Genomic DNA, 57,671 nt, shown 5'->3' with positions numbered 1-57,671 from the left:
GGCACCACCAGCAGCACCGCGATGGGAATCGACCAGCTTTCGTACAGCGCCGCCAGGCACAGGAACACCAGCAGCAGCGAGAGCGCGTAGAGCAGCGGCGCCTGGCCGGTCGACAGGCGCTCCTGGAACGACAGGCCGGCCCAGGCCACGCTCACGCCGGGGATGGCGCGCGCCAGTTCTTCCATGCGCGCCATCGCCGTGCCGCTGCTCACGCCGGGCGCCGGCGTGCCCTGCAGCTCGGTGGCGGGCACGCCGTTGAAGCGCAGCAGCGCGGTCGGCGCCTGCGCCCAGGAGGTGGCGGCGAAGGCGGAGAAGGGCGTCATCTGGCCGTTCGCGCCGCGCACGTGCCATTGGTAGATGCTGTCGGGCGAGGCGCGGAAGGGCGCATCGCCCTGGACGTAGACGCGCTTCACGCGGCCGCGGTCGACGAAGTCGTTGACGTAGGAGCCGCCCCAGGCGGTGGAGAGCGTGGCGTTGACGTCGTCCTGCGACAGGCCCAGCGTGGAGAGGACCTGCGGATCGCTGTTGACGCGCAGCGTCGGCGTGTCCGGCAGCAGCGTCGGCCGCACCGAGCCGAGCAACGGATCGCGCTGCGCGGCGGCGAGCAGGCGATCGCGCGCGGCGTCGAACTCGGCGCGCGGCATGCCGCTGGTGTTCTGCAGCTCCATGGTGAAGCCGGAGGTCTGGCCGAAGCCGCGGATCGGCGGCGGCGCCAGCACGAACACGCTGGCATCGCGCAGGCCCGACAGCGCCTTGGACAGGCGCGCGATGAGCGCGTCGGCGCTGCCGTCATCGCCCTCGCGCTGCGACCAGTCGATCAGGCTGACGAAGCCTTGCCCGGAGTTCTGCGAAGCCGTGGGACCGCCGCCGCCGGCGACGATGAAGGCGGAGCTGATCAGCGAGGACTCGTACTGGTTGAGGTACTGGTTGACCTGGTCGCGGACCTGGCTGGTGCGCCCGAGCGTCGCGCCGCCGGGCAGGCGGAACTGGACGTTCACCCGGCCCTGGTCCTCGGACGGCAGGAAGCCGGTGGGCAGGCGCAGGAACAGCAGCACCAGCGCGGCCGTGATCGCCGCGTAGACGGCGAGCGCGATGAACTTGTGCCGGAAGATCGCCTGCACCGACTGCAGGTAGCGCTCGGTGCTTCGCTCCAGGAGGCGATTGAACCAGCCGCCCGCGCGGCGCGGCAGCGCCGCCAGCCCCGGCGCGCGGCGCGCGATCCAGCCCGGGCCGGCCGCGGCCTCGGCGTGCGGCGATTTCAGAAGCGTGGCCGTCAGCGCCGGACTCAGCACCAGCGCCACCAGCACCGAGAGCGCCATCGAGGAGACGATGGTGAGCGAGAACTGGCGATAGATCACGCCGGTGGAGCCGCCGAACATCACCATCGGCAGGAACACCGCCGAGAGCACCAGCGCGATCGCGATCAGCGCAATGTTGATTTCGCGCATCGAGGCGATGGTCGCCTCGCGCGGCGTCATCCTCGGGTTCTCGTGCATCAGCCGCTCGACGTTCTCCACCACGACGATGGCGTCGTCCACCAGCAGGCCGATCGCCAGCACCAGCCCGAACAGCGTCAGCGTGTTGATGGAGAAGTCGGCGGCGTAGACGATCGCCAGCGTGCCCAGCAGCACCACCGGCACCGCGATCGCCGGCACCAGCGTCGCCCGCCAGCTCTGCAGGAAGACGAACATGACGATCACCACCAGCACGATCGCCTCGAACAGCGTCTTGGCCACCTCGTCGATCGACAGCCTGATGAAGTCGGTGGCGTCGTTGAGGTAGGCCACCTTCCAGCCGCTGGGCAGGTTGGCGGACAGCCGCGAGACCTCATCGCGCACCAGCTCGGCCGATTCCAGCGCGTTGGCGCCCGGCGCCAGCTGCAGCGCCATGCCGGCGGCGGGATGGCCGTTGAGCAGGGCGCTGGAGTTGTAGTTTTCCGATCCGAGCTCGACCCGCGCCACGTCCTGCAGCCGCACCGAGGCGCCGTTGGTCTGGGTCTTGAGCACGATCTGGCGGAACTGCTCGGGCGTCTGCAGCCGCGTCTGCGCCGTCACCAGCGCGTTGAGCATCTGCGTGGCCGGCTGCGGCTGGTCGCCGACCTGGCCGGCCGCCACTTCCGCGTTCTGGCTGCGGATCGCCGACAGCACGTCGCCGGGCATGAGCTGGAAGGAGGCGAGCTTGTCCGGGTCCAGCCAGATCCGCATCGCGTAGGGGCTGCCGTAGACGTTGGCGTCGCCGATGCCGGCGATGCGTGAGATCGGGTCCTGGAAGTTGGTGGTGAGGTAGTCGGCGATGTCGCGGTTGGTGACGGTGTTGTTCTCGTCGTAGATCGCCACCAGCATCAGGTCGTCGGGATTGGCCTTGCGCACCACGATGCCCTGCTGCTGCACCTGCTGCGGCAGCCGCGGGATCGCCTGCTGCACCTGGTTCTGCACCTGCACCTGGGCGATGTCGGGGTTGACGCTGGTGTCGAAGGTGGCGCTGATGGTGACCTGGCCGCGCGAGGTCGAGGTCGAGCTGAAATACAGCATGCCGTCGATGCCGGTGAGCGTCTGCTCGATCACCTGGGTCACGCTGTTCTCGATCGTCTCCGCCGAGGCGCCGGGATAGTTGGCGCGGATGCTGACGTTGGGCGGCGCCACGTTCGGGTATTGCGAGATCGGCAGCGACTTCATGGCGAAGGCGCCGGCCAGCATCACCACGATCGCCAGCACCCAGGCGAAGATCGGTCGCTCGATGAAGACGCGGGAAATCATGGTCGGGGATCAGCCCTTGTTCGCCGGCGCGGCGCTTGCCGGCCTGGAGCTTGCCGGTTTGGAGCCCGTCGAGCTGGGCGGCAGCAGGCGCTGCGGCGTGGAGGCGGCGACCGGGCGCAGCGGCGTGTCCGGGCGCAGCGAGGCGATGCCCTGGGTGATCACCCGGTCGCCCGGCTGCAGCCCGGCGGTGACGATCCAGTCGGCGCCGTCCGCGCGGTCGGCGGTGATCGGGCGCTGCACGGCGCGGTCGCCGGGCCCGACGACCCAGGTGAAGGCGTCGCCGGTCGGCCCGCGCACCAGCGCCGCCTGCGGCAGGCGGTAGGCGGCGGCCTGGGTGGCCTGCGCGATGCGCGCGCGCACGAACATGCCCGGCAGCAGCAGGCCGTCGGGATTGGGGACGCGGATGCGCAGCGTGACCGTGCCGGTGGATTCGTCGACCAGCACTTCCGAGAACTGCAGCGTGCCCGGCTGCGGATAGGCGCTGCCGTCGGGCAGCAGGATGCGGGCGGTGGCGTCGGCCGGCTGTACGTCGCCGGCGGCCAGGCGCTGGCGCAGCGCGAGCAACTGCTGGGCCGATTGCTGCACGTCGACGTAGATCGGGTCCAGGCGCTGGATCGTGGCCAGCGGCGCGGCCTGGTCGGGCGTCACCAGCGCGCCGACCGTCACCAGCGAGCGTCCGATGCGCCCGTCGATCGGCGCCGGCACGGTGGTGAAGCGCAGGTTGATGCGCGCCGTGGCCAGCGAGGCCTCACGCTGCGCGACGTTGGCGCGCGCCTGGTCGGCGGCGGCGGCGGCGTTGTCGTAGTCCTGGCGGCTGATCAGCTGCGAGCCGACCAGCGCCTGGTTGCGGCGCGCCAGCGCGTCGGCGGCGCCGAGCGCGGCGCGGGCGTTCTTCAGGTCGGCCTCGGCCTGGTCGACCGCCGCCTGGTACAGGCTGGAATCGATCTGGTAAAGCGGCGCGCCGGCGCGCACCAGGCTGCCTTCCTGGAAGAACTGGCGCCGCACCAGGCCGCCGACCTGCGGGCGGACCTCCGAGCTTTCGAAGGCCACGGCGCGGCCGTTGAACTCGCTGGTCAAGGCGACCGAGGTGGGCTGCATGACCACGTAGCCGACTTCCACGGTCTTGTTCTTCGCGTCTGCGTTCTTCTCGGCCGGGGCGCCGCCGCCGCAGGCGGCGAGCGCGAGGCAGAGCAGGGCGGCGGCCAGGGGCTTGCGGCGACGGCGATCGACTGGGGGGGCCAACAAGCGGTTCTCCATGGGGCCGGGGCGCCGTGCGCTGAATTCGGCGACGAGGTTAACAATTCCCCACGGTCGTCAGGCTGACATGGACATGACAAGTGCGCCGGAACGGCGCCCATGCGGGGGCGGGCGCGAATCTACTAGGGCGCGGTTCATTTTTTGCCTCCTGGAAGTCATGCCCGCCGGCCCTGTCCGCGCGCGGCCGGCAATGGCGCGTCCTTCCCGTATCCTGTGGGCACGAACCATCGGCGGCGAACATGCAACGGCATCCCATCGACATCGCGGACAACATCCGGCTGCGGCCGTGGCGCATCGAGGACCTCGACGCCCTGGTCCGGCACGCCGACGACGCGCAGGTCTCGCGCGGCGTCAGCGACCGCTTCCCCTCTCCCTACACCCGCGCCGACGGCGAGTCCTTCCTTGCCGGCCGCGTGATCGACCTGGAGCACCCGGTATTCGCCATCGAGATCGACGGCGAGGCCTCGGGCGGCATCGGCGTGCATCCCGGGCGCGGCGAGCGGCGCGCCAGCGCCGAGTTCGGCTACTGGCTGGGGCGCGCCTGGTGGGGGCGCGGCCTGATGACGCGGATCGTCGGCGTATTCGCGCCCTGGGCGATGCGCGAGCTGCGGCTGCATCGCCTGCAGGCGGGCGTGCTGGATTTCAACATCGGCTCGGCCCGGGTGCTGCTCAAGAACGGTTTCGTCGAGGAGGGCACGCAGCGCTGCGCCGTGCTCAAGCGCGAGCGCCTGCACGATCTGCGCATCTTCGCGAAGACGCGCACGCGCCTGGACGGGGAGGAGGTTGCCGATGCGTCGTGACCCGCCGCGCCCGGGCGTGTCGCCTTGGGGAGCGCCGCGCGAGCCGTCGAGGGAGACGCCAGGAGATGCCTCGCCGGCGCCTCGCGCCCGGCGCGATGCCGAACTGCGCATCTACGGGTTGAATGCCGTGCGTGCCGTGTTCGCGAAGCGGCCGCAGGCGATCCGCAAGCTGTACTTGCTGCAGGCCCGCATCGCGCAGTTGCAGCCGCTGCTGCAGTGGTGCGTGGCGCAGCGTGTGGGCTATCGCGTGGTGGAAGAGGACGACCTGCGCAAGCTGGCGGCCAGCGCGCACCACGAAGGCGTGGTCGCCGAGGTGCTGCGCGAGGCGCCGCGGCCGCTTGAGGCATGGCTGCGCGAACTGCCGGGGGGCCCGCAATGCGCGCTATGGCTGGACGGCGTCGGCAATCCGCACAACCTCGGCGCGATCCTGCGCTCGGCCGCGCACTTCGGCGTTGGCGCGCTGCTGCTGCCGCAAACGTCGACGCTGGCGCTCTCGGGCGCCGCGGTGCGGGTGGCCGAGGGTGGCGCCGAGGCGGTTCCGATGGTGCGCCTGGGCGGGGCCGAAGCGGCGATCGCGCAGTTGCGGGCAGCCGGGTTCTCGCTTGCCGCCACCGTGGTGCGCGGCGGCGACGACCTGTTCGCCGCCAGGTTGCCGACGCGCCTGGTCTACGTGCTCGGCGCGGAGGGCGAGGGCATGGACGCGGCGCTGGCGCAGGCCTGCGACCTGCGCCTGTCGATTCCGGGCAGCGGCGCGGTGGAGAGCCTCAACGTCGCCGCCGCCACGGCCGTCCTGCTCGCGACCTGGGTGAGCACTCGCGCTTAGCCGATGCCTCAAGCATCGGCTGCGAGTGCGAACGCCCGGCCAGGGATGGTGGGGCCGGACGATCCGAATCCAGCGATGCCGCGCCAAGGATGGCAAATCCCATCCAATGCCTGCGCGCGGCCGATGTACGCCTTCACTCCTCCGGCGGCGTCACCTGCTTCGCCTCGCTGCCGAAATCCCCTTCCGCCGAGGCCGCCAGATAGGCGAACACGGCATAGGCGGCGACGTTCTGCGCCAGCGCCTTCGGATCGATCTTGTCGAGCGTGTCGTCCGGCGTGTGGTGATAGTCGAAATAGTCGGTGCCGTCCTGCGCCAGTCGCGCCCAGGCCAGGCCCTGCGCCGCGAACGGGCTGATGTCCGGTCCCGGGCCGCCCTTGCCCGGCGTGTGCTCGATGCCCAGCGGCGCCAGCGCCTCGGCGATCTGGCGGTCGGCGGCCTGCGCATGGGCCGGCGCCGAGCTCGAATAGGCATAGATGCGCCCGGCGCCGAAGTCGCTCTCGGCGGCGAGCTGGTGCAGCTTCACGTCCTTGGCGTGCGCCTGTGCGTAGGCCTTGCCGCCGTACAGGCCCTGCTCCTCGTTGGCGAAGGCGACCATGCGGATGGTGCGCGCCGGGCGACGGGCGCTCTCGCCGATCAGCTTGGCCGCCGCCATGGTCAGGCCGACGCCGGCGCCGTCGTCGATCGCGCCGGTGCCGAGGTCCCAGGAGTCCAGGTGTCCGCCGATCAGCACCACCTCACCGGGCTTGCTGGCGCCACGCATTTCGCCGATCACGTTGTACGAGGTCGCCGTGCCGTGCCAGCCGCAGTCCAGCGCCACGCGCACGCGCGTCGGGCCGCGCCGCAGCAGGCGGCTGAGCTGGTCGGCGTCGGGCGCGGCCAGGGCGGCCGACGGCACCGGCGTCAGGCCGTCGTCGAAGCGGGTGATGCCGGTGTGCGGGTTGCGGTGCGAATCGGTGCCCGCCGAACGCATCAGGAAGCCGGCCGCGCCGGCGCGGATCGCCGCCGACGGACCGCGGCCGCGCACGCGGCCGCCGGGACCGTAGCCGGCGCCGTCCTTCGCGCGCGGCATGGCGTAGTCGACGAAGGCGATCTTGCCGGCGAGCGAGCCGGCCGGCGCCGCCTCCAGCGCGGCGAGGTCGGCGAAGCGCACCACCTCGCCTTCGACCGTGCCGCCGGGGCTGCCGCCGAGCGCAGTCAGCGACAGCGGCTGGCGGCTGGCGCCCAGCACCTCGGCGTGTTCGCTGCGGCGCTCCCATTTCGGGAAGGTCACCGGTTCCTTCCACACCTTGTCGAATCCGAGTTCGCGGAACTTGGCCTCGGCCCATTGCACGGCGCGGGCGTCGGCTTCGCCGCCGGCCAGGCGCGGGCCGACCTCGGTGGTCAGCGATTCGGTGATGCGGAAGCCCAGGTCGCTGGCCAGCGCGCGCTCGCGCAGCTCGGCGGCGGCCTGCAGGGCGTCGTCGGGAATGCGCGTTTCGCGCGCGGCGGCGCCGGCGGCGACGGGCAGGAGCGAAGCGACGAACAGCAGGGCCGTCGGCGCAATCCGGTGCGGTGCACGCATTGCGGTGTCCTCGAACGAAAGGAAGCCGCGAGCTTAACAACCCGCGGCTTCCGCGTTACCTGTCGCAAGTCATGCCGGACTTGAATCTTTCTCGCGCCAGCCAGGCGCCGCGCGCGAAACGCTTGCGCGTCACTTCTTCAGCGAATCGCGGATCTCGCGCAGCAGCAGCACGTCTTCCGGGGTCGCGGCCGGGGCTTCTTCCGGCTTGCGGTGCACGCGGTTGATGGCCTTGACCACGAGGAAGATGGCGAAGGCGACGACCACGAACTGGATGATGGTGTTGATGAAGTCGCCGAAGCCCAGCACCAGCGCCGGCGTGGTCTCCTTGCCGGCGGCGTCGACGACGGCCTCGCGCAGCGTCACCGACCAGCGCGAGAAGTCGAGCCCGCCGGTGACCAGCCCGATCAGGGGCATGATGATCTTTTCCACCAGCGCGGTGACGATCTTGCCGAACGCGGCGCCGATCACCACGCCGACGGCGAGATCGATGACGTTGCCGCGCATCGCAAATTCTTTGAACTCACTCATCATGCCCATCGTCTTCGCCCTCGTTAGGTTGCGGGTGGGGGAGGCCCAAGCTTACCGCAGCGGGCGGTCAGCGCATGTCGGCGGGCATGATGCGGCAGTGCAGCTCGAGGACGTCGTCGAGCTGCCCGAGGCAGACGTCGCCGGGCTGCAGCGCCGCCACGCCGGCGGGCGTGCCCATGAACACCAGGTCGCCGGCGCGCAAGGCGTAGAGCCTGGAGAGCTCGTGCAGGATGTCGGGAACGTCCCAGATCATCTGGTCCAGGCGCGAGCGCTGGCGCAGCGCGCCGTTGACGTGCAGGGACAGCGTGCGCGGGGCCAGCTCGCCGAGCGCGGCGGCCGGCACCAGTTCGCTCAGCGGCGCGGACTGGTCGAAGCCCTTGGCCGTATCCCAGGGCAGGCCCTTGGCCTTGGCCGCGGCCTGCAGGTCGCGGCGCGTGAGGTCGAGGCCGATGCCGTAGCCGAACACCAGCGCCTGCGCGTCCTCGACGGCGAGCACGCCGGCGGGCGCGTCGCGGCCGAGCGCGACCACCAGTTCGATCTCGTGGTGAAGGTCCTGCGTGCCCGGCGGGTAGACGGCGGTGCCCTCGAGCGCGAGGGCGTCGGCGGGCTTGGAGAAGAACACCGGCGTGCCGCGCTCGGCCTTCGCGGCCGGGGCCTCGGCGCCCATCTCGCGGGCGTGGTCGGCGAAGTTGCGCCCGACGCAATAGATGCGGCGTACCGGGAACATTCCTGCAGGAGACGTGCCGCCGCCGCGCACGGGCACGCGCGGCGGCGCGGGCGCGGGGATGACGTCCTCGGCGGGGCGCGGCACGCGGGGAAGCGCGATCAGGTGGACAGGCGGGCGATCGGCGGGCGCGCGTTGGCGGCGGCGCCGTTCTTGCCGACCACGCGGTACTCGCCGTCGACCACGCGCTTGCGCGCGACGGGCTTGCCGCGCTGGCCGAGCAGGCGCAGCAGCAGGCCGCCGATCAGCATCGCCGCGCCGACGAACACGCCGATCACCAGCAGCACCAGCAGCAGCGCGACGCCGAGCACGCCGAAGGCCACGCGCAGCAGGGCATGGCGCGGCTTGCGCGGCGCGAACAGCGCCGACAGTCCGGAGGTGGCGAGGCGGGTCTTGAGGCGGCGAAACAGACTGGATATCGGGCTTGCGGACATCGTCGTGACACAATGGGATTGAAGAATCCGGCGTTGGCTAGAATGCCGGATTGCCAAGTATCGGGCCCGGCATGAGCGAAGATGTAAGGAGTTCGTTAAAGGCGGGGGCGGCGCCGTTGCTGGCGCTCGCCGAGATCGCCGACGGCGGCTTCGCCGAGGCCGAGGCGGTGCTGGGCGGCGATGCGGAGTCCCTGATCCTCTACCGCGAGGGCGACGCGGTGCGCGCCTGGCTCAACGTCTGCCCGCATGCCGGGCGCCGGCTGGACTGGGCGCCGGGGCAGTTCCTGAAGTCGAAGGACGGGTTGCTGGTGTGCGCGGCGCATGGGGCGAGCTTCGAGCTGCTGCGCGGGGATTGCGTGGCGGGGCCCTGTCGAGGGGAGAGTCTGCGCGCGGTTTCGGTGCGGGTGAGCGATGGGCAGGTGTTCCTGGAACAAGGGTAGTCCTTGTTTGCTTGTCGATTCGGTTATATCGACCAGGGCAAGATCAAAAGCGTTTCGTCCGCTGTCGCGGCCGAGTTCATTTCTTTTGCTGGCCCAAAAGAAACGAACCAAAGAAAACGGCCGTCCCCGACGAAGCACTCCCATTACTTGACTGCTATCGGGATTTTTCGACTCGCCCTCCTGGCTCGGTCGAAAAACGGCGCACATCCCTGTGCCCTCGGGCCGATGGCCCTCGACACCTTCGGGTCTCCCATTGCCAATGTCGTATCGACATCTTTAGAGACGAAGGCAAAAGCGAAAAATGGGTCCCAGCTTGCGCTGGGATGACGAATCTGAAGGAATAGGAAGAAGGCTTTGCTTCTACAAATCTTTGTGAGCCATTGCTCTGCCCAGACCCAGAGGGTGGCGGGCAGGGATGCCCGCCATTTTCCGACCGAGCCAGGAGGGCGAGTCGGAAAATCCCCTCAGCCTTTCCGGCGTGGGGCTGATGTGTCGGGGAAGGCGTTTTTCTTTGGTTCGTTTCTTTTGACGCTTATCAAAAGAAATGAACTCGGCCGAGACAGCGGACGAAACGCCTTTGATCTTGCCCTTCACTAAGGCCAGGTAACGGTGCCTGCGAGACCAGCAGGGTCAGAAGAGCAAATTCACCATCACCACCACGATCAGCGTATAGACCAGCGACAACGGCCCGCCGATCCGCCACATCTCCTTGGCGCTGTAATCCGCCGGCCCCGTGATCATCGAGATCACCGGATTCGACGCGGTCATGAAATTGTTCGATGCCGACAGCGCCACGATCAGCGCGAACCCGGTCGGATTGCCGCCGGCCGCCAGCGCCAGGTTGATCGCCAGCGGCACCATCACGATGGTCGCGCCGACGTGGCTGATCACCAGCGAGAACGCGGTGGTGAGCAGCGCCACGGCGATTTCCAGCAGCCAGACGGGAATGCCCGCGGGCAGCCGCTCGATGGTGTGCCCGGCGATCCACGCCGCCGTGCCGCTGGAGTCCATCGCCCAGCCGAGCGGGATCAGGCAGGCCATCAGGAACACCGTCTTCCAGTTGATCGAGGCGTAGGCCTCGTCCATCTTCAGCACGCCGGTGATCAGCATGCCGGCCACGCCGGCCATCAGCGCGATCGAGGTCGGAATGCGCGAGGACAGCGCGATCAGCATGGTGATCGCGAAGATCGTCATCGCGATCTTGAACTTGTGCGGGCGCTGCTCGCCCTTGGGATAGTCGGTGACCACGACGAAGTCGCGGCTGGCGGCGGTCTGCGCCAGGTCCTGCCAGATGCTGTGCAGCACCAGCATGTCGCCGGCGCGCAGCGGCACCGTGCGCACGTTGTCGCGCAGCACGTCCTTGTCGCGGTTGATGGCCAGCAGGCTGATGCCGTGCTTCTTGCGCAGCTCCAGCTGCGCCGAGGTCTTGCCGATGAAGCTCGAGGTCGGCGGCACCACCGCCTCGGAGATGCCGGCGCGGCTGGGGTTGAACAGGTCGCCGAACTCGCGCAGGCGCGCCGACAGGCGCAGGAAGTTGTTCTGGGCGAAGTCGGCGACCTTCTGCCGCGGCCCCATCGCACCGAGCACGCTGCCCACCCAGATGCGGGCGTCGCCCGGCGGCGCCAGGCGCGATTCGTTGCCGGTCTTGAGCGCCAGCAGCAGCGGCGCGCCGTGCAGCGCCTCCGCCTCGCCCAGCGACATGCCCACCAGCGGGCTGTCGGCGCCGACGGTGAGCTCGAACACGTCGCCCTCGATGCCGTAGGCCTGGGTGAAGTAGCTCTGCGTGCGCGCCGGGGTGACGCCCTTGTCGATGTCGCCGCGCAGTTCCTTGTCGCCGAAGAAATGGAAGTACGCCAGCCCGGCCAGCAGCAGCGCTAGGCCAATGGGCATCGGCGCGAACATCTGCAGCGGCTCCAGCGTGGCCACGCCGGAGGGCAGGTTGGCGTTGGCGGCCACCAGCAGGTCGTTGAGCAGGATCAGCGGCGAGTTGCCGACCATGGTCAGCGCGCCGCCCATCACGATGGCGGCGGCGATCGGCAGCAGCAGGCGCGAGAGCGCCACGCCGGTGCGCGAGGAGATGCGCGAGGCGACCGGCAGGTACAGCGCCATCACCGACGGGTTCTGCATGATCGAGGAGTTCAGTCCGGCGATGGCCGAGGTGAGCAGCAGCAGGCGCTGCTCGACCCCGCGCGCGCGGCGCAGCAGCCAGGCGGCGAGGCGGTTGAGGGCGCCGGTGCGGTCCAGGCCGGTGCCCAGGATCATGGTGGCGATCACGCTGATGACCGCGTTACTGGAGAAGCCGTTGAACAGGTCCTCCGGCGCCACCAGGCCGGTGAGGCCGAGCATCACCAGCACCACCAGCGCCACCAGGTCGGCGCGCACGCGCTCGAACAGGAACAGCACCATCGTCAGCCCGATCAGGGCGAGCACGATCTCCATGTCGGTGGTGAGGGCGAGGGTGCTGTCCATGTCTCGTCCGTCAGCCGCTCAGCCGCGATCCGCGCCGTCGTGGGGCATGCGGTCGTACAGCAGATCCCAGACCTCGTGGCCGAGGCGCTGGCCGCGCGTCTCGAAGTGCGTCTGCGGGCGCCAGTCCGGGCGCGGCACGGCGCCGCGCGCGCCGGCGCGATTGCGCAGTCCAGGGGTGGCGTCGAGCACGTCCCACATCTGCTCCGCATAGTCCCGCCAATCGGTGGCCAGGTGCAAGCGGCCGTCCGCGGCCAGCTTGCGCACCAGCAATCGCGCGAATTCCGGCTGCACCAGGCGCCGCTTGTGGTGGCGCTTCTTGTGCCAGGGGTCGGGGAAGTAGATGCGGATCTCGTCCAGGCCGCCGTCGGCGATCTCGCGGGTCAGCACCTCGACGGCGTCGTGGTGGTAGAGCCGGACGTGGTCGCTGCCGTCCTCGGCCAGGGCGTTGAGCAGGCGGCCGACGCCGGGCGCGTGCACCTCGATGCCGATGTAGTCGCGATCGCGGTCGTGCGCGGCGGCGTAGCGCAGCGCCTCGCCGTTGCCGAAGCCGATCTCGAGCACGCGCGGCGCGCGGCGCCCGAACGCGCCGTCGAAATCGCGCGCCTCGCCCAGGTAGTCGAGCCCGAAGCGCGGCCACAGCTGGTCGAAGGCGCGCTGCTGCGCCGGGGTGAAGCGGCCCTGGCGCAGCACGAAGCTGCGCACGCGGCGCTCGCCCGGGGTGGCGGTGAAGGGTTTGGGCGGAGCCTTGGCACCGTCGCTGGAGAAGGGATCGGTCACGCCGCGCGTGCCCGGACGCAGGCGAGCGGACGCGCGGCGCGGACGCGGGCGGGGCTCTCTTGCTGCGGCGGCGGGAATGCGGACGGCATCACGGTTGCCCGATCAGGCCGTCCACCGGACTGGAAGCGCTGGCGTAGCGCTTGCGCGGGATGCGGCCGGCCAGGAAGGCGTCGCGGCCGGCCTGCACCGCCAGCTTCATGGCGCGGGCCATGCGGATCGGGTCGCGGGCGCCGGCGATGGCGGTGTTCATCAGCACGCCGTGGCAGCCCAGCTCCATCGCGATCGCCGCGTCCGAGGCGGTGCCGACGCCGGCGTCGACCAGGATCGGCACCTTGGCGTTCTCGACGATCTCCAGCAGGTTGTAGCGGTTCTGGATGCCCAGGCCCGAGCCGATCGGCGCGGCCAACGGCATCACCGCCACGCAGCCGATCTCCTCCAGGCGCTTGGCCAGGATCGGGTCGTCGCTGGTGTAGACCATCACCTCGAAGCCGTCGGCCACCAGCTGCTCGGCGGCCTTGAGGGTCTGCACCACGTCCGGGAACAGGGTCTTCTGGTCGCCCAACACCTCCAGCTTGACCAGGGCGCGGCCGTCCAGCAGTTCGCGCGCCAGGCGGCAGGTGCGCACCGCGTCGTCGGCGGTGTAGCAGCCGGCGGTGTTGGGCAGGATGGTGTAGCGCTCGGGCGGCAGCACGTCGAGCAGGTTGGGCTCGCCGGGGGTCTGGCCGATGTTGGTGCGGCGCACGGCGACGGTGACGATCTCGGCCCCGGCGGCCTCGGTGGCGGCGCGGGTTTCCTCGAGGTCCTTGAACTTGCCGGTGCCGGTCAGCAGGCGCGACGCGTAGGGCTTGCCCGCGATCAGCAGCGGGTCCGGATGGGGGGCGGGAGTCATGTCCGAATTATGTCGCATCGACGCGGGCTTGTGCTCGCGTGCAGGCGGCGTGCAGCGCGCGTGACCGTCTCGTGTCACGAAGGTTTAAGCATTCTCGATCACGATGCCGCGGTGTTCGCACAGCCCCCGTTCATTTCCAAGGCATCCCCCATGCTCCGCAAGCCACGCCCCCTGCGCGGCGCGATCCGTCTCGCGCTCGCGCTGAGCGCCGCCGCCGCCCCCTTCGCCCACGCCGCCGAGCCGGACGTCGCCGCGGACGGGTCGGCGCCCGACGCCGCCGCCGCGCCGCAGGACCGCACCGTCCAGCTGGACAAGATCGTCGTCACCGGCCGCTCCGGCACCCGCGAGCGCAGCAAGGCCGAGACCAGCTATTCGATCACCCGCATCGAGGAGGACCGGCTGCGCCTGCAGGCGCCGACTTCGGTGACCGAGGCCATGAAATCGGTGCCCGGCTTCTGGGTGGAGGCCTCCGGCGGCGAGGCCAGCGGCAACATCCGCGCCCGCGGCATCCCGGTCGACGGCTACGGCTCGGTGACCCTCCTCGAGGACGGCGTGCCGGTGCAGCACGATCCGGCGCTGGGCTACCTCAACGGCGACCAGGCCTTCCGCCTGGACGAGACCATCGAGCGCATCGAGGTGGTGCGCGGCGGCCCCTCGTCGGTGTTCTATTCCAACGCCCCGGCCGGCGCGATCAACTTCGTCCCGCGCGTGGTCGGCGACCAGGCCGAGGGCACGTTCAAGATGACGGTCGGCGACTACGGCCTGGCCCGCTACGACGCCTTCTTCGGCACGCCGCTGGGCGGCGGCTGGAAGCTTGGCGTCGGCGGCTTCATGCGCAGCGACGACGGCATCCGCGACCCGGGCTTCCAGGCCAACCACGGCGGCCAGTACCGCATCAACCTGAGCCGCGACTTCGAACGCGGCCGTTTCGGCTTCGACTACAAGCGCATGGACGACCGGGTGGCGCTGTTCCTGCCGATCCCGATGCGCACCTATGCCGGCGGAAGGATCCGCGCGGTGCCCGGCTTCGACGGCCACTACGGCACCATGGCCGGACCCGAGACGCAGCGCGTGCGCATGCTGCAGGGCGACGGAAGCTGGTACGACTTCGACAACAGCCTCGGTACCGAGGTCGAGCGCGACCAGTACACGCTCAAGTTCGACTACGAGCTGGGTGCCGGCTGGAAGCTGGCGCAGGCGCTGCGCTACAGCGACACGCGGACCCAGCGCAACGGCGCGTTTCCGCTCTCGCTTTCCAGCGCGCCCAAGTTCTTCGAGCAGACGGCGGTGAAGAATCTGCTGGCGACGATTCCCGGCGCGACCGGCTGGCGGCTGCGCTACGCCAACGATCCGGCGCAGGCGTTCGATCCGGCCAACCAGAACGGCAACGGTCTGATGGCGGTCGGCGGTCTGCGCGGGGTGACCATGCCGGTGAAGGAGTGGATCAACGACACGCGGGTGATGCGCAACTTCGACTTCGGCGGGCAGAGCCACGACGTCACCCTGGGCTACTACTACGCGCGCTTCGACCAGGACTTCGACCGCTACTCCTCCAACGTGCTGCTGGACGTGCGCGACAACGCGCGCCTGCTCGACCTGGTCGCGGTCGACGCCGCCGGCAATCCGCTCGCCACCGTGACCGACCACGGCATCTACCGCTACGGCTACGAATGGGAGAACGCCAGCGGGCGCTCCACCACCCAGGCGTTCTACCTGTCGGACGAATGGCAGGTCAGCGACAGGCTGCGCATCGATGCCGGCGTGCGCTGGGAGAAGGTGGCGACCGAGGGCTGGGTCGAGTTGCGCAGGGAGGCCAGGCTGGGCACGCCGGCGACGGCCGCCGTGCTCACCGGCAGCGGCGACTTCCTGCGCTACGACCTGGATTCGAACAAGACCGGCTGGACGATCGGCGCCAACTGGCAGTTCTCGCCGCATTCGGGCCTGTTCGCGCGCTGGACCTCGGCCTTCCGCCTGCCGAACCTGTCCAGCTACATCACCCGCAATTCCGATTGCTACCAGAAGAAAATCACGGATTCTTCGGGCGTTACGAGATTTCTGACTCAGCCAGAATGCCAGGCGGCCAACGACAAGCCTGCCGACACGCAGACGATGGATCTGGGCGAGATCGGCTACAAGTACAGCGACGAGAGCTTCGACCTGTTCGCGACGCTGTTCTACACCAAGTACGACAACGTCGGCTTCAGCAACACGAAATTCGATCTCGACAACAAGCAGGTCACCGAGTCGGGCTACGCCAGCACGCGCACCTTCGGCCTGGAGCTGGAAGGCAGCTGGTACCCGGCCCCCTGGTTCGACCTGCAGCTCACCGCCACCGTGCAGGACCCGCAGTACCGCGATCTGCGCTACCAGGAACTGTCGGGCGGGAATCTGGTGCTGCGCGACTACGTCGGCAACCAGCTGATCCGCGTGCCCAAGAACAGCTTCCGCGTGGTGCCGGGCGTGAACCTGTTCGACGACCGGCTGCGGCTGCAGGTCGCCTACGAATACGAGGGCGAGCGTTTCGTGGACACCGCCAACTCGGTGCGGCTGCCGTCCTACGACGTGGTCAACGCCAGCGCGCGCTGGCAGGCGACGCCGGAGCTGTCGCTGTTCCTCTACGCCGACAACCTCAACAACTCGCTCGGCCTCACCGAGGGCAATCCGCGCGCCGGCGAGCTGCAGAGCGCCGACGCCGGCGCCAACACGTTCCTGGCGCGTCCCCTGCTGGGCCGGTCGTATCGCCTGGCGCTGATGTACAAGTTCTGATCGGCATGGACCTCGCCGCCAGGATCTTCTCCTGCCTGCTCGCGCTGACCGTCGCGTTGGCGGCCGGTGGCGCATCGGCCCAGGCGCGCGCGGCGCCCGAAGACCGTGCGCCGGACCTGGTGCTGCGCGGCGCCATGTCCGGCGCCGACCACCAGCGCTACCGGCTGCTGCCGTTCCAGGTGCCGGCGGGCACCGCGCGCATCACCGTGCAGTTCGAATACGGCGGGCGCGAGGAGAAGACCACCATCGACCTCGGTCTGCTGGGGCCGGACGGGTTCCGCGGCCAGGACGGTTTCCGCGGCTGGAGCGGCGGCAACAAGGCGGAGTTCACCGTGTCGGCGACCGATGCCACGCCGTCCTACGCGCCCGGCCCGATCCGTGCGGGGACCTGGTCGCTGCTGCTGGGCATCCCCAACATCCGCAAGGATGCCGGCGCGGACTACACGGCGCGCATCTGGTTCGGCGGCGAACGCGACCCCTACTGGCAGCCGTCGGTCGCCAATCCGCCGCTGCGCGAGGAGGCGGCCTGGTACCGGGGCGACCTGCACATGCACGACGCGCACAGCGACGGCAGTTGCCGGAGCCAGGGCGGACGCAAGGTGCCGTGCCCGCTATTCCTCACCGCGCAGGCTGCCGCGGCGCGCGGCCTGGATTTCGTGGCCGTCACCGACCACAACACCACGTCGCAGGCCAACGCGATCCGCGAGCTGCAGCCGTACTTCGACCGCCTGCTGTTGGTGCCGGGGCGCGAGATCACCACGTTCAGCGGCCACGCCAACCTGATCGGACCGGTGGCGCCGCTGGATTTTCGCGTGGTCGAGGGCGGGCGCGACTGGAACGCGCTGCTGCGCGAGGCGGCGGCGCTGCGCGGCGTGGTGTCGATCAACCATCCGGTGCGGCCGTCGGGCGAGATCTGCATGGGGTGCGGCTGGACCGCGCGGCCGCAGGCCGATCCGGCGCTGCTGCAGGCGGTCGAGGTCGTCAACGGCATGGACGCCGACACGCCGTATTCGGGCATTCCCTTCTGGGAGTCGCTGCTCAACGCCGGACACCGGCTGACGGCCATCGGCGGCAGCGACAATCACGATGCCGGCCAGCGCCAGGCGGGAGCCGGCGGCGGCCCGGTCGGGATGCCGACGACGGTGGTGCGGGCAAGCGCGCTCTCGATTCCGGCGCTGCTGGAAGGGCTGCGCGCCGGCCACGCCTTCGTCGACGTGCAGGGCAGTCGCGACCGGCGCCTGGAAGTCGATGCGCGCAGCGGCACGGCGCGGGCGGGGATGGGCGATGCGCTGGCGGTGGCGCCGGGGGCCACGGCGGACTTTGTGGTCCGCGTCGGCAATGCCGCCGGCGGGCGGGTGGAGGTGGTGCGGGATGGGGTGGTGATCGCGCCGATCGACGCGCCAGGGATCGAGGGCGCCGAGCAGGAATTGCGCTTCTCGTGGCGCGGGGACGGCAAGCCGCATTGGCTGCGGGTGGATGTGCGGGGCGGGGACGGGAAGCTGTGGTTGTTGGGGAATCCGGTGTATCTGGAGGTGGGGCGGTAGGGGTGTCGCGTCATCCTGGTGGATGCCAGGGGAAAGCTGATCTATGGGGATATGCCATCTTCGACGAGCACGCTGCTGCCATCCATGGCGCGACAGAAAGGCTTCGGAACGTCCGGCCCGGCCATCCTGGCCGGGCGTTCGCAACCGCAGCCGATGCCGATAGGGCATCGGCTGGGCGCGGTTGCTCACCCCCCTCCCAACGCGTGCACGATTTCGACGCGGTCGCCCGGACTGAGCGCGTAATCGGCGTGGCGGCCGCGGGGCACGATCTCGCCGTTGACCTCGACCGCGACGCGGCGTTCGGCAAGGTCCTGGGCGTGCAGCAGCGCGGCGATGGTGGGCGTGGCGTCGGGCAGGGCGACCTCGTCGCCGTTGAGCAGAATGTTCATGCGGCCATTGTCGCCGCTCGGGCCGCGCGCCGCACCCGTCATGTCGCAGCGCAGCGTGAGCCCATGCTGCAGTGCATGATAATGGCCGCCATACGTCCGGCCGCGCCGGGCGCCGTCCGTTCAAGGAGACTTACATGCCGTTGCTGTCCCGTCCCACCCGTTGCGTCCTCGCGGCCGCGCTCGCCCTGGCCGCGGCACCCGCCCTGGCCCAGGACCATCCGTATTCCCAGACCGTGTTCATCGGCGACAGCCTGACCGACTCGGGCCACTTCCGCCCGGCGCTGATCCAGGCGGTGGGCCCCAACGGCGCCCTGCTCGGACGCTTCACCACCAACCCCGGCCTGGTCTGGGCGGAATGGCTGGCCGACTTCTACGGCACCAACGCCGTCAGCGACAACCAGGGCGGCAGCAACTACGCCGTCGGCGGCGCGCGCACCGGCACCGAAGGCAGCGGCGCGCTCGGCCCGATCCCGTCGCTGATGACGCAGACCAACAACTATCTCGCCGCCCATGGCGGGCGCGCCGACCCGAACGCGCTGTACACCGTCTGGGGCGGCCCGAACGACCTGTTCGCCATCGCCCGCGGCGAGGCGCCGCCCTCCAGCATCGCCACCGCGGTCGGCGCGCAGATCGGCGTGATCGCCGCGCTGAAGAACGCCGGGGCGCAGTACATCCTCGTGCCCAACATCCCCGATCTCGGCAGCACGCCGCAGTTCCGCGCCGGCGGTCCGGCGCAGCAGGCTGCGGGCAGCCAACTGGCCGCGACCTACAACGCCGCGCTCTACAACGGCCTGGCCTCGGCCGGCCTGCGCGTGATCCCGCTGGATACCTTCAACCTGATCCGCGAGGTGGTCGCCAATCCGGCGCCGTTCGGGATCCACAACGTCACCGGCACCGGCTGCAACCCGCAGATCACCGCGCAGTCGCTCACCTGCAGCCCGCTCAGCTACGCCGCGCCCGACGCGCCCGACGCCTACGCCTTCGCCGACGGCGTGCACCCGTCGAGCAAGTCGCACCGCATCCTCGCCGACTACGCCTTGTCGGTGCTGGAAGGACCGCGCCAGATCGCCGTGCTGCCGCGCTCGGCCGAGAGCATCGGCCGCGGCCGCGCCGACGCCGTGGCCTGGCACCTGGGCGCCAAGCCGGAAGGCGAGGGCGCCCGCTGGTGGACCAACCTGCGCGCCGATTCGCAGCGCGTGGGCGACGGCGACCGCTACGACGGCATGGTGCCCGCGTTGCTGGGCGGCGTGGACTGGACGCGCGGCGATTTCGTGTTCGGCGGCTTCGCCGGCTACGGCCGCGGCCGCGTCGACTTCGGCCTGAATCGCGGCAAGTTCACCCAGTCCGACGCCACCCTGGGCGGCTTCGCCGCCTGGTACGGCGAGCAGGGCCTGTGGGTGAACGGGCAGCTGAGCTATACCAAGCTCGCCTTCGACGTCCAGCGCGACGTGCACCTCGGCCCGGCGATGCGCCGCCACAAGGGATCGCCGGACGGCGACAACGTCACCTTCGCCGTCAACGCCGGCTGGAACCTCGGCGAGGAAAGCGCGCCCTTCCAGCATGGCCCGGTGCTCAGCCTCACCGCGCAGCGCATCGACGTGGACGGCTATCGCGAGAACAACGGCGAGCTCTCCACCGCCTTGTCCTACCGCGACCAGAGCTACGACTCGCTGATCGGCAGCCTCGGCTGGCAGGCCAGCTACCGCGCCGATTCCGGGTTCACGCCCTACGCCAGGCTGACCTACGACCACCAGTTCGAGGAAGCCGACGAGCAGGTGTTCGCGCACGTGCAGACCCTGCCGGGCACGCTCGACTACGCGGTGCCGGGCCTGGAGCAGGACCGCAACTACGGCAGCCTCACCATCGGCGCCCAGGTGCCGATGTTCGGCCTGGAAGCCAACATCGGCGGCAGCGCCACGCTGGAGCGCGGCGACGACCACGCCGCCAGCCTGTTCGTCACGCTCGGCAGGAGCTTCTAAGCAAGTCGGTCGACTGCGTCGCCATGCCGGGACATCTGTCCCGGCATGCGCCCGGCACCGATTGCCAGGGCAGGGCGCCGGGCATAGACTTGCCCCTCGCGCGGGTGTAGTTCAATGGTAGAACTGCAGCTTCCCAAGCTGCTAGCGTGGGTTCGATTCCCATCACCCGCTCCATCTTTTCCCGCATCGATCTGACTCTTTGATCGAATACGGAGTATCTATACGGGCTGGGTTCTGGAACTGGTCACTCAAAGGACTCGTTCGAGGAGCCATTTGTGTCCAGGCCACCTTGTCGCTTATCGACATGGAGGTTTGGCCAGGTGCCTGTTCACGCAGCTATAGCGCCACATCAGTACTGTGTATTGCCGGTTGGCCCTTGGCTTCGCGTCCGATCCTGGTCCTTGACATTCTTGAACGCCTGGGAGAAGGCTGCCGCCAAGATGCCGGTGGGCATGGCGATTAGGCCAATGCCAGCGACGGCAGTCAAAGCCGCAAACACGCGTCCAAGAACAGTCCGGGGAACGGCGTCCCCATAGCCCACCGTCGTCAGGGTCGTCACCGACCACCAGATCGCCCGCGGAATGGATCCGAAGGCCGCAGGATTGGTGTCGGCTTCCACCGAATAGAGGACGCCTGCCGACAGCAGAATGACGCATGCTGATAGCGCCATGGAGAAGGTCAGCTCGTAGCGACGCTCCAGCATGGCTCCGAGCACGATCCGCATCGCCTGCGAGTATCGGATCAACCGGGACAGTGCCAGCAACCGGAACAAGCGCAGCAAACGGACCAGCAAAGACTGGGCGCCCCACCCGAATAGGAAGGGGATGATCGCCAGAAGATCGATTAGTGCGTAGAAGCTCAGCGCGTATCTGATCCGACCGGACATCCCTTTGTAGATGGGATTGGCCCCTACCGCCCAAAGCCGCATCAGATATTCAAAGGAGAAGGCGATGACGAACCCCGTCTCCAAGTTACGCAACGTGGGTCCAAAGGCGGCGACCACCACGGGTTCAGTGCCCACCACGGCAACCGTCACGGAAGTCAGGATGAGGACAACACTGATCAGCTGAGCGAGGGTGAGCCCGCTGGCGTCGCCGCGTCCAAATAGGGCGATATAGGTGCTGCGCTGTAATCGTTCGTGCAGCGTGCTCATGGCGATGAGGGTGTCTCAACAGGCGACCGGACGCTGAATTTGGCGCGGATCCAGGCCATCGCCTCATCCAGATCGATGTTGGAGCGCGCGTAAGTCTCTCGAAGCAATCGGGGCGACAGCAACTCGTCCCATTTTTGCTTTGCCAGGTTGCTGGCCTTTGCGAGCAGGTCGTCGACCGCGGGGGTGGGCTCCGAACCGATATCGGCCAGCAAGTCTGCGAAGTCGTCCAGACTGCGCCCGGAGCGCTGCACCTCGACCCCTAAGCTCGCGGCATAGGCGGTGGCGCCGCGCGCCGTCAGCAAGCAGGCAATCGCCTCATTGGCTGCATCGCCCAGCCAGGTAAGCAGTAGAGCGTCGCTCCCTTGGTTGAGCATGATCGTGTCAGCCAGGGCCAGACTGTGGAAGGCGGCCCGTCCCTCATCGAGAAAGCGCTGCGCCTGTCCGTCCAGATAGCCGGGCGTTTCATCGCCGAGGTAGAGCTCGCGCATGCGCTGCCGAACACGCGTATGTACCCGTCCGATGCCGCCACTGAACAATGGCGGCGCGCCGCCCTTGGCGGGCGCTACATAGATGGTCTTGTGGGCCTCGTCGATATCCTGGACCTCCCAAGTCCGCCCACCGAATAGGATGCGCTGGCCGGGCGACACCATCTGAACAATCGGCAGCGTTCCCAGCGCTTTGTCGCCGGACACGATGCGGAACTCCTCATCGCTGGCGAAGGCGGCGTAGAACGAGTAATGGTTGACGATCCGGTCGCCGATCCGTCCATGGAGCAACAGCCCCGAGTGGTCCTGGATCAGAATTTCCTTCTGTCCCAAGGTCCTGAGCAGTTCGGCGAAGCTTTCCGTGGAAATGCCATCGAAAGGAGCGTGGGGCGAGCACAGCAGCGCGAAAGCCTGTCCGGCGGTAAGGCCGCCGTATTGTGCGATGGCCGACAGCAACTGCTGAACCAGGGTGGAGTAATGGGCGCCCCGCACGGCCGGCGGTTCGAACCAGTGTTCGATGAGCAGGGACACCACCGCGGCCGTTTGCACGGTATCGATCCGCATCCGCGTCTGGAGGCTGGAGTGCTCATCCAGGGTGTCTTCAATCACATAGCCGCGCAGAATCGCCGGCTCGCCCTCCCGCCGGCCGGACCGCCCCAGGCGTTGGCGTAGGCTGGCCACCGAGGGCGGCACGCCGATCTGGACGACGCTCTTGACCGCCCCGATATCTATACCTAATTCCAGTGTGCTGGTGCACACGGCCGAAGCAGGGCGCTCGCGCTGCTTCAGTGCTGTTTCGGTGTCGTAGCGGATTTCCTTGGACAGGTTGCCGTGGTGCGGCCAGAACTCCGAGGGCACCCTGGCTTGCTCGCACAGATCATTCAAAAGGTGGGTGTAGCGTTCGACCTCCTGACGCCGGTTGGGGAAGATTAGGTTGTTCGATCCTCGGAGGACCTTGAACAGGTGCTGAGCGATGGCCTTCGAGGCCGGGACGGTGTTCGCGTCTGCCTGTGATCCTGCTGCCCGGAACTCGATCGGTTCTTCATAGCCTTTGACCTTGATGAGCAATGGTGAGGCGGCTGATCCTGTATCAACCACAGCAGCGGATCGGCCCGGCCGCAGGAATTGAGCGGCCAAGCTCATGTCGCCCAAGGTCGCCGACAGCCCGATGCGCGGCACGTGACGGCCTAGCGCCACATCGATACGATGCAGTAGCGATTGGAGCTGCTTGCCGCGTTCGGAACCAATGAAGGCATGGAGCTCATCGACGATCACGAAGGTGGTGTTTTCGAACAAGCCCGCCACACTGGTCCCGCGGTTACACAGAGTGGCCTCCAATGACTCCGGGGTAATCAGCAGCACGCCTTCGGGCTTGGCCAGGAATTTGCGTTTGCTGGTTGCGGTGATATCCCCGTGCCAAGGCCAGACCGGGACATCCAGGTTCTCGCATAATCGATCCAGACGACCGAACTGATCGTTGATGAGGGCCTTGAGCGGACTGATGTAGACGATCAGTCCGGCTTGAGGTTGCTGGAGCAGGTAAGTCAGCGCCGGGAGAAAGGCTGCCTCGGTTTTTCCGGAGGCCGTGCTCGCCGCGACGATAACATCCTGGTCTGCCGGCAGGATGAGCGGGATGGCCAGTTCCTGGACCTCACGCAGCGCGCCCCAGCCCTCGGACCACAGGTAGTGTTGGATCCGGGCATCCAGCTGCAGAAATGCTTTGGAGACTGACATCGCCGGGTTAGAGCTTGAACGACGCCAACTCGTCGTCCGGATCGACCGATAGATCGCTGTCGCCGCCGTGATCGGCTTCAACCGTGACCTCACCGATCAGGTTCTGCCACTCCGTGCCCGGGTTCTGCTCCAGGACGGCGAGCAGATTGATGAAGGAAGTGATCGTGGTGCGAGGGGTGCGGAAGAAGCTGTCGCCGATGCGATTGGCGCAGTGCTCCATGAAGGTGGCGATGGCGGGGTCGGGGAGCAGATAGCGCGCGCTGTCGCCGCCGGCATAAACATGGCGGATCTTGCCCAGCAGCAGGTAGAAATCCTCAAGGGTCAGGCTCGACAGGCGCAAGACCGGTCCCGTGTAGTCGACCAGCTCGCCGGTTGCGAAGGCGTTCTGTGCCAGGCGGCTTTGCAGCGCGGAGTAGCTGTAAACGCCGCGGCGCGGATCCATCAGGAATTCGGGGGTGCCCCCCAGAACGAAGCCTAGCCCCACGGCTGTGCCCTGAAGCGAATCATTGAGCATGCGTAGGATCTGCTCGTAGTTTGAGCTACGGGCCTGCGTATTGGATAGCTTATAAATATTGACCAGTTCGTCCAGACACACGAACAATCCCGAGTAGCCGGCCAAGCGCACGAAGCGAGCCGCCAGCTTGAGCTGATCGTAGACGGAGGCGTCGTCGACAATGCTCCTCACGCCCAGCGCGGCGCGAGCATCGGTCCGGGTGGAGAATTCGCCGCGCAACCAGCGGATCGCGTCGGATTTCAGTTGCTCATTGCCTTCCTCAGAACCCCGGCAGTAGGCGGCGATAACTTCAGCGAAGTCATAGCCGTTGACGAGCTCGGAGAGCTGTTCGAGTTTGGAGCGGATGACCTGCTCGGTCGCGCTGCTTTGCGCCTTAGCCTCGGACTTGGCGGTCGCGATGAACTTCTCCACCACCCCGGCCAACGCACCGCCTTCAGGCTTGGTCCGAGTGGACAGGTTGCGCATGAGCTCGGCATACAGCGAGCGGGCTTGGCCTCCGGAAGCGTGGAGCCGACGATCAGGATTGAGGTCTGCGCTGGCCACCACCAGCTTTCGCTCCATCGCGATCGCGCGGATCAGGTTCAGGAAAAAGGTCTTGCCGGCGCCATACTCGCCAATCACGAAGCGAAACGACGAACCGCCATCGGCGACGCGGTCAATATCCGCGACCAGCGCTTCAATTTCGCGGCCGCGAGCGACCTGGATCAAATGTTGCCCCGCGCGGGGAACCACGCCGGCACGCAAGGATTGGATGACGGTATCGCGGTCTTTGGGACGAATTGGCGTGGTCATGCTTCAATTTTCTCTAAGAGTTCGGTATTCACAGCAACAGGGTCGTCGCCTTCGCACAGCGGCTCATCGAAGGCATCGAAAGCCGCCTCATTTATCTGTTCCAAAGCGCCGTCGAGCATCAGATCCAGGTCGGCGGCCGCGTCCTCCAACTCCGCCCGTGTCCATTCCGGACGCGATAGCAACAGGCGTAGTAGTGCCGCGTGGTTTTCATCCAGGCCGAGCGGGGCGGACGCCTCCGGGGTTGGTTCGGGCTCAGCAGCCACAGATGGCGGAGCGGCTACGGCTTCTTCAATAAAGATCTTCGAGAGCAACTCAGAGACGCGGGCGGTGTCTTCTTGCAAGGCGGCAATGCGGGCGGTATCCAGTCGAAAGCCCTGCTTCTCGGCTTGGGCAGTGGACACCGGCGCACCGCCGGCACCGGCAGCATGGACATCACTAAAGACCCGCTTTGGCTCGACCCCTAGTGCCTTGTAGACCTTCTCAAGGAACTTGACCTCTTCCGGCGAGACGAAGCCGTCGGATTGGGCCAGTGTGACCATGGATGCGGCAAGCGCTTCTCGGGCCGAGATCGGCAAGGGTTCCAGCTTTTTCTTCATGCCCGTCAGTGTGGGCGGCGAGCCGGTCAGCCATTGCAGGTGCGCCTGCAGCCGTCGACGTTCCGCCGGCATCAGGTGCGACCAAGCATCGATCTCGGTGCGCAAGTGGGCGATTTCTCGTTCGTTGAAGTCGCCATCGGCCTGGGCCATGGCCGAGGCCAGCTGTAGCGTGAGTGCGGCCGTCTGGTAGTGGGAGCCAGCTCCGGCCATGGCTTCCGTCATCGGCTGAGCGAAGAGCACCACGATATCGGCCTCCCCGGGAGCCCGGGCACCGGCCAGCACATGCGGTTCGAAGCCGATCTCGGCGCCCTCCAGTGCTCGTGCCAGCGCCCGCACGCGATCGCGGTTGATCGGGCCTTTCCCTGCATCGAGAGTGTCCAGCAGCTTTCGCAGAGACAGCGACAGGCGCCCCTCACGCATCTGATCGGTGAGCCCCCGCAGGCGCGCTTGAGTGGGAGCCGGCCATAGGCTGGCAGGCAGCAGCAACAGTCCCTCCAGGCCACTGGCAGCGTCAGGGTCTTTTCCGACGAGCCGGCTGTAAGCCCCAAGGTCGTCGGTGCACTGGTTGGCGATTTCGGCCAGCTTCTGGATGGGAGCGGTGAGAGCTGTGACATCCGGCGTGTCACCGAAGGTCAGGGAGATGTTGGCCCCGCGCAAACCGGATGAGGCGGCCTGGTAGGTGAACTTCAGTTTGGTCCGGTTCTTGGGCAAGACGAGCCCCGCCCCCATAACTTCGTGATAACGCTGGACGAACAGGCGCTCGAATTCGCTGGGGCAGCGAGTGGCGGCCGTGCGTAGCTGTATCTCCGGGCTCAACCGCAGCCATGCCAGCGCCAGATGAGCCGGTAGGGGAGCTCTCGCCAGTGAAGCCTGGCCGAGTGCCAGGCGCACATATGGAGGGAGCTCGTAGGTCCTGGGAAAGTCGGGGATAGGCTGCTCGTAGAGCGGGCCGGAAGTCTGGCCAAGTTCGACCCAGCTCAGTAGCTCGCTGGCGTAGCGCTTAAACGAATTCGACTTATCTCCGTAGATCGCAAGCAGTCGCCGAAGCTCGATGGCGATCGCCGGCCAATCGGCCTTGGTCGCGGGATCGTGCGCATCGACGATGATCCGTCGTTCCAGGCCATAGAAGAACAGGAAGACATAGCCAATGTCACAGTCAGGGTGAGTGCGCCCTTCTGACAGCCAGGACAGGTAGGCGCGCCGCTCATTCGCGCTGGCCTCCGAATAGCTTGGCCAATAGCCCATCTGGCGCTGGCGGTAATTGCCCACCTTCGCCACTGTGAGGTGGCCATTGATGAGGCAAGGGTCGACGCCGCCAGCGGGGGCTTTCAGCCGCGAACCCACATAGATCATGCCCCCGATCAGATCCACGCCGGCTACCCGCACATGTTCTCCGCGTGGAACCCAGCGTCCTTCCCCGAAGCCCGAGGGAAGCTCAGGGAGGGTATGAGACAAAGGGCGCTGTGCGCTTGCGGGGGCGGCGTAGAACTCTTCCGTCTCCTGCGAGCGGGACGGAGGCAGGGATGGGGGTGCGGCCGCCGGCCTTGAGTTAGCGGGTTGAGTCGGTGCCGCCGCTATTACCGGCGTCCGGGTGGGGGTAGGAGGTGAACGCTGTGCGATAAGTTCCGCCAGCGTCGGTTCGTGTTGTTCTTGTGGCTGGGATGGATGGGCCTTGGGCGCGCTGGCGTAGTCGACGAGAAAGCGGATGACCAGATACCCGATCCAGCCCAGCAAGCCGAGCACGGCCAGTCCAATCCAGACCTCCAGGGGCGCCACCAGGATCAGAAGCAGTGCGCCGAATAAAAGCCACAGAACGACCCCAATACCAGACGAACGCTTTGCCACTTCCATTGCTCCTTGGCCAGTTTCGCGGCCTAGCGCCCATGGGGCGCCCCCCTGTCAGCGAGCATACGCCATACTTCTATAGGCGGCTGTCGAGCGCGGCGATGGCAGCGCTGCACTGGCCTATTATCGCCGCAGGAGCGCCCGGAAGTAGCAGATTGAACCTTTACCGGGCAATGGTGTCGCTAGCCGCTAAAGTGAACTCGATCACACAAGGCCCTTCCTATGCGGGACAAGCGTTGCGCCCACATATGCCGCGGCGCCGATCGCGCGATCCGGATCAATCCCCAAGGCCGGCCAGGAACTTGCGCGCGGGCGCGAAGAACACTACGCCGGTGATCGCCCTGGAGAAGTCGAGGATCCGGTCGTGCAGCGGCGGCGGGTCTCCGATGAACATGCGTTCGAGCATCTTCTCGATCACCCACAGGCGCCGCGAGTAGCCGATGAAGTAGGTGCCGTATTCGCCGCGGCCCGGGCTGGCGAAGGGCATGTTGTCGCGCAGGATGTCGTATTCGCCCTGCGCATCGGCGATCGTGCAGAGGGTCTTGTGCGATTTCTGTTCGGGCGCCGGCGCGTCGGGCAGCTCGGTGTTGTCGTACTTCGTGCGCCCGATGATGCGCTCCTGCGCTTCCGGCGCCAGGGCGCGCCATGCGGCCATGTCGTGCAGGTACTTCTGGATCACCACATAGCTGCCGCCGGCGTAGTCCGGGTCCTCGTCGCCGACGAGGGTGGCGTCGGGCAGGGCGAGTCCGTCCGGGTTGGCGGTGCCGTCGACGAAGTCGAGCAGGTCGCGGCCGTCGAAGAAGCGGAAGCCGGCGACGTCGTCCACCGGCACGACCGCGTCGCCGAAGGCCTCCAGCAGCATCCTCTCGAATTCGACGATCAGGTCCATCGATGCGGCGCGGATGTGGTAGAGCAGGTCGCCGGGCGTGGAGACGGCGGTGTGCCTGGCGCCCTGGATTTCCCTGAAGGGAGCCAGCTCCTTCGGCAGGGGCTTGCCGGTCAGCGGACTCCAGGCCCGGTGCGCGATGCCGACGTTGCAGGTGAACGTCCGGCCGATGTCGCGGACCGCGACGTTCTTGATCAGATCGTCCGTGCCGCCCAGCACCGAGCGCACCGTGGCCAGCGAGGCTTCGTCTTCCTTGATGGTCAGCACGAGGAACGCGGCGGCGATCGACAGTGGCGCGTCGATGGATTGCGGCTCGGTATCGAGTGTCTGCCGTACGGCGGAAATCGGGGCGGGGCGAGAGGTCACGCGTGCTTCCTGTCGACGGTTGGGGGATTCACGCGCCGCGGCGCGATCCGTTCACCGGCCCGGCGCGGCAGCGACCGGATTCTGCCCGATGTGGATGCGGCCGGCTCCGGTTGGAGCGGGCATTATCCACGCCCGGCAGGGATCGTCGGCATTGTTCGCCTGGCAGGCCGCCCGGGGGCGGAGGCCGCTGCGGGGATCGACGGCTACCTGGACGCCAGCCCCTGGCCGAGCGCTATGGCGCGGCCTTATCCAGGCGCATCGCTTCGGCGGCGGCGAACTCCTTGCGCGCAGCAGGGCGGGCCGGGTGGTTGCGCACCTGCCCGAAGGAAGAGGCGTCGGACGGGAACGAAGTGTCCGGGATGTCTTCCCGGACGATCCCGCCTCGCTCCATCACCACGATGCGGTCCGCCAGGCGCAGGGCGGCGGAGCGGTGCGCGACGATCAGGGCGGTGATGCCTTCGCGCTTGCACCAGCGGTAGACGGTCTCGTGGATCTTCTCCTCGGTGGCGCTGTCGACGCCCGAGGTGGCCTCGTCCAGCACCAGGATCGGCGCGCGGCGCAGGAAGGCCCGCGCCAGCGCCAGCCGCTGCCGCTGGCCGCCGCTGATCCGCACGCCGCGCTCGCCGACTTCGCTGTCGTAGCCCTGCGGCATCGTCGCGATGAACTCGTGCGCCGACGCCGCGCGCGCGGCCTGCTCGACTTCCTCGTCGCTGGCGTCCAGCCGGCCGTAGCGGATGTTCTCCAGCACCGTGCCGCCGAACAGGAACGCGTCCTGCGAGACCAGGGCGACCTGCTCGCGCAGCCAACGCAGCGGCACTTCGCGGATATCGTGGCCATCGACCAGTATCCGTCCCGCGCAGGGATCGAACAGGCGCGGCAGCAGCTGCACCGCGGTGGTCTTGCCGCAGCCGCTTTCGCCGGACAGGATCACGATCTCGCCGCTGGTCACCGCCAGGTTGAAGCGCTCCAGGATCGGCCTGCCCGGGACGTGCCAGAAACCGATGTCCTCGAAGCGCACGCGGCCGACGCTGCGCGGCGGCTCCGCGGCGTCGGCGTTGGTCTCGATCGACGGCGTCAGCGCCATCAGTTCGAAGACCCGCGTCGAGGCGCCCGCCGCCTGGCTCAGGTTGCTGTAGAGCTGGGCGAAGGCGGCGAAGGCCTGGCTGATGTTCTGGGCGTAGAACAGGAAGGCGACCAGCTGTCCGGCGGAGATGCGTCCGGAGTAGATCTGCAGGCCGCCGTACCAGAAGATGGCGACCGTGGTCAGCGAGGTGAGCAGATAGAGATGGGTGCGGAACCAGGTGCTGATCCGGATCGACCCGAGCGAGCTGGCGAGCAGGCGGGCGAGGGAGCCGCTGTAGCGGTCGATCTCGTGCTCGGAGCGCGACAGCACCTTGACCACGGCGATGCCGGAGATCGATTCCTGCGCGACCGACGAGACCGCCGCGCGCTGCTCCTGGACGCGCTTGGACGCGGCCTCCATGATCCGGCCGAAATGCCGGGACAGCGCGGTGGTGGTCGGCGCCAGCAGCAGGATGATCAGCGTCAGCCGCCAGTTGAGGAACGCCATCATCAGCGCCGATCCGACCAGCATCGACAGCTGGTTCAGCACGCTGACGGTGGTCTCGGTGACGGCGTTGCGGATGGCGGCGGTGTCGGTGCTCAGCCGCGAGGACAGGTCGCCGACCTTCTCCCGATGGAAGAAGTCCAGGTCCAGCCGCATCAGGTGCGCGAACAGGTCATGACGCAGGTCCAGCACCAGGCGCTCGCCGACCACGTCGAGCAGGTAGCCGCCGACCGCGGCGATCGCCGCGCGCACCACGAACAGCAGCAGGATGCCGGCGGCGAGCAGGTGCAGCTTGCCGAGGTCGGCCTTGTTCGATGCCGCATCGACCACCGCCGCGACGGCCAGCGGAAACGCGAGGATCGATGCGGTGCCCAGCAGCACCAACAGCGTCCCGAGCACGATGCGCCAGCGATACGGCCGCGCGTAGGCGGCGATGCGCAGCAGGCGGCGCGCCATGCCGTCTGCCGCGGGCTTCGGGGGCGGTCGTTGCGTCATGACCCGGCGGTCAGGCGAGGGCCGCCGCGCGTGCGCCTTCTTCCTCGAGCCCGCGCGCCTTGGGCGCCAGCAGCGCATCCAGCATCAGCAGGCGCTGCTTGCCGTGCAGCAGGCGGTCGACGAACAGGCCGATGCCGGAAGAGCCCTCGCTGTATTCGCAGCAGATGCGGAAATGGTCGCTGCCGGCGAACGCCACGCCCTTCGGCATTGCGATGCGGTGCGGAAGGAGTATTTCGGACTGGTAGTAGGCGATCCGCGAGTAGCGCTCGTCGCCGGTGAACTGCGCGATGTCGAGCAGGAACTCGCCGAAGCCGGAGGCGCCTTCGAACTGCCAGATCTTGTTGGTGAAGCGCGAGGCGACGCTGAGCGCGCAGCGCTGCGCGGCTTCCAGGAACCGGCTCTCGCCGGTCGCGGCGTGGCAGCGCAGGCAGGCCGAGCCGATGCCGGAGGAGCCGTACCAGGTATGCGGCGACCGGGGATCGCCCGGGCGGGCGTCGACCGTGGGTTGCCACAGCAGCAGGCCGCCGTACTCGTCGCCGTGCGCGAGGTCGAAATCCAGGGCGCGCACCGCCGCCTGCAGATAGCGCGGCTCGTCCGTCGCGGCCGCGAGATAGGTCAGGAACAAGGCGATGCCGGCCTGTCCTTCGCCCAGGCCCAGGGACACGATCCCCTGCATCGACCAATGCAGGCCCGCGTCGGATTCGGTGCCGGTCCGCAGCAGCCAGTCCGCGACCTCGCACGCCTGCTCCAGATACCGTGCCTTGCCGGAGTCGCGCCACAGATGCAGGTTGGCGAACCCCCAGCCGGCCGCGCCGTAATAGAGGCCGGGCGCCTCGTACACCATTTCGGGCACGTTGCTCTCGCGGATCAGGGCTTCGGCGCGATCCGGGCGCCCGGCGGCCGACATCAGCAGGGCCACGCCCGCCAGGCCGGAATAGAGGCCCGGCGGGCAGTCGCGCGCGCGCGCACGGGCGTCGATCCAGTCCAGCACCGCCGGATCGACTGCGCCGCGGACCTGCAACTGGAAGAACGCCGGCCCCGCGGCGCCGTGCGTGATATTGACGGGGTTGGTGGTGAAGACCTCGGTCGAGGCCGGCCAGAGCCGGTCGTTCCTGCCGAAGTCGGCGCTGGCGTCCAGATACTCGCCGATCTGCTCGACCATCCGCGCCAGCTCGGCCTTGAGCGAAGCGCTGGGCGGCGCGATCTCCGGAATGTCCGAGCCGATGTGGAACAGCGGCCGCGCCGGCGGCGCCGCGATGGCTTCCAGGGCGGTGATGGCCCGCTGCAGGTCCCAGCGCTTGGCGGGATCGTGCTCGGTCAGGCCGACGACGATGTCGGTCAGCTCCCGGGGCAGGTGCAGGTCCTCGATGTTCTGCCTGAGCCGCCCGTACAGGCCTTCGCGGTTGAGGTCGAAGCCCGAGGCGCTGAAGGTCAGCATGTCGAGAATGAGTACGCCCAGGGCATAGTGGTCGTCCGGCGGGGACGGCACCTGGTTGGCGATCTGCTCCGGTGCCGCGTATCCGGACGTTCCGCCGGGGATCCAAGGTCCCGCGTCGTCGATCTCGTGGGAGAACTCGAAGTCGATGAATTTGATGTCGCCGGATGCGGTCACCAGCACATTGGTGCGGGTCAGGTCGCGCAGCACCACGCCGGCGGCATGCACGGCCTGCAGGCTGGTGGCGAGCTTGATCGCCGAGGCGCGCAAGGACTCGAAGGCCTCGGCCGAGGTGCGCCCCGCGCGTCCCAGGTAGTAGCCGATCGCGTCGCCCCAGAGCGTCTGCGCGCCGACGTATTCCTGCACCAGGAACCAGTGCCGCCATTCCTGGAACAGGTCGACGAACCCCGGCGCGCAGCCGGTGCCGGCCAGGCGCTGCAGGATCCGCGCCTCCTTGTGCAGCGAGTAGCCTCCGCCATGCTCCGTGCTGGTCTGTTCGAGGGCGCCGAGCGCGCCGCGTTCCTCGCGGATGACCACTTGCGCGCCGGTCGTCTCGTCCACGCCGCGGTACACGCCGCCGTTCGCGTTGAACTTGAGCGCCTGCCTGATGCGGTACCTGCCCTTGAGCAGGACGCCGTCGTCCCCGGGCGGCAGTACTTCCTGTTCGGCGCTGAAAGGATCCTGCACGCCCGGCGGCAGGCGGAACCGCGGTTCGCGGGTGTCGGCGTGCCAGCTCCCGTCGTCCAGCCGATAGCCTCGCACGCGCTGGCCGTACTGGTTCAGGCGGGGCTCGCCGCGGTGCTCGCCGTAGCGGTAGTAGACCACCTCGCTGTCGCGATAGGGCCGATCGGTGAGCACGTAGGGCCCGTCGAGATGCCGGGTGACGGCGTGCACGCGCTCGATCAGCTGCTCGAACTCGGCTTGGCTGCGCGGGAACAGGGCGATGAATTTACCGGCCTGCGAGCGCGAGGCGTTCTTGTTGAGCGAGAGCCTGAGCATGCGGCGGTCGGAGCAGAACTTGAAGTTGACGCTCAGCGCCGCCGCTTCGGCCGCGACCAGTCTCAGCGTTTCGATCGCGTTCTCGGTCCTGCTCGAAACGTGGATCTTCCAGCCGTGCGCGATGAACTCGGCGTCCGGCGCATAGCAGTGCGTCCAGAATCCGCGCGGCTGCACCTTCCAGTCTTCCGGCAGCACCGCCCTGACGGCGTCCCGGTATTTGGGGTCCGGCGCGTAGCGGTCGATATTCTCGAAATACGGCCCATCAAACAGCGTATACGCGACGCGCGGGTGATCTACGAATTCCATGGGGATTTTTCCTTTCGATGGATGCCGATGCCGGATCGGTGCTGCGCATTCATGGATCGCTGCCCGGAAGTCGCCGCTTCCTCAAAACAGATGGACGCCCTCCGGCGCCCATCCGTCAAAAGCAGACACGGAACTCATCTATCAATCCATGATTCCAAGTTCGTGGCTCACGCGGGAATCATTCCGCGTTTTCGGCGATGCGCCCGGAGCTCTGGGAAGACGGGCAGCTGACGTAGGACGTGCACTCGCCGCCGATCGGGGACTGTTCCGTGGGCAGCAGCTGAAGAGCCAGTACATTCGACATGACGATTTCTCCTTTGATTTGAAATCCATTCGAGATTGATGTGCGTAACCTGCCGACGATCAGTCGGCGCGGATACCTTAAGGCAGATTCCTCGCACGCATGCAATCGCCGAAACGCCGCTATCGCTCATTTTCTCTGAGCGAAATATCGCGGATGGCGATCGGGGAATGCAGCGGCGATGCGGGGATCGGCCATATTCGGCCCGCGTATTTCTGTGAATCGAATACGGCCCGCGGATGCTGCATGCGCAACAAGTGGCTCGGTGCAGGGGGAACTGTACAGACTGTGCGAAGAGGCGCTGACCAGTTCAGATTAACTGAGCATTTTGTTGTTCGCGCGTTGTTTTATGAATACGGGATTTTTATTTTCGCGGATGCGCATGCGTTTCCAATCCGGGTATATTCCCTGCGCAGAATGGAATGTCCGCCAGGACAGCGCTGGCTCGTGCAGTTGTTCGCATCGCCAAAAAACACAAAGGACACAGGGGGAAAATGGAGACCTCGGACAGGATCAGGCTGGCGCGCCGGCGCGGCGGAATGTCGCAGACCCAGCTTGCGGCGGTGGTGCGCGTCGCGCGAAGCGCCGTCGCGCAGTGGGAAAAAGCCAATGGCCCGCGCCCGACCAACGAACACATGGCGCAGATCGCGATCTGCTGCAACGTCTGCTACGAATGGCTGACCACCGGACGCGGCGCGATCGTCGCGGACATGGACGATCCGGGCGCCATGGCGCTGGACATCGAGCTGCACCTGTATGCCAGGAACGATCTCGAGAAACGCCTGCTCAAGAGTTTCCGCGAACTCGAGTACCCCGGGAACCAGGGGCTGGTGGAGCTGGTGGAAACCTTGACGCAGCAGAAGGCGAAAACCCCGCTGGCGGCGAAGGCGCTGGAGATCAGGAACGGAAAAAACGGATTGTCCGAACGATACGAACGGCTTGGAGAGCAATGATGGCACCGTCAACGATTGACCTGAGAAGCTCGCTGGACGCGATGATGCACAAGCACATCCAGACGTGCCCGAGAAGGCACCCGGGCACCTATTCCGACGCGGGCTGCATGGACAGGTTCCGGGCATTGATGGACAGGGTGCTGTACCGGGACTGGAAGCCGATCGTCTCCGACATGGGGGCCATCCCCTACCTGCAGATCACCGCGATCATGGAGGACTCCGTGGCCGGCGGACTGATGGAGAACAACACCCGGCCGATCGCGCTGTGCGAGGAAATGAGCGACGGGTTCATCCTCGACCTGATCTTCGAGCTGATCAAGGAATTCGAGCTGCACGAGGCCGCCGAGCGCTTCCGGCTCGACGGGAAGGCGGTCTACTATCCGCACGCGGCGGACGGCCATCCGCTGCGCGAGGTGCGATCGATGCGTTCGATCGAAGGCACTTCCGCCGTGGCCGGCAGCGCGTGGCCGGCCGCCCGCCAGGCATAGGCGCCTTCGGCCGGTTCGATGCGCCCCGCTTCGCCGGGTGCGGCGGCTTGCCTTACAAGGCGCGCGCCGCCAATGCCGGCGGCACGCGCGCTGCGCGCAAGGCCGGGACCAGCACCGCCATCTGCCCGAGCACGAGCAGCAGCAGGCCTCCCAGCGGCAGATAGAAGGCCGGCAGTTTCGGCAGTTCGTTGAAGCGCACCAGCAGGTCGCTGACGCCGTAGGCGGCGAGCATGCCCAGCAGTACGCCCGCGCCGCTCAGCAGCAGGTTCTCGAGCTGGAACTGCCAGAGGATCTGCCCGCGGGTGGCGCCGAGCGCGCGGCGGATGCCGATCTGGCGCACGCGCTGGCGCACCCAGAAGCTGGCGATGCCGGCGATGCCGGACAGGGCGATCAACAGCAGCGCGCCGCAGATCGAGAGCAGCAGCAGGATCATCGCCTGGTCCTTCTCGAAGTAGTTCGCCCGCACGTCCTCGTACGTGTCCATGTTGGAGAACACGCGTTCGCGGTACTCCTGCCGCAACGCGGCGGCCGCGGCATCGAGCACTTCGCCGCGCCGCGCCGGATCCGTCCGCAGCACGTAGCTGCCGTACATCCTGCTGTAGGCGGCATTGATCGGCAGGATCACCGCGTCGTCGAGCTCGTCGGAAGGACCGAGCGCATAGCCGCGCTTGAGATGGGCGACGAGGCCGATCACGCGCGCGGGATTCTCGTCTTGCACGTAGAGGGTCTTGCCGAGCGCGTCGCCGCCCTCGAACAGCCGTTCGGCCAGCTTCCGGCTGATGATGACCGACGGCGCGGGCGGGGGCTGCGCGGCATCGGCCGGCCACTGCACGACGTCGCTCTCGCCGAAGCCCCGGCCCGCGACCAGGGTGAGGCCGAACGTATCGAGGAGGCGGGCATCGCCGATGTACGCCGTCGCCTGCGCGCTGGCCTCGCGCTGGTCCGGCCGCAAGCGGATGCCCACGGCGTTGTCCACCTGCCCGAGCGGAACGAAATTGGCCGTCGAGACCGACTTCACGCCGGGGATTTCGCGCAATCTGGCCAGGTCCGCCCTGGCGAGCGCGTCCGGGTCGGCGACCTTGCCGATGTTCTGCGGCGTCAGGCGCACGATTTCGCTCTCGGCCAGGCCGCTCGGGATGGTGATCAGCTGCAGCTGCGTCTTCAGATAGAAGATCGTGTTGCACAGGATCGCGCAGGTGATGGCGATGTCCAGCACGATGATGAGCGAGGCGGCCCTGTGCCTGAGGATGGTCGACAGCGTTTGTTTCAGGAACATCTCGCTCCCCATACGCCCGACGGCGTGATTGCGAATCGCGGCCGCGCGGCGCGCCCGCGGCGGGCATCGCGGCACCGCCGCGCCAAGGGCGCGTCCGGCCGGGGCGATGGCGCGGCGCGGTGGCCGCTTCGCTCAGCCCAGCCCATAGCGCATGCGGCTGGCGCGCCAGGCCGGCAGCAGGCCGGCGGCGAGGCTGGCGATCACCGCCAGTGCCAGCGCGCCGGCGAGCGTGGTCCAATCCAGTTGCGCCAGCTTGGCGTAATCGCCCGGCAGCTGGCGCACGATCCATAGCCCCAGGGAGGCGAGGGCAATGCCCGGCAGCACGCCCGCCAGGCCGATCCCCGCGCACTCGACCATGTACTGCCAGAAGATGTTGCCCTGCGAAGCGCCGAGGGCGCGACGGACGCCGATTTCCTGGCCGCGATGCAGGAATTTCGCCAGCAGCAGACCGACCGCGTTGACCAGGCACAGCAGCAGCAGGCCCCCCGCCATCCAGGCCTGGAGCTTGACGTCCTTGCCCACGATGCGGTTGTAGTCGAGCCATTCGGTCACGTCGCGCAGGCGGACATTGGTCGGCCGCTCGAAACGGCCGGCGCGCCGCTGCTGCTCCGAATAGTCGCGCAGGTACTGGCGGTAGCTGTCGGCCTTGGCCGGACTGTCCAGCTGCACCCAGTACTGCACCCACGCGCAATCCTGCTCCGCGGTCTCGCCGCCCCCGCCGCGCGGCCAGCAATTGCTGATACCGGTACGCGGAAGCGAGAGCTCCATGAACGTGGTGAACGGCAGGAACACGTGGTCCTGGTAGGCGAAATCGCGGACCTGCACGTCGTAGAACTGCGGCGTCGCGCGCCAGGCGCCGAGGACGCCGACGATGCGGAACGCGTTCCCCTGCAGCAGGATCCGGCGTCCCAGCGCACTCTTGCCGCCGTAGAGCTTTTCGCCGAGTTCCCGCGAAATCACCGCCACGCGTGCCCGCGCCTCGTCGTCGTCCGCGCTCCAGCCGCTGCCGTAGCGGAAGGGAACGTCGAACAGCGCGAAGAAGTCGGCGCTGGTGTAGCGCGCTTCGGCGAAGAAGGGCAGGCGCTCGCGGTCCTCGGGCTCGACCGTCAGGCGCCCGCTGGTCATCATCGCCTGGCGGGTACCGCGGCGATCGCGCAGCAGCGCCTCGGCGTCCTGGACGGTGAGCTGCCGGATCGGTTCGGCGCCCGGGAGATAGCGCTCCATGCCCTCGGCATCGAGCTGCGGGTGGAACAGCAGATGGCTCTTGCCCGGGATCGGGTCGCGGGACAGCACGTGGAACACGGTGAGGGTGGTCGCGCAGGCCCCCACGCCGATCGCGATCGCGAGCACCGCCAGGCAGGTGAGGAACTTGTGCTTGCGGAAGCTGCGCAAGGCGAGATAGCAGTAGTAGCGGAACAGGCTCACCGAGGCGCGTCCGCGGAAACCGCCGGGATGCGGGACAGGTCGGTCGCCATGCCGTCGACGAGATGCACGGTGCGGTGCGCGCGCGCGGACAACGCGGCGTCGTGGGTCACCAGGATCAGCGTGGTGCCGCGGGCGTTCACCTCTTCCAGCAGCTCCATGACTGCATGCGCCATCTGCGTATCGAGATTGCCGGTGGGCTCGTCGGCCAGCAACAGATGCGGGCGTCCGGCGAGCGCGCGGGCGAGCGCCACGCGCTGTTGCTGGCCGCCGGAGAGCTGGTTCGGGAAATGCCGCTGCCGCGAACCGAGCCCGACCTGCTGCAGCATCTCCTCCACGCGTTCCTTGCGTTCGCGCGCCGGCACGCCGCGATAGCGCAGGGGCACGTCGACGTTGTCGGCCACCGTGAGGTCGGGAAGCAGGTTGAAGCTTTGGAAGATGAAGCCGATCTTGCGGTTGCGCAGCCGGCTCCTGGCGGCGTCGGGCAGGCGACCGACGTCCTCGCCATCGAGCAGATAGTCGCCGCCGCTGAATGTCTCGAGCAGCCCCGCGATGCTGAGAAAGGTGGTCTTGCCCGAGCCGGACGGGCCGGTCACCGCGACGAACTCGCCTTCCTTCACGTGCAGGTCGAGCGAACGCAAGGCATGGGTCTCGATCTGCTCCGTGCGGTAGACCTTGGTGAGCCCACGCATCTCCAGCATGGCGACGTTCCCTATCCCTCGTGTATAGGCATCATGACGCAAGTGCCTGCGCGGCTGACCGCGCGTGCAGGGATTCTGTAAAGATGCTCTTGCCTGCTTAAGGCGACTAAGCGTGGCGTCGGCGGCAGGGGCGGCTGGTTTCAGGACCGGCCTCACACGGCGCGTACCCAAGCGCCGCGATCGCCGTGGGTCGACCGAACGGAACCGATCCATCGGTCGCTTCAGGCGGGCGGGGCCCGTCTTCCATCGGCTTGCGACCGGGACGCAGATCGGACATCGGAACTGCCGCCCTGGCGGAGCGCAGCGGGGATCGTTTCCTTGCGGCCGATCCCCGCAGCCGGCCGCGGAGGGCCCTGGTAAGATGCGCCGCGGCGCCCGCAGGCCGACTCCCCGCGAGGGTTCTCGGCCGGGGCCTGATCGATGTTTAACTTGTTGATTGAAAAGAAGCTGGTGGAGATTCGATTCCCATCGCCCGCTCCGGATTCCGACGGCGGCATGTCCCAACGGACATGCCGCCGTTTTCGTCGTGGCCGATGGGAGACGGGCTATGCGTTTGATTTTCCGGCGGTTGTTCGCGGCGCCGGAGGGAATAACGGATTCGTTCGGGGGGGCTGCGCACACTGGCGCAGGCGCAAGGTGACGAAGGTGCAGCGATGATCGTGCTCGGTTGGCGGGAATGGGTGGCGCTGCCTGCGCTGGGCATCACCCGGCTGCGCGCCAAGATCGACAGCGGCGCGCGCAGCTCGGCGCTGCACGTGGACGCACAGTGGCGCTTCACCGAGGGCGGGGCGCCGTGGGTGGGATTCAGGATCACCCCGTGGAAGTCGCGCCAGCGCGTGATCGAGGCGGCCGCGCCGCTCCTGGACGAGCGCGACGTGGTCGATTCCGGCGGCCACCGCACCCGGCGCGCCTTCCTGCGCACCCCGCTGCGGCTGGCCGGGATCGAGCGCGAAATTGAAATCAATCTGACCGATCGCCGCGGCATGCTGTTTCCGATGCTGCTCGGACGCAGCGCCATGGCGGGGGCGTTCATGGTCGATCCCGCACAGTCCTCGATCCACGGCAGGGCAGGCCGGCGCGAGGCCGAAAGCGGCAAGGAATCCGCCGTCGTGCTGCCCTTCCCGCAAAGACGCTGACCGCAACGCCGCCCCGCCGGACTCCGGCCCCCCAACCCCATTCCCTTCAGCGCATGAAACTTGCCATCCTTTCGCGCAACAGCTCGTTGTATTCGACCCGGCGCCTGGTCGAGGCCGCCCGCGAGCGCCACCACAGCGTGCGCGTGCTCGACCCGCTGCGCTGCTACATGCGCATCAGCGCCCGCGGCTTCGACATGCACTACAAGGGCAAGCCGATCGCCGACTACAACGCGGTGATCCCGCGCATCGGCGCCTCGGTCACCCGTTACGGCAGCGCGGTGCTGCGCCAGTTCGAGCTGATGGGCACCTACACGCCCAACCCCTCGGTGGCGATCGCGCGCGCCCGCGACAAGCTGCAGTGCCACCAGCTGCTGGCGGCCCAGGGCATCGACCTGCCGGCGACGGTGTTCGGCGACAACCCCGACGACACCGCCGACCTGCTGTCGATGCTCGGCGCGCCGCCGCACGTGATCAAGCTCAACGAGGGCTCGCAGGGATCGGGGGTGATGCTGACCGAGAAGCTCTCGGCCTCGCGCAGCGTCATCGAGACCCTGCGCGGCCTGTACGCCAACTTCCTGGTGCAGGAGTTCATCGAGGAGGCGGCCGGCGCGGACCTGCGCTGCTTCGTGGTCGGCGGCCGCGTGGTCGCGGCGATGCGGCGGCAGGCGCCGGCGGGCGACTTCCGCTCCAACCTGCACCGCGGCGGCAGCGGCACGGCGGCGCTGGCGACCGCGGCGCAGCAGGCGGTGGCGGTGCGCGCGGCGCAGGTGCTGGGCCTGGGCGTGGCCGGGGTCGACCTGATCCAGTCCCAGCGCGGCCCGCTGGTGCTGGAGGTCAATGCCTCACCCGGCCTGGAAGGCATCGAGCAGAGCACCGGCGTGGATATCGCCGGGCACATCATCGACCACGTCGCCGGGCAGGCCCAGCCGCTGCGGCAGGGCCGCCGCCGCAAGCTCGGCTAGTCTCCGCGTTCCGATAGACTCATTCGAAACAAATAGTTACATGTGTTTTCAGGCGGCATCCACGGCCGCGGCGATAAAACAGCCGAAAGTCGCGAGCGGGTTTAACAGCCCGCTAACCGCCCGGTCCGTAAGGTGCAGGCACCGGAATTTCTCCGCTCTCTCCAGGTCGTTTCCAGTCAGGTCGGCGGATTACGGTAATCGGGGCAGTCCTTATTTTTTCGCCCAGGCGATCACCTCGCTTGGGCTTTTTGTTTGTCCGCGTTGCGCGCCGGGCCGGCGCCGCGGGTGGCGAGCGGGGGCGCTGCCGGGTATGCCAGAATCCCCGACTGCCCCCAGGGGAACCGCGGCCCGCGACCCGGGTCTGACCTTGACCCCATAGGACAACCGATTGATGCGCATCCTCGTAATCGAAGACAACCAGGACATCGCCGCCAACCTCGGCGACTATCTCGAAGACCGCGGCCACACGGTCGATTTCGCCGCCGACGGCGTCACCGGCCTGCATCTGGCCGTGGTCCACGACTTCGACGCGGTGGTGCTCGATCTCAACCTGCCGGGCATCGACGGCCTGGAAGTCTGCCGCAAGCTGCGCAACGAGGCGCGCAAGCAGACCCCGGTGCTGATGCTCACCGCGCGCGACAGCCTGGACAACAAGCTGGCCGGCTTCGACTCCGGCGCCGACGACTACCTGATCAAGCCCTTCGCCCTGCAGGAAGTGGAGGTGCGCCTGAACGCCCTGGCGCGCCGCGGGCGCGGCGTGCAGACCCGCGTGCTCGAGGTCGGCGACCTCGAATACAACCTCGACACCCTGGAAGTGCGCCGCGAGGGCAAGCTGCTGCAGCTCAACCCGACCGCGCTGAAGATCCTGCAGGCGCTGATGGAGGCCTCCCCGGCCGTGGTCACGCGCCAGGAGCTGGAGACCCGCGTCTGGGGCGAGGAGCTGCCGGACTCGGATTCGCTGCGCGTGCACATCCACGGCCTGCGCGCCGTGGTCGACAAGCCCTTCGGCACCCCGCTGATCCAGACGCGCCATGGCATCGGATACCGCATCGCCGCGCCCGATGCGAACGCCTGACGGCAGGACGCGCCGGCGCAAAATCCGTTACCGCCGGCGGCTGAGAAGCCGCATCATCCTTTCGTTCGTGCTGCTGGGCTTCGGCCTGACGGCGCTGTTCGCCTTCGCCACCAACTGGACGCGCAACCGCGTCGAGAATGCGCTGGTCGAGGACGTGATGAACAAGAACATCGACGAGTACGCGCGCCGCTACTACGTCGATCCCAACCAGAGCCCCGATCTGCCGGTGCAGCAGATGCTGGCGCGCGTGGTCAAGCGCGACCGCTTCGAGGCGCTGCGCGCCGACCAGCCGGACTGGTACGAGCTCGGCGACGGCATCCACAACCTCGGCGGCACCGACGAGAGCGGGCACGCGTTCTCCTACAAGCTGGCGGTGCGCAAGACGCCGAACGAATGGTTCTTCCTGGCCTACGACATGACCCAGGCCAGCCGGGGGCAGGAGCAGTTCAACCGCGCCCTGTACGGATCGGTGATCACCTTCACCCTGCTGTCGCTGGTGATCGGCTGGTGGTCGGCTTCGCGGGTGATGCGGCCGGTGTCGGAACTGGCGCGGCGGCTGCAGACCTCCGGCGAGAACGCCGAGCCGCAGAACCTGGCGGCGCACTTCCCCGACGACGAGGTCGGCCAGCTCGCCTCGGCGCTGGACGACTACGCCTCGCGCCTGACCGAGGTGGTCAAGCGCGACCGCGAGTTCAACGCCGACGTCAGCCACGAGCTGCGCACGCCGCTGGCGGTGGTGAAGGGCGCGGTCGAGCTGCTGCTGTCCAAGCCCGACCTGGACGAGAAGGCGCGCACCCGCCTGCAGCGCATCCAGCGCGCCGAGCAGCAGTGCACCGACCTGATCAGCGCATTGCTGCTGCTCTCGCGCAACGAGCGCGGCCACGGCGCCACCGACGTCGCCAGGGTCGCGGAACAGCTGCTCGATGCCCACCGCAGCCAGCTCGGCGGCAAGGCGCTGGAGCTGCGCATCGAGGGCGAGCGCGGGCTGGTGATCGACGCGCCGGAGGCGGCGGTGAACGTCGCACTGGGCAACCTGATCGGCAACGCGGTCAAGTACACCACCCGGGGTGAGGTGATCGTGCGCCTGCGCGCGCGCGCGGTCGACGTGGTCGATTCCGGTCCCGGGCTGAGCGCGGAGGACGCCGCGCGCCTGTTCGAGCGCGGCTATCGCGGCAGCCATGCCGAGCATACGCAGGGCGGGGGCATCGGCCTGTCGATCGTGCGCCGCCTGTGCGCGCTGTACGGATGGAACGTGCGCGTGGTGCCGGGCGAGGAGCGTGGCGTCGTCGCGACGCTGTCGTTCGCGCCGCTCGAGGCCAAAACCAATTGAAGCCACAGGAGCCTCTCGCGGGCTCCTGTGGCGGATGACGATCAGAGCGGGATGCATCCCCCGCGAGGGTCGCAGACCCACTGCAGGAAGAAATGCCAACTGCCGTTGCCGCATTCCCATTCGACGTAACCGGATGACGTCGGCGTGGCGACGATGGTGCCCTGCAGTTCCGGGGTGCAGGGGATGGTGGGGCGGCTAAAGGCCAGGGCCGGAGCGGACATCACGCACAGGGTCAGTGCGATGGCGATGGCGCGCAGCGTCGTCTTTTTCATGGATGGGATACTCCTGTCGCAACGAAGTCGCCTTCATGAACGGTTGAGCCGGGCCCGAAGCGATGCCGGAGGCACGCCGGCAGTGGCGACATCCTGCCGCCGGGCGCGGGCAAGCGCTCGGCGCCGGCCAGGCCGGCACGTGTCGCGGTTGCCGTTGCAGTACTCGGAGTCCGGCGTCAAACCGGCTCAAGCCAGCCGTACTTGTCCGGCGTGCTGCCGTCGAACAGGCCGAAGAACAGCGCCTGCAGGCGCTGCGTGACCGGCCCCGGCTTGCCGGCACCGACCTGGCGGCCGTCGACCGAGCGGATCGGGGTGATTTCCGCGGCGGTGCCGCACATGAACAGCTCGTCGCACAGGTAGAGGTATTCGCGCGGCAGGTCGCGCTCCACCACCTCGATCCCGGCATCGCGCGCCAGGGTGATGATGGTGTTGCGGGTGATGCCGTTGAGCAGCGCGGCGCTCACCGGCGTGGTGTGCAGGGCGCCGTCGAACACCAGGAACAGGTTCTCGCCCGCGCCCTCGCTGAGCAGGCCGGTGGAAGCCAGCGCGATGCCCTCGCCGAAGCCGAGCCGGCGCGCCTCGCGCGCGACCAGCTGTCCGGAGAGATAGTTGCCGCCGGCCTTGGCGCCGGCCGGCAGGGTGTTCGGCGCGAAGCGCTGCCAGCTGGAGACGCAGGCGTCGATGCCCTGCGCGACCACGCCCGCCCCCAGGTACTGGCCCATCTTCCAGGTCGCCACGGCGACGTCGATGGGCGTGTCGGCCGAGAGCCCGAAACCGCCCAGGCCGCGGTAGGCGACCGGGCGCAGGTAGTCGGTGCTGTTGCCGTTGGCGGCGATCACCTCGCGGCAGGCCTGGTTGATCTGCTCCAGCGAATAGGGGATCGCCATGTCGTAGATCTTCGCCGAGGCGAACAGGCGCCGGTTGTGGTCGGTCAGGCGGAAGATCGCCGGGCCGTCGGCGGTGTCGTAGCAGCGGATGCCCTCGAACACGGAGGAGCCGTAATGGACGACGTGCGCCATCACGTGGGTGGTGGCCTCGGCCCAGTGCTTGACGGCGCCGTTGTGCCAGATCCATTCGGGGTATTGCGTCGCCATGTCGGTTCGTTCGCCGGGAAAGCGCCCAGTTTACAGGGTTCGCCGTCCGCGGCCGGCATCGGCGGCGGTGCTCGGGCTTCACGCCGCTCCTGCGCCGGCCGCTTGGCGCGCCTCAGGTCGCCGAATACCGGGGAATTGTGGCGGCGGCTACAGCGTCAGCCACCAGCAGCCCATGTACTTGCGCAGGCCGAACACGGTGCGCTGCGTGCCGCCGCCGGTGCCCTGGTCGACGCGCAGCGCGACGGGGGCGCGCCGCAGCTGCGCCCCGGGATATTCACTGGCGTCGACGTCGCCGCTGAGCGTCACCGCGCCGCCGGCGTCGACGCTGAGCTGCGGCGCGGGCAGCACCGGACTGATGTCGATCAGCGGCCGGTTGGCGATCGCGTCCAGCCGCGAGAGCACGGCATAGCCGCCGTTGTTCGACATGCCCGACCAGCTGTAGAGCCCGGCCAACCGGTTGGTGTCGCGGCTGTCGATGGCCGCGGTGAGTTCGTAGACCAGATCGCGCACGTTGCGCGAGCAGCCGCGCGCGTAGGGCTTGCCGCCGACCTGCGGCGAACCGGTCGCGGGGCGCGGCAGGGCATCGGTGGCGCCGACGTCGCCGCAGTTGCGGTCGGTGAAGATCGATTTTCCGTCCGGTCCCGTGCAGCGCTTGATCTGCGCATCGGCCGGCCCGGACCAGCAGGCGAAGGCCAGCGGCGGCAGCAGGAGGCAGGCGAGGCGGAGCGGCGGCATCGGCGCAGCCTAGCGTCGCGCGTCGCCTGCGGGAAGTGCAGGCGGCACGTCCCGCGCATCCGGATTCAGGACAGGCGCGCCAGCACCGCTTGCGTCGGCTTGGCCAGGTTGAGCGTGTAGAAATGCAGCGCCGGCGCGCCGCCCTCGACCAGTCGCCGGCACAGCGCGGCGACGAAGTCGGCGGCGAATTCGCGGATGCTATCGATGTCGTCGCCGTAGGCCTGCATGCGCTTGCCGATCCAGCGCGGAATCTCGGCGCCGCAGGCCTCGGAGAAGCGCCGCAGCTGGCTGAAGTTGGAGATCGGCATGATCCCGGGCACGATCGGAATGCCCACGCCCAGCCTGCGCGCGTCCTCGACGAAGCGGAAATAGGCGTCGGCGTTGTAGAAGTACTGGGTGATCGCGCCGTCGGCGCCGGCGTCGACCTTGGCCTTGAAATGCTTCAGGTCGGCCAGTGCGTGCTCGGCCTGTGGATGCGTTTCCGGGTAGCAGCCGACTTCGATGTGGAAGAAGCCGTCGTGTTCGCGGCGGATGAATTCCACCAGGTCGGTGGCGTAGCGGAAATCGCCGGTGCGCGCCATGCCCGAGGGCAGGTCGCCGCGCAGGGCGACGATGCGCCGGCAGCCCATCGTCTTGTAGCGCGCGAGCAGGGCGCCGAGCTCGGCGCGGGTGCCGCCGATGCAGGAAATGTGCGGAGCGGCATCGAGCCGGTGCACTTGGTGCAGGCGTTCGATGGTTTCCGGCGTGTAATCGAGCGTGGAGCCGCCGGCGCCGAACGTGCAGGAGACGTAGTCTGGTCCGTGCGCCTTGAGCTTCCTGGCGGTGCGGTCGAGCTGCTCGCGTTGCTCGTCGGTTTTCGGGGGATAGAACTCGAAGGAGAGAGAAGCCATCGGGACTCGGCGCAGGATTCGTGGATTTCACTCGGGACCGGTGTCGGCGTGGACGACGCGTCCTGCGCCTGTCCGCGCGCGGAATCCCCCGGCCCGTGCAGCTATATCGCTTTATCGCGATTGAAGCATATCTGCTTTTCGGCGATGCCGCCAGGCGTCGGCGTCGAGCTCCGCCCAGGCTTGCTCGTGGACGAACCTCAGTGGGGTCCCGGAGGCACGTTCAAGCTCAGGATCGACGGCACGTGCTGCGGATCGGCGGCCCGCAGGCAGGCATAGGCGATTCCGCTGAGACCGACCATCAGGCCCAGCGGCATTTCGCTTTCCGTGCGGCCGCCGCAGACCCAGCCGTTGCGGCCCTGGACCAGGAGCGCATCGGCGAGCCGGCGGCATCGCGCCAGCAGCGCCGCGTCGCCGGACTGGACCGCCCATTCCAGCGGAAAGTCGAGGTTCCCCCAGCTGCCGTGGCAAAGACTGTGCCCGGCGGCGCTGTCCAGGCTCGCCAGCACGGCATCCAGGCAGCGTTGAACGTCCTGTCGCCATGCGGCGTCGCGCAAGGATCGCGGCCAAAGCAGGCGCGCCATTCCCACGCCGGAGGCGCCATGGCACCACGATGCGCTGCCCTTGCGCATCCCGCCGGATGCGTGCGTCGCATCGAGGTCGTACCACGAGCCCTGGCGTCGCTCGTAGGCGGTGCGCTCCCTGGCCAAGGCGGAGAGGGCCGCCTGCAGGCACTGCGGATCCTCGAATGCGACCGCGTAACGGGCCAGCGCCGCGGCGATGCCTGCCGAGCCGTGCGCGAATCCCGTCGCATCCGGTTGGCCGTCGCCGGCGTCGTGCCAGCACGTCCCGGACGCGTCGCGCCTGGCGGAGGCCATCAGGCGGTCGGCGCACTGTCCCGCCGCCGCGCGCACGCGCGCATCGTCCCGATGGCTATGCAGCTGCAGCAGCACCAGCAGGCAGCCCGCGACGCCTCCGATGACGTCCAGCTCCTGCTCGTCCGCGATGCGCTCCGCAACGGCCGGAACCCATGCCAGTGCGGCGTCCACCAGGTCGGGGCGCTGCTGGCGCAGTCCCAGCGCCAGCAGCGCATAGATCCAGCCGCTCAGGCCGTTGAAGGCGCCGATCGCGGGCAGCGAATCCGGGGCGCGCCGCAGGCGGTCGTCCACGGACGCCATGATGGCCGCCGAGCGGGCCAGGAGCGCCTTGCGGCCGGTCCGCAGGCCCGCTTCCGACAGCATCAGCATCAATCCCGGAAGCCCCTCGTACAGCGCATCGTCCATCGGTCCCAGGCGGGGAACGTCGTGGGACGCGTAGTCGAGGTGGACGAACAGGGGATGCCGGCGATCCGGGAAGCGCATCGCCTCGATCCGGCTCGCGATGCGCAGGGCGGCTTCCTCGAAGGCGCGCGGCGCGCGGCGGCGCGGCGCGGCGTCCATGGGAGCGGACGCCGTCGCCGGCTCGTCGAGGCGGGTGCTTTGCAAGGACTGGTGGAGGACGTAGCGTTGCCTGTCGAAGTCCCCAGGCGAGAGGGACCGCACGCGCCTGCGGATTTCCTGCATTCCCGAACTCGTGAAGAATCCGGACGCGGTCCGGCCCGCGTCGAACTCGACGTCCACGCTGTCTCCACCGATCCAGAATCGCGGAACGTCGCCGCGCTCCAGGGCCGCCCGCTCCGCGCAGTCGACGCGTTGCAGGCGGGCCCAATCCTCCTGGCCGACCTTCAGCCTGTCCAGCGCCTCCTCGCGCGCCTGCCTGCCGCGCAGGTATTTCGGGTGCGACAGGGCGTCGAGCAGGCGGCTGTAGATCATGGTGGAGCGCAGCACGGCGCGCGACTTGAGGCCGGCGAACGGCTCGAGGGGCCCGTCCTTCGAAAGCAGCCAATCCTTGTTCTCCGCCAAGCCGAAATAGGTGGATCGAAATCCCTCGAGCAGCGAATCGGCGTGCGCGTAGGGCAGCGGTACGCTGCCGTTCCCGCGGACGGGAAGATTGTGCGCACGCTGCTTCCGTTCCTGGACCTGCGCCAGGCGCATTTCGTCGCTGCCGGCATCGAAGATCCTGTGCGCGAGGCGGAACCCGCCGCCGGCCGAAAGGCCGCTGACGTCGACCGCGTCCAGCATGCTGTAGCGGGTAGGCAGCAACCCGGACTCCAGGATGGACCTTGCGGCCGCCAGTCCGTCGGCGCCGTGGTTCGTGCGCTCGGAGCGCGGCTGGCACAGCGTCTCCAGGTCGACGACGACCGGGAACTCTCCGCACGCGATGAGGTTCTCGAAGTGCAGGTCCGAGGCCGCGACCACATGCGCGATGGCGATCAGCCCTCCATACCGATGGTAGTAGGCCGATGCCGCGGCCTCGCTGTCGACCGGGACGTGCCGGATATGCTCGGCATATCCGTAGTCTCCCCTGTCGAGCACCAGCGGAGTCCGCTGCGCCGGCCGGATGCCCCGCTCCATGAACATCCGCAGGCACCGGGCGAACGCCGCGTCCATCGCCATCGGACGCGGCTTGTAGAACATCGAGCCATGCTCGAACTCCAGGCGCGCGACCGTGTTTCCGTCGTCATGCCTGTCGCCGAGCCCCGTCTCGAAGCCGCGCCATCGCCCGATCCCCTCGACGGCGCCGCCCAGCGGGTGGCCGATCGGGCCCAGCGCGGCATGATCCTGCACGATCCGGTCCAGGAGCGTGTGCAGGGTCCGCTCGACTTGTTCCGCGATGCGGGCGATATCCCCGCGCAGCAGCGGGTAATCCCGTTCGAGGGCGGCGCGGCCCGAAGCGCTTTGAATCAGCTCGATGAACGCGTGGAATCTTTCCTGCGGCGTATCTCCCTGCAATATCCCGCGACGGCGGGCCAGGGCGAGTTCCAGGATCAGGGTGCGGAAGCTCCACAGCAGTACCGGCGTCGAGAACGCCGCTTCGATGCTGGGCAGCAGGGTGTCCGGATCGAGCTTGTGCGGGTGCCTGTCGGAGGCGTTTCGGTAGGCGTCCTCGACCCGGTTCAACGCCGGTCCGAATGCAGGCGCGGCCCATCGCAGGAATGGACGCAATGCCTGGATGTCTTCGTCGCCGAGCGCGCTCGCCATAAAAAAATGGGCTGCGTTGCGCAGCCCATCTTGGGTCCTACCTGGGCATCAGGCGATGCAGGTCCAGCGGGGCGTCCACGGAACGCGGCCGTTTTCCATCTTCTCATTGCGCAGATCGGGCTCGCCGATCACTTCTTGCTGCAGCTGCTCGAAATCTTCGCTCGAAAGATCGAATTGCACTGGCATGGTCAAGATCCTCAATGATGGTAGGCGGACGTCACGCACCTCGGCCGCACATTCGTCCGCATCTGTGCAGCGATGGCGTCCTGCGTTGCGCATGCAGCGCCGGGGCCATGGGGCCGCGCCACTCTATCCAGAGATCCATTAACGAGGATTCACGTCCCGGCGAGCATGAATACCGCCCCTCGCGAGGCCGCCGGGAGAGGCGTTGTACGGAATCCGGGCGTAACGGCGCGGGCATCGATGTGCATTTGCAGCAAATTCCGCGGGTCCGTTGCGTCCCGCCTCGACGCATCGCCCGATCCTGCGGAGCGGCGCCGACACCGGCCGATGCCGGAAACGAAAATGGGCGCCGTGGCGCCCATTCCCGTCGAGGCCGTCTCGCGACGGCGATCAGTAGCGGTAGTGGTCCGGCTTGTACGGGCCTTCGACCGGCACGCCGAGGTAGTCGGCCTGTTCCTGGGTGAGCTTGGTCAGCTTCACGCCGATCTTCTCCAGGTGCAGGCGCGCGACTTCCTCGTCGAGCTGCTTGGGCAGGCGGTAGACGGTCTTCTCGTAGACGTCCTTGTTCTGCCACAGGTCGATCTGCGCCAGCGTCTGGTTGGCGAAGGAGTTCGACATCACGAAGCTCGGGTGGCCGGTGGCGCAGCCCAGGTTGACCAGGCGGCCCTCGGCGAGCAGGAAGATGCTGTTGCCGTTGGCAAAAGTGTACTTGTCCACCTGCGGCTTGATGTTGGTGTGCTTGGCGCCGGAGGCGTACAGCGCGTCGACCTGGATCTCGTTGTCGAAGTGGCCGATGTTGCAGACGATGGCCTGGTCCTTCATCCGCTGCATGTGCGCCAGCGTGATGATGTCCTTGTTGCCGGTGGTGGTGACGTAGATGTCGGCCGTGCCCAGGCTGTCCTCGATGGTGTTGACCTCGAAGCCTTCCATCGCCGCCTGCAGGGCGCAGATCGGGTCGATCTCGGTGACGATCACGCGGGCGCCGTAGGCGCGCAGCGAGTGCGCCGAGCCCTTGCCGACGTCGCCGTAGCCGCAGACCACCGCGACCTTGCCGGCCAGCATCACGTCCATCGCGCGCTTGAGGCCGTCGGCCAGCGACTCGCGACAGCCGTAGAGGTTGTCGAACTTGGACTTGGTGACCGAGTCGTTGACGTTGATCGCCGGCACCAGCAGCTTGCCGGCCTCGGCGATCTGGTACAGGCGGTGCACGCCCGTGGTGGTCTCCTCGGACACGCCCTTCCAGTCCTTGACCACGCCGGTCCAGAAGCCGGGGCGTTCCTTGGCGACGCGCTTGAGCAGGTTCTTGATCACCTGCTCCTCGTGCGAGGACGCCGGCTCGTCGACCCACTTCGAGCCGTTCTCCAGCTCGTAGCCCTTGTGGATCAGCAGGGTGACGTCGCCGCCGTCGTCGACGACCAGCTCCGGGCCCTTGTTGCCGGGGAAGGTCAGCGCGGCCAGCGTGCAGTCCCAGTATTCCTCGAGCGTCTCGCCCTTCCACGCGAACACCGGGGTGCCGGTGGCGGCGATGGCGGCGGCGGCCTGGTCCTGGGTCGAGAAGATGTTGCACGAGGCCCAGCGCACGTCGGCGCCGATGTCCTTCAGCGTCTCGATCAGCACCGCGGTCTGGATGGTCATGTGCAGCGAGCCGGTCACGCGCACGCCCTTGAGCGGCTTGGCGGCGGCGTGCTTGCGGCGGATCGACATCAGGCCCGGCATCTCGTGCTCGGCGATGTCGATTTCCTTGCGGCCCCAGTCGGCCAGGGAAATGTCGGCGACCTTGTAGTCGCCCTCGGTGGAGAATTGCTTCGTGGAAGCAGGCTTGGCTACGGCGTTCATGGTGTAGTGCTCCGTTGTCGTGAGTCCGGGAGGGGACTCGCAGTCACGGGCGCCGTTACGGTGACACGTCGCCGAGCCTGGCCGTCTTGTAGGACTTTACGGAAACGGTCCGCACACGGTCGCAGCGCCCCTCGGCGAGGCCCGTCAATTCTATCGTTTTCTCGCGATGAAGGGATGAACGGGCGGCGCGGCCGGGAGCGGCTCCGGCCTGGCGGGTCAGGGCGCCGTATCGTCCAGCCAGGCGGGGCCCGGCAGCGCGCGGACCCCCCTGCGCAGCGTCTCGTTCCACTCGGTGCGCACGGTGTGCAGGTAGGGGTCGTCCTCCTCCAGCCGCTGCCGCAGCCCGGCGCTGAAGCTGTCGCGGCGGTACAGCAGCAGGTCGAGCGGCGGTCCCACCGACAGGTTCGAGCGCATGGTCGAGTCGAACGAGACCAGCACGCATTTGCAGGCTTCGCTCATCGGCGTGCGCGGAGTGATGACGCGGTCGAGGATGGGTTTGCCGAACTTGCTTTCGCCGGTCTGGAAATACGGCGTCTCCGGCGAGCTTTCGATGAAGTTGCCCTCGGAGTAGACCAGGAACAGCCGGGGGGCCTCGCCCTGGATCTGTCCGCCGACGATGAACGAGCCGCTGGAATCGACGCCGCTGTCGCGCAGGTAGGCGGCATCGCGCGCGCGGATCTCGCGCAGCGCGTCGCCGACCAGTTGCGCGGCTTCGAACATCGAGCGCGCGTTGCCGATGCCGGGCCGCTGCGGATCGTGGCTGGCGCGGTGCTCGAGCAGGTTCATCGCGTTCTGCGTCAGCGACAGGTTGCCGGCCGAGAGCGTCACGATCACGCGCTCGCCCTCGCTGGCGTACACGCGCATCTTGCCGCTGCGGCGCACGTCGTCGACGCCGGCGTTGGTGCGCGAATCGGAGGCGAAGAGCAGGCCTTGTTCGAGGTTCAGGCCGATGCAGTAGGTCATGAACGGGGTCTTGGGGCAGGGGGGAGCACGCGGCAATTTTGCCCTGCGCGGCGGCGGGACGGGAAGCCGCCGAGGCATGCGGCTGTCGTGGCGGCGCTCATTGGGCGTGCGGGGGGATCTGCGATTGCGCGATGGCGGCCGGTGCCGGCGGCTGTTCGACGGCGAGCATGAACTGGCGGTGGATCTCCTCGCCCAGGCGCGCCAGCCGTGCCATCGCGTCCTGCAGCCAGGCCTCCAGGCCGCCGGCGATGATCTCGTCGATGCGCGCGTAGCGGGTCAGCGCCGACAGCGCGCCGGCGCGCCGCACCACCTCGCTGCCGTCGCCGCCGGCCAGTGCGCGCAGTACGGCGTGCAGGGTGTTGGTGCAGGTCTGCAGCGAGCGCGGGTTGCCGTCCTGCAGCAGCATCAGCTCGGCCACGCCCGCGGGGCTCACCGATTCGCGGTACAGGCGGCGGTAGGTCTCGAACGCCGACAACGACTGCAGCAGCGCGCTCCATTGGAAGTACTGCACGGCGTCGCGGGCGTCGCCGGCCGTTTCCGGGTTCGTCCCCGGCAGGCCGCCGTCGCTGCCGGTGATGTCGAGCAGGCGGATGGCCCAGTCGGCGCGCTCGATGAAGGCGCCCAGCTGCAGGAACCGGTAGCTCTCGCCGCGGCCGAGGGTGCCGATGGTGACGCCGCGGAACGAGGCCGAGCGGTTCTTCACCCATTCCAGGATGCTGTTGACGCCGTCGCGGCGCATGCGCGTGGCGTTGAGGCTGCGCATCTCCAGCCACGAGGTGTTGAGGTCCTCGTACATCTCCGAGGTGATGGCCACGCGCTGCGCGCGCGCGTTCTCGCGCGCGTCGCGCAGGCAGCTGTAGATCGAGGCGGGATTGTCGGGCGAGAGCAGCAGGTGGCGCAGCACGCCGTCGGCATCGATGATGCCGTAGCGCTGCACGAAGTCCTCGGCGCCGCCCAGCGCTTCGAGCGCGCGCCGCCACGGCGCGGCCTCCGCTTTGCCACGGTCCAGGCGCTCGGGCAGCATCGCGATGCGCAGGGTCACGTCGATCAGGCGCGCGGTATTCTCGGCGCGCTCGATGCTGCGCGAGACCCAGTACAGATCGTTGGCGGTGCGGCAGAGCATCAGCTTTCCAGGACCCAGGTGTCTTTGGTGCCGCCGCCCTGCGAGGAATTCACCACCAGCGAGCCTTCGCGCAGCGCGACGCGGGTCAGGCCGCCGGGCATGACGTGGATGCGATGGCCGCAGAGGATGTAGGGCCGCAGATCGATGTGGCGAGGCGCCAGGCCGCTCTCGACGAAGGTCGGGCAGGTGGAGAGCGAGAGCGTGGGTTGGGCGATGTAGTTCTCCGGCGTGGCCAGGATGCGGCGGCGGAATTCCTCGATCTCGCCCTTGCTCGCCGCCGGCCCGACCAGCATGCCGTAGCCGCCGGCGCCATGGACTTCCTTCACCACCAGCTCGGCCAGGTGCTCGAGCGTGTAGCGCAGGTCGTCCGGGTTGCGCAGCTGGTAGGTCGGCACGTTGTGCAGGATGGGCTCCTCGCTGAGGTAGAAGCGGATCATCTCCGGCACGTAGGGATAGACGGACTTGTCGTCGGCCACGCCGGTGCCCGGCGCGTTGGCCAGCGTTACCCGTCCGGCGCGGTAGGCCGCGAACAGGCCGGGCACGCCGAGCATCGATTCGGGCCGGAACACGGTCGGGTCGAGGAAGTCGTCGTTGATGCGGCGGTAGATCACGTGCACGCGCTGCGCGCCGCGGGTGGTGCGCATGTAGACGTTGTCGTCGCGCACGAACAGGTCGGCGCCTTCCACCAGTTCCACGCCCATCTGCTGGGCCAGGAAGGCGTGCTCGAAATAGGCGGAGTTGCCCGAGCCGGGCGTGAGGATGGCCACGGTCGGGTTGTCGACGCCGGCCGGCGCGGCCTGGCGCAGGATTTCCTGCAGCGCGTCCGGGTAGCGTTCGACCGGCGCGATCTGCTGGCGCGCGAACAGCTCCGGGATCAGCCGCGCCATCATGCGCCGGTTCTCCAGCATGTAGGACACGCCGGAGGGAACGCGCAGGTTGTCCTCGAGCACGTAGTACTCGCCGTCGCCCGCGCGCACCAGATCGATGCCGGAGATGTGGGAATAGACGCCGCCGGGTACCTGCAGGCCGCACATCTCATGGCGGTAGGCCTCGTTCTCCAGCACCAGCGCCTCGGGCACCCGGCCTTCGCGCAGGATGCGCCGTTCGCCGTAGACATCGCCCAGGAACAGGTTGAGCGCGTGCACGCGCTGGCGCAGTCCGGCTTCGAGCATCCGCCATTCGGCGGCGGGGACGATGCGCGGCACCAGGTCGAAGGGGATCAGCCGCTCGCTGCCCGATTCCTCGCCGTACACCGAGAAGGTGATGCCGACGCGGTGGAAGGAGATTTCCGCCTCGCGCCGCTTGTGCTCGACCGCGGGGGCGGGGGTTTGCTGCAGCCAATCGTCGAAGGCGCGGTAGTGCGGGCGGACTTCTCCGCCGGCGACGTGCATTTCGTCGTAACCGATCCGCATGCAGTGGCCTTGCGCAGGGCGGGGCCGTTCCCTGGACCACTGATACCACGTGCGGCGGCACTTGCCTAGGTGCTGCGGTGCACCAGGGCGACGGTTAACCGCCCGATCACGGGTGCGGGCGGATCATGCCCGTTGCAGTCTCCGCTGCGCATCGCGATGGAGGTGGGCCATGGCCAAGTATGTGCTGGTGGGATACGACGGTTCGGATTCGTCCAAGCGCGCGTTCCGCTTCGCGGTCGATCTGGCGCGCGCCTTCGACGGCCGCATCCGCGCGGTGACGGTGCTGCAGCCGGTGGTGGAGGGCATGGGCGCGGTGGCCGCGATGATGGTCGACGACGGCCCGGAACGCGCGGGCGAGCTGCTGCGTCAGCTCGCCGCCGAACATCCCGAGGCCGCCGGCCGGATCGAGGCCGAGCTGGTCGCCGGCAATCCCGGCGACGTATTGCTGGCGCAGATCGAGCAGTACGGCATCGACCATCTCGTCATCGGGCACAGCGAGCGCGGGGCGCTGGCGCGCTGGCTGGTCGGCTCCGTCTCCACCGAGGTGCTGGCGCGCGCGCACGTGCCGGTGACGGTCGTGCGCTGATCGCGCCTCGAATCGGGATCCGTTCCGGCGTCGGACGGCTGCGGGCGGCGTCTGCCGATGCCGTCCCCGGGCGGGCTCAGGCGTGCGCGCCCCAGCTCGGCTCGCCCGGCGCGTAGGGGGCGCAGGGATCGTAGCGGCCCGGCACTTCGATGTAGCGCATTGCCTGGGTGTATCCGATCTCGGAGGTGAAGTAGCCGAGCAGGGCGAGCTGTTTCATCATGTAGAAGTAGTGGGCGGGCGGCTCTTCCTGCGCTGCGGCGGAAGCGGCTTGGTCGCCGTCGCCGACGCGCTTGCGCGCGGCCGCCTCGCTCGCGTCGGTCGCCAGCTTCTGCTCGCGGTCGAGCCCGGTCAGCAGGGCCAGCCGCTGCGCCGCGGAAGCGTCCATGAAGGAGGTTCCGTTCGCCGCCATGCAGGCCGCATCCAGCGTTCGCATGCCTTCGCGGAACGCGCGCCGCTCGGCCGGGCTGTAGCAGTCGGTGACCATCAGCGCCATGAAGGCGCCGGTCTTGGCGGCCTTGGCGCCGGGCGTGCCGGTCTCGGGCAGGATGGTCTCCGCGATCTCGTCGAGGAAGGCGATGTCGGCGGCGGCGAAATCGCCGATCTCGCCGGCGGCCAGGGCGTCGGCGGGCATGCGTTCCAGTGCCTGCAGTAAGCCGCTGCCGCCGATCAGCGCGGCGCCGCCCAGCAGCGCGCCGACCCTGCGCAGGGCCTCGCGCCGGCCCGGGGAGGGGATCGAATCGGGAGACGAACGGAAGTTGGAGGCATCCGATGGCATGGGGGCGGGCCTGTCAGAGGTTGCGGCGGTTGAGCTCGCCGACGGCGAAATCCGCCGCCCGCGCGGTGAGCGCCATGTAGGTCAGCGACGGGTTCTGGCAAGCCGAGGAGGTCATGCAGGCGCCGTCGGTCACGAAGACGTTCGGCGCGTCCCAGACCTGGTTGTGCGCGTTGAGCACCGAGGTCTTGCGGTCGCGGCCCATGCGGGCGGTGCCCATCTCGTGGATCGCCATGCCGGGCGCGTTGTCGCGCTCGTAGGTCCGCACGTCCTTGACGCCGGTGTCCTCCAGCATCTGCGCCATGTCCGCGGCCATGTCCTTGCGCATCAGGCGTTCGTTCTCGCCGAAGGCACAGTCGATCTCGAGCACCGGCAGTCCCCATTTGTCGCGCTTGCCCTCGTCCAGGCCGACGCGGTTGGCGTGGCTGGGCAGCATTTCGCCGAAGCCGGTGGCGCCGATCCTCCACGGGCCGGGCGTGGCCATCTCGTCCTTGAAGGACGCGCCCACGCCCAGTTCGCGCACCGCCCGCGTCCAGTCGCCGCGGCTGGCGCCGCCCTGATAGCCGAAGCCGCGCAGGTAGTCGCGCTTGTCGCCGAACAGGTTGCGGTAGCGCGGGATGTAGAAGCCCGTGGGGCGGCGGCCGTAGACGGTCTTGTCGGTCAGGCCCTCGATCCGTCCCTGCGCGCCGATGCGGAAGTGATGGTCCATCAGGTTGTGGCCCAGCTCGCCCGAGCTGCTGCCCAGGCCGCCGGGCCAGATGTCGGTCGCCGAGCGCATCAGCAGCCAGGTCGAATTGAGCGTCGAGGCGCAGAGGAAGATGATCCTGGCGCTGTATTCCACGCTGCGCTCGGTGACCGCGTCGAGCACGCGCACGCCGCTGGCGCGTCCGCGCTCCTTGTCGTAGAGCACCTCGGTGACGATCGACCAGGGCTTGAGGGTGAGCTTGCCGGTCTTGGCGGCGGCCGGCAGCGTGCTGGACTGCGTGCTGAAGTAGGCGCCGTACGGGCAGCCCAGCCAGCAGGCGTTGCGGTACTGGCAGGGCGCGCGCCCTTCCAGCGCCTGCGTCGCATTGGCGGTGCGCCCGATGATCAGCCGGCGCTTGCCGCCGTAGCGCTTCCCGAGCCGGCCGGCGATCAGCTCCTCGGCGCAGTTGAGCGGCATCGCCGGCTGGAACTGTCCGTCGGGCAGTTGCGCCAGGCCCTCGCGCGAACCGGAGATGCCGGCATGCTTCTCCACGTGGTCGTACCAGGGCGCGAGATCGGCGTAGCGGATCGGCCAATCCACGGCGACGCCGTCCTTGGCGTTGGCCTCGAAATCGAAATCGCTCCAGCGGTAGCTCTGACGTCCCCACATCAGCGAGCGCCCGCCGACCTGGTAGCCGCGGAACCAGTCGAAGCGCTTGGCCTCCGTGTAGGGGGATTCGCGTTCGTTGGCCCAGAAGGCCAGGTTGGTCTCGTTGATCAGGTCGCGGCTGAGCACCGGATAAGCGGCTTCCATCGCGCGCGTGCTCTTGCCGCGGTGCAGATACTCCCAGGGCGCCTTCATGGCGTTCACGTAATCCTTGACGTGCTCGACGTTGCGTCCGCGTTCCAGGAGCAGGACGCGCAGTCCTCTCTCGGTCAGCTCCTTCGCCGCCCAGCCTCCGGAAATCCCAGAGCCCACCACTATCGCGTCGTAACTCGTCGATTGCATAAGGCCCTTGCCTGGAAGCCGCTTCTGGGAGGGAGTGTCGCCTGGGTGCGGGCGCACGGACGCCGCGCCCGCGTCCGGCCGC

Annotated in this window: 45 protein-coding genes, 1 tRNA gene and 1 riboswitch (1 of these 47 running past the window's edge); of the genes, 14 read left to right on the top strand and 32 right to left on the bottom strand. The window is 68.3% G+C overall.

Annotated features, from left to right (window positions below; all coding sequences use genetic code 11):
• Together MD221_RS10310 and MD221_RS10305 are read right to left on the bottom strand one after the other, a co-directional pair.
• Positions 1-2,756: the 5' portion of a multidrug efflux RND transporter permease subunit gene (locus MD221_RS10310; protein WP_242111582.1), read on the bottom strand. Its footprint begins 433 nt before the window's first position; only the first 2,756 of its 3,189 coding nucleotides appear in the window; the start codon lies at positions 2,754-2,756; its stop codon lies beyond the left edge, outside the window.
• Between the two features lie 9 nt (positions 2,757-2,765).
• Entirely contained in the window at positions 2,766-4,001 is a 1,236-nt protein-coding gene (locus MD221_RS10305) for an efflux RND transporter periplasmic adaptor subunit (protein ID WP_242111581.1), read from the bottom strand.
• A gap of 251 nt (positions 4,002-4,252) precedes the next feature.
• Between MD221_RS10305 and MD221_RS10300 the strand changes: the two genes are divergently transcribed.
• Positions 4,253-4,813, top strand: coding sequence for a GNAT family N-acetyltransferase (locus tag MD221_RS10300; protein WP_242111579.1), 561 nt, complete (start codon positions 4,253-4,255; stop codon positions 4,811-4,813).
• Positions 4,803-5,636 (top strand): TrmH family RNA methyltransferase, encoded by an 834-nt coding sequence (locus tag MD221_RS10295; protein WP_242111578.1) that lies wholly within the window; start codon positions 4,803-4,805, stop codon positions 5,634-5,636. The genes MD221_RS10300 and MD221_RS10295 overlap by 11 nt, the downstream gene beginning before the upstream one ends.
• A gap of 133 nt (positions 5,637-5,769) precedes the next feature.
• On the opposite strand, the gene MD221_RS10290 is transcribed toward MD221_RS10295, so the two are convergent.
• From MD221_RS10290 to MD221_RS10275, 4 genes are all read right to left on the bottom strand, one after another.
• Positions 5,770-7,197 (bottom strand): M28 family peptidase, encoded by a 1,428-nt coding sequence (locus MD221_RS10290; protein ID WP_242111575.1) that lies wholly within the window; start codon positions 7,195-7,197, stop codon positions 5,770-5,772.
• A gap of 129 nt (positions 7,198-7,326) precedes the next feature.
• Positions 7,327-7,734, bottom strand: a complete 408-nt coding sequence (mscL, locus tag MD221_RS10285; protein WP_242111574.1) for a large conductance mechanosensitive channel protein MscL — start codon at positions 7,732-7,734, stop codon at positions 7,327-7,329.
• A 58-nt stretch (positions 7,735-7,792) separates the two neighbouring features.
• Positions 7,793-8,452, bottom strand: coding sequence for a fumarylacetoacetate hydrolase family protein (locus MD221_RS10280; RefSeq protein ID WP_242111649.1), 660 nt, complete (start codon positions 8,450-8,452; stop codon positions 7,793-7,795).
• A 98-nt stretch (positions 8,453-8,550) separates the two neighbouring features.
• Positions 8,551-8,883 carry a hypothetical protein gene (locus MD221_RS10275; protein WP_242111572.1) on the bottom strand — a complete coding sequence of 111 codons (333 nt, stop codon included), beginning with the start codon at positions 8,881-8,883 and terminating at the stop codon, positions 8,551-8,553.
• Positions 8,884-8,954: 71 nt separating this feature from the next.
• Here MD221_RS10275 and MD221_RS10270 point away from each other — a divergent pair, with 71 nt between their 5' ends.
• The gene (locus tag MD221_RS10270) at positions 8,955-9,323 is read left to right on the top strand and encodes a Rieske (2Fe-2S) protein (protein ID WP_242111571.1); all 369 of its coding nucleotides are present in this window, start codon (positions 8,955-8,957) and stop codon (positions 9,321-9,323) included.
• A gap of 630 nt (positions 9,324-9,953) precedes the next feature.
• Here the strand turns inward: MD221_RS10270 and MD221_RS10265 are convergent.
• From MD221_RS10265 to MD221_RS10255, 3 genes are all read right to left on the bottom strand, one after another.
• A complete protein-coding gene (locus tag MD221_RS10265; RefSeq protein ID WP_242111569.1) occupies positions 9,954-11,792 on the bottom strand; it encodes an SLC13 family permease in 1,839 nt (612 codons plus the stop codon).
• Positions 11,793-11,810: 18 nt separating this feature from the next.
• Positions 11,811-12,569 carry a tRNA (guanosine(46)-N7)-methyltransferase TrmB gene (trmB, locus tag MD221_RS10260; RefSeq protein WP_242111568.1) on the bottom strand — a complete coding sequence of 253 codons (759 nt, stop codon included), beginning with the start codon at positions 12,567-12,569 and terminating at the stop codon, positions 11,811-11,813.
• Positions 12,570-12,657: 88 nt separating this feature from the next.
• On the bottom strand, positions 12,658-13,458 hold the full coding sequence (locus MD221_RS10255; protein ID WP_242111567.1) for a thiazole synthase: 801 nt from the start codon (positions 13,456-13,458) through the stop codon (positions 12,658-12,660).
• 150 nt (positions 13,459-13,608) lie between these two features.
• Between MD221_RS10255 and MD221_RS10250 the strand changes: the two genes are divergently transcribed.
• Both MD221_RS10250 and MD221_RS10245 read left to right on the top strand, forming a co-directional pair.
• Positions 13,609-16,224 (top strand): TonB-dependent receptor, encoded by a 2,616-nt coding sequence (locus MD221_RS10250; RefSeq protein ID WP_242111566.1) that lies wholly within the window; start codon positions 13,609-13,611, stop codon positions 16,222-16,224.
• Between the two features lie 5 nt (positions 16,225-16,229).
• Positions 16,230-17,768 carry a CehA/McbA family metallohydrolase gene (locus MD221_RS10245; protein WP_242111565.1) on the top strand — a complete coding sequence of 513 codons (1,539 nt, stop codon included), beginning with the start codon at positions 16,230-16,232 and terminating at the stop codon, positions 17,766-17,768.
• A gap of 185 nt (positions 17,769-17,953) precedes the next feature.
• Here MD221_RS10245 and thiS read toward each other — a convergent pair whose 3' ends face one another.
• The gene (gene thiS, locus MD221_RS10240; protein WP_242111564.1) at positions 17,954-18,157 is read right to left on the bottom strand and encodes a sulfur carrier protein ThiS; all 204 of its coding nucleotides are present in this window, start codon (positions 18,155-18,157) and stop codon (positions 17,954-17,956) included.
• A gap of 134 nt (positions 18,158-18,291) precedes the next feature.
• On the opposite strand from thiS, the gene MD221_RS10235 reads away from it, so the two are divergent.
• Both MD221_RS10235 and MD221_RS10230 read left to right on the top strand, forming a co-directional pair.
• On the top strand, positions 18,292-20,136 hold the full coding sequence (locus MD221_RS10235) for an autotransporter domain-containing protein (protein WP_242111563.1): 1,845 nt from the start codon (positions 18,292-18,294) through the stop codon (positions 20,134-20,136).
• 100 nt (positions 20,137-20,236) lie between these two features.
• A tRNA-Gly gene (locus tag MD221_RS10230) sits at positions 20,237-20,310 on the top strand.
• 175 nt (positions 20,311-20,485) lie between these two features.
• On the opposite strand, the gene MD221_RS10225 is transcribed toward MD221_RS10230, so the two are convergent.
• The 7 genes from MD221_RS10225 to lanKC form a co-directional block, all read right to left on the bottom strand.
• A complete protein-coding gene (locus MD221_RS10225) occupies positions 20,486-21,289 on the bottom strand; it encodes an ion transporter (RefSeq protein WP_242111562.1) in 804 nt (267 codons plus the stop codon).
• Positions 21,286-23,508 (bottom strand): DEAD/DEAH box helicase, encoded by a 2,223-nt coding sequence (locus MD221_RS10220; protein ID WP_242111560.1) that lies wholly within the window; start codon positions 23,506-23,508, stop codon positions 21,286-21,288. Before MD221_RS10220 ends, MD221_RS10225 begins: the two co-directional genes overlap by 4 nt.
• A gap of 7 nt (positions 23,509-23,515) precedes the next feature.
• Positions 23,516-24,814, bottom strand: a complete 1,299-nt coding sequence (locus tag MD221_RS10215; protein WP_242111558.1) for an ATP-binding protein — start codon at positions 24,812-24,814, stop codon at positions 23,516-23,518.
• On the bottom strand, positions 24,811-27,261 hold the full coding sequence (locus MD221_RS10210) for a tellurite resistance TerB family protein (RefSeq protein WP_242111557.1): 2,451 nt from the start codon (positions 27,259-27,261) through the stop codon (positions 24,811-24,813). Before MD221_RS10210 ends, MD221_RS10215 begins: the two co-directional genes overlap by 4 nt.
• A gap of 271 nt (positions 27,262-27,532) precedes the next feature.
• Positions 27,533-28,507, bottom strand: coding sequence for a Dyp-type peroxidase (locus tag MD221_RS10205; protein WP_242111556.1), 975 nt, complete (start codon positions 28,505-28,507; stop codon positions 27,533-27,535).
• A gap of 232 nt (positions 28,508-28,739) precedes the next feature.
• Positions 28,740-30,530 carry an ABC transporter ATP-binding protein gene (locus MD221_RS10200; RefSeq protein WP_242111555.1) on the bottom strand — a complete coding sequence of 597 codons (1,791 nt, stop codon included), beginning with the start codon at positions 30,528-30,530 and terminating at the stop codon, positions 28,740-28,742.
• 49 nt (positions 30,531-30,579) lie between these two features.
• Complete coding sequence (gene lanKC, locus MD221_RS10195) at positions 30,580-33,309, bottom strand: class III lanthionine synthetase LanKC (protein ID WP_242111553.1); 2,730 nt, start codon at positions 33,307-33,309, stop codon at positions 30,580-30,582.
• A 723-nt stretch (positions 33,310-34,032) separates the two neighbouring features.
• Here lanKC and MD221_RS10190 point away from each other — a divergent pair.
• Both MD221_RS10190 and MD221_RS10185 read left to right on the top strand, forming a co-directional pair.
• Positions 34,033-34,563 (top strand): helix-turn-helix transcriptional regulator, encoded by a 531-nt coding sequence (locus MD221_RS10190; RefSeq protein ID WP_242111551.1) that lies wholly within the window; start codon positions 34,033-34,035, stop codon positions 34,561-34,563.
• A 41-nt stretch (positions 34,564-34,604) separates the two neighbouring features.
• Positions 34,605-35,051, top strand: coding sequence for a hypothetical protein (locus tag MD221_RS10185; protein WP_242111550.1), 447 nt, complete (start codon positions 34,605-34,607; stop codon positions 35,049-35,051).
• Between the two features lie 52 nt (positions 35,052-35,103).
• On the opposite strand, the gene MD221_RS10180 is transcribed toward MD221_RS10185, so the two are convergent.
• The 3 genes from MD221_RS10180 to MD221_RS10170 all read right to left on the bottom strand — a co-directional run bounded on the left by MD221_RS10180 (position 35,104) and on the right by MD221_RS10170 (position 38,450).
• Entirely contained in the window at positions 35,104-36,327 is a 1,224-nt protein-coding gene (locus tag MD221_RS10180) for an ABC transporter permease (protein WP_242111549.1), read from the bottom strand.
• Positions 36,328-36,459: 132 nt separating this feature from the next.
• The gene (locus tag MD221_RS10175; RefSeq protein WP_242111647.1) at positions 36,460-37,746 is read right to left on the bottom strand and encodes an ABC transporter permease; all 1,287 of its coding nucleotides are present in this window, start codon (positions 37,744-37,746) and stop codon (positions 36,460-36,462) included.
• A gap of 2 nt (positions 37,747-37,748) precedes the next feature.
• Complete coding sequence (locus tag MD221_RS10170; RefSeq protein ID WP_242111548.1) at positions 37,749-38,450, bottom strand: ABC transporter ATP-binding protein; 702 nt, start codon at positions 38,448-38,450, stop codon at positions 37,749-37,751.
• A 653-nt stretch (positions 38,451-39,103) separates the two neighbouring features.
• Between MD221_RS10170 and MD221_RS10165 the strand changes: the two genes are divergently transcribed.
• From MD221_RS10165 to MD221_RS10150, 4 genes are all read left to right on the top strand, one after another.
• Positions 39,104-39,586: an ATP-dependent zinc protease family protein gene (locus MD221_RS10165; protein WP_242111547.1), complete on the top strand. Its 483-nt coding sequence runs from the start codon at positions 39,104-39,106 to the stop codon at positions 39,584-39,586.
• A gap of 53 nt (positions 39,587-39,639) precedes the next feature.
• Complete coding sequence (rimK, locus tag MD221_RS10160; protein WP_242111546.1) at positions 39,640-40,548, top strand: 30S ribosomal protein S6--L-glutamate ligase; 909 nt, start codon at positions 39,640-39,642, stop codon at positions 40,546-40,548.
• A 391-nt stretch (positions 40,549-40,939) separates the two neighbouring features.
• Positions 40,940-41,623 carry a response regulator transcription factor gene (locus MD221_RS10155; RefSeq protein WP_242111545.1) on the top strand — a complete coding sequence of 228 codons (684 nt, stop codon included), beginning with the start codon at positions 40,940-40,942 and terminating at the stop codon, positions 41,621-41,623.
• On the top strand, positions 41,610-42,953 hold the full coding sequence (locus MD221_RS10150) for a sensor histidine kinase (RefSeq protein WP_242111544.1): 1,344 nt from the start codon (positions 41,610-41,612) through the stop codon (positions 42,951-42,953). Before MD221_RS10155 ends, MD221_RS10150 begins: the two co-directional genes overlap by 14 nt.
• 41 nt (positions 42,954-42,994) lie before the next feature.
• Here the strand turns inward: MD221_RS10150 and MD221_RS10145 are convergent, their stop codons facing one another.
• The 10 genes from MD221_RS10145 to MD221_RS10100 form a co-directional block, all read right to left on the bottom strand.
• Complete coding sequence (locus tag MD221_RS10145) at positions 42,995-43,225, bottom strand: hypothetical protein (RefSeq protein ID WP_242111543.1); 231 nt, start codon at positions 43,223-43,225, stop codon at positions 42,995-42,997.
• A 176-nt stretch (positions 43,226-43,401) separates the two neighbouring features.
• The gene (locus MD221_RS10140) at positions 43,402-44,319 is read right to left on the bottom strand and encodes a branched-chain amino acid transaminase (protein WP_242111542.1); all 918 of its coding nucleotides are present in this window, start codon (positions 44,317-44,319) and stop codon (positions 43,402-43,404) included.
• 147 nt (positions 44,320-44,466) lie between these two features.
• Positions 44,467-45,054 (bottom strand): hypothetical protein, encoded by a 588-nt coding sequence (locus tag MD221_RS10135; RefSeq protein ID WP_242111541.1) that lies wholly within the window; start codon positions 45,052-45,054, stop codon positions 44,467-44,469.
• A 65-nt stretch (positions 45,055-45,119) separates the two neighbouring features.
• Complete coding sequence (gene metF / locus MD221_RS10130) at positions 45,120-45,944, bottom strand: methylenetetrahydrofolate reductase [NAD(P)H] (RefSeq protein WP_242111540.1); 825 nt, start codon at positions 45,942-45,944, stop codon at positions 45,120-45,122.
• A gap of 197 nt (positions 45,945-46,141) precedes the next feature.
• Positions 46,142-49,021, bottom strand: a complete 2,880-nt coding sequence (locus tag MD221_RS10125; RefSeq protein WP_242111538.1) for a type 2 lanthipeptide synthetase LanM family protein — start codon at positions 49,019-49,021, stop codon at positions 46,142-46,144.
• Positions 49,022-49,069: 48 nt separating this feature from the next.
• On the bottom strand, positions 49,070-49,207 hold the full coding sequence (locus tag MD221_RS10120) for a hypothetical protein (protein WP_242111537.1): 138 nt from the start codon (positions 49,205-49,207) through the stop codon (positions 49,070-49,072).
• Between the two features lie 387 nt (positions 49,208-49,594).
• On the bottom strand, positions 49,595-51,040 hold the full coding sequence (gene ahcY, locus MD221_RS10115; protein ID WP_242111536.1) for an adenosylhomocysteinase: 1,446 nt from the start codon (positions 51,038-51,040) through the stop codon (positions 49,595-49,597).
• A 40-nt stretch (positions 51,041-51,080) separates the two neighbouring features.
• Positions 51,081-51,179, bottom strand: a riboswitch (S-adenosyl-L-homocysteine riboswitch).
• A gap of 77 nt (positions 51,180-51,256) precedes the next feature.
• Positions 51,257-52,003 carry a proteasome-type protease gene (locus tag MD221_RS10110; protein WP_242111534.1) on the bottom strand — a complete coding sequence of 249 codons (747 nt, stop codon included), beginning with the start codon at positions 52,001-52,003 and terminating at the stop codon, positions 51,257-51,259.
• A 97-nt stretch (positions 52,004-52,100) separates the two neighbouring features.
• Positions 52,101-53,126, bottom strand: coding sequence for an alpha-E domain-containing protein (locus tag MD221_RS10105; RefSeq protein WP_242111532.1), 1,026 nt, complete (start codon positions 53,124-53,126; stop codon positions 52,101-52,103).
• Positions 53,126-54,538 (bottom strand): circularly permuted type 2 ATP-grasp protein, encoded by a 1,413-nt coding sequence (locus MD221_RS10100; RefSeq protein ID WP_242111530.1) that lies wholly within the window; start codon positions 54,536-54,538, stop codon positions 53,126-53,128. The genes MD221_RS10105 and MD221_RS10100 overlap by 1 nt, the downstream gene beginning before the upstream one ends.
• 169 nt (positions 54,539-54,707) lie before the next feature.
• Here MD221_RS10100 and MD221_RS10095 point away from each other — a divergent pair, with 169 nt between their 5' ends.
• Complete coding sequence (locus MD221_RS10095; protein ID WP_242111529.1) at positions 54,708-55,124, top strand: universal stress protein; 417 nt, start codon at positions 54,708-54,710, stop codon at positions 55,122-55,124.
• 76 nt (positions 55,125-55,200) lie between these two features.
• Here MD221_RS10095 and MD221_RS10090 read toward each other — a convergent pair whose 3' ends face one another.
• Positions 55,201-55,899 carry a gluconate 2-dehydrogenase subunit 3 family protein gene (locus tag MD221_RS10090; protein ID WP_242111528.1) on the bottom strand — a complete coding sequence of 233 codons (699 nt, stop codon included), beginning with the start codon at positions 55,897-55,899 and terminating at the stop codon, positions 55,201-55,203.
• 13 nt (positions 55,900-55,912) lie between these two features.
• Positions 55,913-57,589 (bottom strand): GMC oxidoreductase, encoded by a 1,677-nt coding sequence (locus MD221_RS10085; RefSeq protein WP_242111527.1) that lies wholly within the window; start codon positions 57,587-57,589, stop codon positions 55,913-55,915.
• Between the last annotated feature and the right edge of the window lie 82 nt (positions 57,590-57,671).

It is taken from the genome of Luteimonas aquatica, from assembly GCF_022662575.1.
In the GTDB taxonomy this organism is placed as follows: domain Bacteria; phylum Pseudomonadota; class Gammaproteobacteria; order Xanthomonadales; family Xanthomonadaceae; genus Luteimonas; species Luteimonas aquatica.
This window is presented reverse-complemented; position numbering and strand designations above follow the sequence as displayed.

Bases quoted from the DNA above. Each gene is read 5' to 3' on its own strand.
- MD221_RS10300 (WP_242111579.1), top strand. From the start codon at position 4,253: ATGCAACGGCATCCCATCGACATCGCGGACAACATCCGGCTGCGGCCG.
- MD221_RS10295 (WP_242111578.1), top strand. From the start codon at position 4,803: ATGCGTCGTGACCCGCCGCGCCCGGGCGTGTCGCCTTGGGGAGCGCCG.
- MD221_RS10290 (WP_242111575.1), bottom strand. From the start codon at position 7,197: ATGCGTGCACCGCACCGGATTGCGCCGACGGCCCTGCTGTTCGTCGCT.
- mscL (WP_242111574.1), bottom strand. From the start codon at position 7,734: ATGGGCATGATGAGTGAGTTCAAAGAATTTGCGATGCGCGGCAACGTC.
- MD221_RS10280 (WP_242111649.1), bottom strand. From the start codon at position 8,452: ATGTTCCCGGTACGCCGCATCTATTGCGTCGGGCGCAACTTCGCCGAC.
- MD221_RS10275 (WP_242111572.1), bottom strand. From the start codon at position 8,883: ATGTCCGCAAGCCCGATATCCAGTCTGTTTCGCCGCCTCAAGACCCGC.
- MD221_RS10270 (WP_242111571.1), top strand. From the start codon at position 8,955: ATGAGCGAAGATGTAAGGAGTTCGTTAAAGGCGGGGGCGGCGCCGTTG.
- MD221_RS10265 (WP_242111569.1), bottom strand. From the start codon at position 11,792: ATGGACAGCACCCTCGCCCTCACCACCGACATGGAGATCGTGCTCGCC.
- MD221_RS10255 (WP_242111567.1), bottom strand. From the start codon at position 13,458: ATGACTCCCGCCCCCCATCCGGACCCGCTGCTGATCGCGGGCAAGCCC.
- MD221_RS10250 (WP_242111566.1), top strand. From the start codon at position 13,609: ATGCTCCGCAAGCCACGCCCCCTGCGCGGCGCGATCCGTCTCGCGCTC.
- MD221_RS10245 (WP_242111565.1), top strand. From the start codon at position 16,230: ATGGACCTCGCCGCCAGGATCTTCTCCTGCCTGCTCGCGCTGACCGTC.
- thiS (WP_242111564.1), bottom strand. From the start codon at position 18,157: ATGAACATTCTGCTCAACGGCGACGAGGTCGCCCTGCCCGACGCCACG.
- MD221_RS10235 (WP_242111563.1), top strand. From the start codon at position 18,292: ATGCCGTTGCTGTCCCGTCCCACCCGTTGCGTCCTCGCGGCCGCGCTC.
- MD221_RS10225 (WP_242111562.1), bottom strand. From the start codon at position 21,289: ATGAGCACGCTGCACGAACGATTACAGCGCAGCACCTATATCGCCCTA.
- MD221_RS10220 (WP_242111560.1), bottom strand. From the start codon at position 23,508: ATGTCAGTCTCCAAAGCATTTCTGCAGCTGGATGCCCGGATCCAACAC.
- MD221_RS10215 (WP_242111558.1), bottom strand. From the start codon at position 24,814: ATGACCACGCCAATTCGTCCCAAAGACCGCGATACCGTCATCCAATCC.
- MD221_RS10210 (WP_242111557.1), bottom strand. From the start codon at position 27,261: ATGGAAGTGGCAAAGCGTTCGTCTGGTATTGGGGTCGTTCTGTGGCTT.
- MD221_RS10200 (WP_242111555.1), bottom strand. From the start codon at position 30,530: ATGGCGCGCCGCCTGCTGCGCATCGCCGCCTACGCGCGGCCGTATCGC.
- lanKC (WP_242111553.1), bottom strand. From the start codon at position 33,309: ATGGAATTCGTAGATCACCCGCGCGTCGCGTATACGCTGTTTGATGGG.
- MD221_RS10190 (WP_242111551.1), top strand. From the start codon at position 34,033: ATGTCCGCCAGGACAGCGCTGGCTCGTGCAGTTGTTCGCATCGCCAAA.
- MD221_RS10185 (WP_242111550.1), top strand. From the start codon at position 34,605: ATGATGCACAAGCACATCCAGACGTGCCCGAGAAGGCACCCGGGCACC.
- MD221_RS10180 (WP_242111549.1), bottom strand. From the start codon at position 36,327: ATGTTCCTGAAACAAACGCTGTCGACCATCCTCAGGCACAGGGCCGCC.
- MD221_RS10170 (WP_242111548.1), bottom strand. From the start codon at position 38,450: ATGCTGGAGATGCGTGGGCTCACCAAGGTCTACCGCACGGAGCAGATC.
- MD221_RS10165 (WP_242111547.1), top strand. From the start codon at position 39,104: ATGATCGTGCTCGGTTGGCGGGAATGGGTGGCGCTGCCTGCGCTGGGC.
- rimK (WP_242111546.1), top strand. From the start codon at position 39,640: ATGAAACTTGCCATCCTTTCGCGCAACAGCTCGTTGTATTCGACCCGG.
- MD221_RS10155 (WP_242111545.1), top strand. From the start codon at position 40,940: ATGCGCATCCTCGTAATCGAAGACAACCAGGACATCGCCGCCAACCTC.
- MD221_RS10150 (WP_242111544.1), top strand. From the start codon at position 41,610: ATGCGAACGCCTGACGGCAGGACGCGCCGGCGCAAAATCCGTTACCGC.
- MD221_RS10145 (WP_242111543.1), bottom strand. From the start codon at position 43,225: ATGAAAAAGACGACGCTGCGCGCCATCGCCATCGCACTGACCCTGTGC.
- MD221_RS10140 (WP_242111542.1), bottom strand. From the start codon at position 44,319: ATGGCGACGCAATACCCCGAATGGATCTGGCACAACGGCGCCGTCAAG.
- MD221_RS10135 (WP_242111541.1), bottom strand. From the start codon at position 45,054: ATGCCGCCGCTCCGCCTCGCCTGCCTCCTGCTGCCGCCGCTGGCCTTC.
- metF (WP_242111540.1), bottom strand. From the start codon at position 45,944: ATGGCTTCTCTCTCCTTCGAGTTCTATCCCCCGAAAACCGACGAGCAA.
- MD221_RS10125 (WP_242111538.1), bottom strand. From the start codon at position 49,021: ATGGCGAGCGCGCTCGGCGACGAAGACATCCAGGCATTGCGTCCATTC.
- MD221_RS10120 (WP_242111537.1), bottom strand. From the start codon at position 49,207: ATGCCAGTGCAATTCGATCTTTCGAGCGAAGATTTCGAGCAGCTGCAG.
- ahcY (WP_242111536.1), bottom strand. From the start codon at position 51,040: ATGAACGCCGTAGCCAAGCCTGCTTCCACGAAGCAATTCTCCACCGAG.
- MD221_RS10110 (WP_242111534.1), bottom strand. From the start codon at position 52,003: ATGACCTACTGCATCGGCCTGAACCTCGAACAAGGCCTGCTCTTCGCC.
- MD221_RS10105 (WP_242111532.1), bottom strand. From the start codon at position 53,126: ATGCTCTGCCGCACCGCCAACGATCTGTACTGGGTCTCGCGCAGCATC.
- MD221_RS10100 (WP_242111530.1), bottom strand. From the start codon at position 54,538: ATGCGGATCGGTTACGACGAAATGCACGTCGCCGGCGGAGAAGTCCGC.
- MD221_RS10095 (WP_242111529.1), top strand. From the start codon at position 54,708: ATGGCCAAGTATGTGCTGGTGGGATACGACGGTTCGGATTCGTCCAAG.
- MD221_RS10090 (WP_242111528.1), bottom strand. From the start codon at position 55,899: ATGCCATCGGATGCCTCCAACTTCCGTTCGTCTCCCGATTCGATCCCC.
- MD221_RS10085 (WP_242111527.1), bottom strand. From the start codon at position 57,589: ATGCAATCGACGAGTTACGACGCGATAGTGGTGGGCTCTGGGATTTCC.